General features: G+C 67.8%; 53 protein-coding genes and 1 pseudogene (2 of these 54 running past the window's edge). 21 read left to right on the plus strand and 33 right to left on the minus strand.

All coding sequences use genetic code 11. The annotated features are described in order from the left end of the window. Positions 1-139, minus strand: partial view of a methylisocitrate lyase gene (gene prpB / locus U5771_RS04225; protein ID WP_322022809.1) — the 5' portion only. Its footprint begins 755 nt before the window's first position; only the first 139 of its 894 coding nucleotides appear in the window; it begins with the start codon at positions 137-139; its stop codon lies beyond the left edge, outside the window. A gap of 170 nt (positions 140-309) precedes the next feature. On the opposite strand from prpB, the gene prpR reads away from it, so the two are divergent. Next, complete coding sequence (gene prpR, locus U5771_RS04230; RefSeq protein ID WP_322022810.1) at positions 310-2,298, plus strand: propionate catabolism operon regulatory protein PrpR; 1,989 nt, start codon at positions 310-312, stop codon at positions 2,296-2,298. A 51-nt stretch (positions 2,299-2,349) separates the two neighbouring features. On the opposite strand, the gene U5771_RS04235 is transcribed toward prpR, so the two are convergent. Beyond that, a complete protein-coding gene (locus tag U5771_RS04235; RefSeq protein WP_322022811.1) occupies positions 2,350-2,997 on the minus strand; it encodes a CGNR zinc finger domain-containing protein in 648 nt (215 codons plus the stop codon). A gap of 254 nt (positions 2,998-3,251) precedes the next feature. Here U5771_RS04235 and U5771_RS04240 point away from each other — a divergent pair, with 254 nt between their 5' ends. After that, a complete protein-coding gene (locus U5771_RS04240) occupies positions 3,252-3,635 on the plus strand; it encodes a VOC family protein (RefSeq protein WP_322022812.1) in 384 nt (127 codons plus the stop codon). 188 nt (positions 3,636-3,823) lie between these two features. On the opposite strand, the gene U5771_RS04245 is transcribed toward U5771_RS04240, so the two are convergent. Next, positions 3,824-4,672 (minus strand): ureidoglycolate lyase, encoded by an 849-nt coding sequence (locus U5771_RS04245; protein ID WP_322022813.1) that lies wholly within the window; start codon positions 4,670-4,672, stop codon positions 3,824-3,826. Positions 4,673-5,329: 657 nt separating this feature from the next. On the opposite strand from U5771_RS04245, the gene U5771_RS04250 reads away from it, so the two are divergent. Together U5771_RS04250 and U5771_RS04255 are read left to right on the plus strand one after the other, a co-directional pair. After that, entirely contained in the window at positions 5,330-6,154 is an 825-nt protein-coding gene (locus tag U5771_RS04250; RefSeq protein ID WP_415859385.1) for an IclR family transcriptional regulator, read from the plus strand. 267 nt (positions 6,155-6,421) lie between these two features. Further along, complete coding sequence (locus tag U5771_RS04255; RefSeq protein WP_322022814.1) at positions 6,422-6,973, plus strand: hypothetical protein; 552 nt, start codon at positions 6,422-6,424, stop codon at positions 6,971-6,973. 698 nt (positions 6,974-7,671) lie between these two features. Here U5771_RS04255 and U5771_RS04260 read toward each other — a convergent pair. The 5 genes from U5771_RS04260 to U5771_RS04280 form a co-directional block, all read right to left on the minus strand. Continuing rightward, complete coding sequence (locus U5771_RS04260; RefSeq protein ID WP_322022815.1) at positions 7,672-10,038, minus strand: GNAT family N-acetyltransferase; 2,367 nt, start codon at positions 10,036-10,038, stop codon at positions 7,672-7,674. 571 nt (positions 10,039-10,609) lie between these two features. Beyond that, positions 10,610-10,906, minus strand: coding sequence for an H-NS histone family protein (locus U5771_RS04265; protein WP_322022816.1), 297 nt, complete (start codon positions 10,904-10,906; stop codon positions 10,610-10,612). 103 nt (positions 10,907-11,009) lie between these two features. Beyond that, entirely contained in the window at positions 11,010-11,294 is a 285-nt protein-coding gene (locus tag U5771_RS04270) for a hypothetical protein (protein WP_322022817.1), read from the minus strand. Positions 11,295-11,355: 61 nt separating this feature from the next. Continuing rightward, the gene (locus U5771_RS04275) at positions 11,356-11,889 is read right to left on the minus strand and encodes a BON domain-containing protein (RefSeq protein ID WP_322022935.1); all 534 of its coding nucleotides are present in this window, start codon (positions 11,887-11,889) and stop codon (positions 11,356-11,358) included. Positions 11,890-11,955: 66 nt separating this feature from the next. Continuing rightward, positions 11,956-13,443, minus strand: a complete 1,488-nt coding sequence (locus U5771_RS04280) for a sigma-54 interaction domain-containing protein (protein ID WP_322022818.1) — start codon at positions 13,441-13,443, stop codon at positions 11,956-11,958. A gap of 316 nt (positions 13,444-13,759) precedes the next feature. On the opposite strand from U5771_RS04280, the gene U5771_RS04285 reads away from it, so the two are divergent. Further along, positions 13,760-15,163, plus strand: coding sequence for a GntP family permease (locus tag U5771_RS04285; protein WP_322022819.1), 1,404 nt, complete (start codon positions 13,760-13,762; stop codon positions 15,161-15,163). Between the two features lie 455 nt (positions 15,164-15,618). Then, positions 15,619-15,870 (plus strand): DUF4148 domain-containing protein, encoded by a 252-nt coding sequence (locus tag U5771_RS04290; protein ID WP_322022820.1) that lies wholly within the window; start codon positions 15,619-15,621, stop codon positions 15,868-15,870. Between the two features lie 48 nt (positions 15,871-15,918). Here U5771_RS04290 and U5771_RS04295 read toward each other — a convergent pair whose 3' ends face one another. Next, entirely contained in the window at positions 15,919-17,511 is a 1,593-nt protein-coding gene (locus U5771_RS04295) for a thioredoxin family protein (protein WP_322022821.1), read from the minus strand. Positions 17,512-18,039: 528 nt separating this feature from the next. Then, entirely contained in the window at positions 18,040-18,540 is a 501-nt protein-coding gene (locus U5771_RS04300; protein WP_322022822.1) for a GNAT family N-acetyltransferase, read from the minus strand. A 333-nt stretch (positions 18,541-18,873) separates the two neighbouring features. Here U5771_RS04300 and U5771_RS04305 point away from each other — a divergent pair. From U5771_RS04305 to U5771_RS04315, 3 genes and pseudogenes are all read left to right on the plus strand, one after another. Continuing rightward, positions 18,874-19,656 (plus strand): annotated as a pseudogene (locus U5771_RS04305) (phospholipase domain-containing protein); the annotation flags it as partial. A 236-nt stretch (positions 19,657-19,892) separates the two neighbouring features. Further along, positions 19,893-20,162 (plus strand): hypothetical protein, encoded by a 270-nt coding sequence (locus tag U5771_RS04310; RefSeq protein ID WP_124660478.1) that lies wholly within the window; start codon positions 19,893-19,895, stop codon positions 20,160-20,162. Positions 20,163-20,325: 163 nt separating this feature from the next. Beyond that, positions 20,326-21,318: a DedA family protein/thiosulfate sulfurtransferase GlpE gene (locus U5771_RS04315; protein WP_322022823.1), complete on the plus strand. Its 993-nt coding sequence runs from the start codon at positions 20,326-20,328 to the stop codon at positions 21,316-21,318. Between the two features lie 67 nt (positions 21,319-21,385). On the opposite strand, the gene U5771_RS04320 is transcribed toward U5771_RS04315, so the two are convergent. From U5771_RS04320 to U5771_RS04350, 7 genes are all read right to left on the minus strand, one after another. Continuing rightward, positions 21,386-22,858 carry an OprD family porin gene (locus U5771_RS04320; protein WP_322022824.1) on the minus strand — a complete coding sequence of 491 codons (1,473 nt, stop codon included), beginning with the start codon at positions 22,856-22,858 and terminating at the stop codon, positions 21,386-21,388. A gap of 160 nt (positions 22,859-23,018) precedes the next feature. After that, complete coding sequence (locus U5771_RS04325; protein ID WP_322022825.1) at positions 23,019-24,059, minus strand: oligopeptide/dipeptide ABC transporter ATP-binding protein; 1,041 nt, start codon at positions 24,057-24,059, stop codon at positions 23,019-23,021. Continuing rightward, positions 24,056-25,048 carry an ABC transporter ATP-binding protein gene (locus tag U5771_RS04330; RefSeq protein ID WP_322022826.1) on the minus strand — a complete coding sequence of 331 codons (993 nt, stop codon included), beginning with the start codon at positions 25,046-25,048 and terminating at the stop codon, positions 24,056-24,058. The genes U5771_RS04325 and U5771_RS04330 overlap by 4 nt, the downstream gene beginning before the upstream one ends. Positions 25,049-25,153: 105 nt before the next feature. Further along, positions 25,154-26,056, minus strand: coding sequence for an ABC transporter permease (locus U5771_RS04335; protein WP_322022827.1), 903 nt, complete (start codon positions 26,054-26,056; stop codon positions 25,154-25,156). Positions 26,057-26,069: 13 nt separating this feature from the next. Continuing rightward, complete coding sequence (locus U5771_RS04340; RefSeq protein WP_322022828.1) at positions 26,070-27,008, minus strand: ABC transporter permease subunit; 939 nt, start codon at positions 27,006-27,008, stop codon at positions 26,070-26,072. Between the two features lie 11 nt (positions 27,009-27,019). Next, the gene (locus U5771_RS04345; protein WP_322022829.1) at positions 27,020-28,633 is read right to left on the minus strand and encodes a peptide ABC transporter substrate-binding protein; all 1,614 of its coding nucleotides are present in this window, start codon (positions 28,631-28,633) and stop codon (positions 27,020-27,022) included. Positions 28,634-28,810: 177 nt separating this feature from the next. Beyond that, entirely contained in the window at positions 28,811-29,392 is a 582-nt protein-coding gene (locus U5771_RS04350) for a cupin domain-containing protein (RefSeq protein ID WP_322022830.1), read from the minus strand. 499 nt (positions 29,393-29,891) lie between these two features. On the opposite strand from U5771_RS04350, the gene U5771_RS04355 reads away from it, so the two are divergent. Continuing rightward, positions 29,892-31,415: an oligopeptide:H+ symporter gene (locus U5771_RS04355; RefSeq protein WP_322022831.1), complete on the plus strand. Its 1,524-nt coding sequence runs from the start codon at positions 29,892-29,894 to the stop codon at positions 31,413-31,415. A 120-nt stretch (positions 31,416-31,535) separates the two neighbouring features. Then, positions 31,536-31,742, plus strand: coding sequence for a hypothetical protein (locus U5771_RS04360; protein WP_322022832.1), 207 nt, complete (start codon positions 31,536-31,538; stop codon positions 31,740-31,742). Positions 31,743-31,797: 55 nt separating this feature from the next. Here the strand turns inward: U5771_RS04360 and U5771_RS04365 are convergent, their stop codons facing one another. From U5771_RS04365 to U5771_RS04375, 3 genes are all read right to left on the minus strand, one after another. Next, positions 31,798-32,922, minus strand: a complete 1,125-nt coding sequence (locus tag U5771_RS04365; RefSeq protein ID WP_322022833.1) for an OpgC domain-containing protein — start codon at positions 32,920-32,922, stop codon at positions 31,798-31,800. 398 nt (positions 32,923-33,320) lie between these two features. Next, a complete protein-coding gene (rarD, locus tag U5771_RS04370) occupies positions 33,321-34,220 on the minus strand; it encodes an EamA family transporter RarD (RefSeq protein ID WP_322022834.1) in 900 nt (299 codons plus the stop codon). A gap of 12 nt (positions 34,221-34,232) precedes the next feature. Then, positions 34,233-34,529 (minus strand): acylphosphatase, encoded by a 297-nt coding sequence (locus U5771_RS04375; RefSeq protein WP_014900810.1) that lies wholly within the window; start codon positions 34,527-34,529, stop codon positions 34,233-34,235. Positions 34,530-34,717: 188 nt separating this feature from the next. On the opposite strand from U5771_RS04375, the gene hpnA reads away from it, so the two are divergent. Together hpnA and U5771_RS04385 are read left to right on the plus strand one after the other, a co-directional pair. Next, positions 34,718-35,725 (plus strand): hopanoid-associated sugar epimerase, encoded by a 1,008-nt coding sequence (gene hpnA, locus U5771_RS04380; RefSeq protein ID WP_057925559.1) that lies wholly within the window; start codon positions 34,718-34,720, stop codon positions 35,723-35,725. A gap of 108 nt (positions 35,726-35,833) precedes the next feature. Next, the gene (locus U5771_RS04385) at positions 35,834-37,282 is read left to right on the plus strand and encodes a phage tail protein (protein ID WP_322022835.1); all 1,449 of its coding nucleotides are present in this window, start codon (positions 35,834-35,836) and stop codon (positions 37,280-37,282) included. A gap of 116 nt (positions 37,283-37,398) precedes the next feature. Here U5771_RS04385 and U5771_RS04390 read toward each other — a convergent pair whose 3' ends face one another. Further along, positions 37,399-38,586, minus strand: a complete 1,188-nt coding sequence (locus tag U5771_RS04390) for a glycosyltransferase (RefSeq protein ID WP_059815209.1) — start codon at positions 38,584-38,586, stop codon at positions 37,399-37,401. A gap of 418 nt (positions 38,587-39,004) precedes the next feature. Here U5771_RS04390 and ispH point away from each other — a divergent pair, with 418 nt between their 5' ends. After that, positions 39,005-39,946, plus strand: coding sequence for a 4-hydroxy-3-methylbut-2-enyl diphosphate reductase (ispH, locus tag U5771_RS04395; protein WP_322022836.1), 942 nt, complete (start codon positions 39,005-39,007; stop codon positions 39,944-39,946). A 12-nt stretch (positions 39,947-39,958) separates the two neighbouring features. Next, positions 39,959-41,119, plus strand: a complete 1,161-nt coding sequence (gene hpnH, locus U5771_RS04400) for an adenosyl-hopene transferase HpnH (protein WP_322022837.1) — start codon at positions 39,959-39,961, stop codon at positions 41,117-41,119. A gap of 151 nt (positions 41,120-41,270) precedes the next feature. Here hpnH and U5771_RS04405 read toward each other — a convergent pair whose 3' ends face one another. The 3 genes from U5771_RS04405 to U5771_RS04415 form a co-directional block, all read right to left on the minus strand. Next, the gene (locus tag U5771_RS04405) at positions 41,271-41,531 is read right to left on the minus strand and encodes a hypothetical protein (protein ID WP_322022838.1); all 261 of its coding nucleotides are present in this window, start codon (positions 41,529-41,531) and stop codon (positions 41,271-41,273) included. A gap of 181 nt (positions 41,532-41,712) precedes the next feature. After that, positions 41,713-42,192: a hypothetical protein gene (locus U5771_RS04410; protein WP_322022839.1), complete on the minus strand. Its 480-nt coding sequence runs from the start codon at positions 42,190-42,192 to the stop codon at positions 41,713-41,715. A 223-nt stretch (positions 42,193-42,415) separates the two neighbouring features. Next, the gene (locus U5771_RS04415) at positions 42,416-42,793 is read right to left on the minus strand and encodes a hypothetical protein (RefSeq protein WP_322022936.1); all 378 of its coding nucleotides are present in this window, start codon (positions 42,791-42,793) and stop codon (positions 42,416-42,418) included. A gap of 494 nt (positions 42,794-43,287) precedes the next feature. Between U5771_RS04415 and U5771_RS04420 the strand changes: the two genes are divergently transcribed. Further along, the gene (locus U5771_RS04420) at positions 43,288-43,641 is read left to right on the plus strand and encodes a DOPA 4,5-dioxygenase family protein (protein WP_322022937.1); all 354 of its coding nucleotides are present in this window, start codon (positions 43,288-43,290) and stop codon (positions 43,639-43,641) included. 118 nt (positions 43,642-43,759) lie between these two features. Next, complete coding sequence (locus U5771_RS04425) at positions 43,760-44,191, plus strand: nuclear transport factor 2 family protein (protein WP_322022840.1); 432 nt, start codon at positions 43,760-43,762, stop codon at positions 44,189-44,191. A 90-nt stretch (positions 44,192-44,281) separates the two neighbouring features. On the opposite strand, the gene trhA is transcribed toward U5771_RS04425, so the two are convergent. The 3 genes from trhA to U5771_RS04440 all read right to left on the minus strand — a co-directional run bounded on the left by trhA (position 44,282) and on the right by U5771_RS04440 (position 47,423). Further along, positions 44,282-44,902: a PAQR family membrane homeostasis protein TrhA gene (gene trhA, locus U5771_RS04430; protein WP_322022841.1), complete on the minus strand. Its 621-nt coding sequence runs from the start codon at positions 44,900-44,902 to the stop codon at positions 44,282-44,284. Between the two features lie 223 nt (positions 44,903-45,125). Then, a complete protein-coding gene (locus U5771_RS04435) occupies positions 45,126-45,332 on the minus strand; it encodes a YbdD/YjiX family protein (protein ID WP_322022842.1) in 207 nt (68 codons plus the stop codon). Positions 45,333-45,344: 12 nt separating this feature from the next. Further along, positions 45,345-47,423, minus strand: a complete 2,079-nt coding sequence (locus U5771_RS04440) for a carbon starvation CstA family protein (RefSeq protein WP_322022843.1) — start codon at positions 47,421-47,423, stop codon at positions 45,345-45,347. Positions 47,424-47,701: 278 nt separating this feature from the next. Between U5771_RS04440 and dapF the strand changes: the two genes are divergently transcribed. Then, the gene (gene dapF, locus U5771_RS04445) at positions 47,702-48,511 is read left to right on the plus strand and encodes a diaminopimelate epimerase (protein ID WP_322022844.1); all 810 of its coding nucleotides are present in this window, start codon (positions 47,702-47,704) and stop codon (positions 48,509-48,511) included. A 195-nt stretch (positions 48,512-48,706) separates the two neighbouring features. Here dapF and U5771_RS04450 read toward each other — a convergent pair whose 3' ends face one another. Next, complete coding sequence (locus U5771_RS04450) at positions 48,707-49,135, minus strand: PRC-barrel domain-containing protein (RefSeq protein WP_322022845.1); 429 nt, start codon at positions 49,133-49,135, stop codon at positions 48,707-48,709. A 388-nt stretch (positions 49,136-49,523) separates the two neighbouring features. Continuing rightward, positions 49,524-50,654, minus strand: coding sequence for a 3-deoxy-7-phosphoheptulonate synthase (locus tag U5771_RS04455; protein ID WP_322022846.1), 1,131 nt, complete (start codon positions 50,652-50,654; stop codon positions 49,524-49,526). A gap of 428 nt (positions 50,655-51,082) precedes the next feature. Here U5771_RS04455 and U5771_RS04460 point away from each other — a divergent pair, with 428 nt between their 5' ends. Next, positions 51,083-51,637, plus strand: coding sequence for a hypothetical protein (locus U5771_RS04460; protein ID WP_322022847.1), 555 nt, complete (start codon positions 51,083-51,085; stop codon positions 51,635-51,637). Between the two features lie 28 nt (positions 51,638-51,665). Continuing rightward, a complete protein-coding gene (locus U5771_RS04465; protein WP_322022848.1) occupies positions 51,666-52,088 on the plus strand; it encodes a hypothetical protein in 423 nt (140 codons plus the stop codon). An 85-nt stretch (positions 52,089-52,173) separates the two neighbouring features. Here the strand turns inward: U5771_RS04465 and U5771_RS04470 are convergent, their stop codons facing one another. Further along, the gene (locus U5771_RS04470) at positions 52,174-52,884 is read right to left on the minus strand and encodes a YceH family protein (RefSeq protein WP_322022849.1); all 711 of its coding nucleotides are present in this window, start codon (positions 52,882-52,884) and stop codon (positions 52,174-52,176) included. 415 nt (positions 52,885-53,299) lie between these two features. On the opposite strand from U5771_RS04470, the gene U5771_RS04475 reads away from it, so the two are divergent. Further along, positions 53,300-54,064, plus strand: coding sequence for an SDR family oxidoreductase (locus tag U5771_RS04475; RefSeq protein WP_322022850.1), 765 nt, complete (start codon positions 53,300-53,302; stop codon positions 54,062-54,064). Positions 54,065-54,101: 37 nt separating this feature from the next. Here U5771_RS04475 and U5771_RS04480 read toward each other — a convergent pair whose 3' ends face one another. The 3 genes in view from U5771_RS04480 to U5771_RS04490 are tightly spaced (at most 50 nt apart) and all read right to left on the minus strand, a layout consistent with a single transcriptional unit that may run on beyond the window. Next, entirely contained in the window at positions 54,102-54,806 is a 705-nt protein-coding gene (locus U5771_RS04480; RefSeq protein WP_322022851.1) for an MOSC domain-containing protein, read from the minus strand. Then, positions 54,803-55,699 carry a dihydrodipicolinate synthase family protein gene (locus U5771_RS04485; RefSeq protein ID WP_322022852.1) on the minus strand — a complete coding sequence of 299 codons (897 nt, stop codon included), beginning with the start codon at positions 55,697-55,699 and terminating at the stop codon, positions 54,803-54,805. Before U5771_RS04485 ends, U5771_RS04480 begins: the two co-directional genes overlap by 4 nt. A gap of 50 nt (positions 55,700-55,749) precedes the next feature. Next, on the minus strand, positions 55,750-56,009 hold the 3' portion of the coding sequence (locus U5771_RS04490; protein ID WP_322022853.1) for an aldolase. It continues 523 nt past the right edge of the window; 260 of the gene's 783 nt are visible here — the last part of the coding sequence; the start codon falls outside the window, past its right edge — the gene reads right to left on this strand; it ends in the stop codon at positions 55,750-55,752.

Consider the following 56,009-nt stretch of genomic DNA (forward strand, 5'->3'; position numbering starts at 1 on the left):
GGTAGACGGCCTTGAAGCCGACGGCCTGCGCCATCTTGGCCGCGTACGCGGTGATCGCGCCGACCACCTGCAGCGGCTGCTCGGCCGCGACTGCCGCGCGGAATTTCGCGCCGGCGCTCTGAAGATGCGTGTTGCTCATGAACGGCCTCCTGAAGGAATGCCCATTAACAGCAAGGACCGGGCCAGCTCGCGAAACAGCGCTAACCCACTGATTCTTAAGCAACCGGCACGCACGCTGGATCGCCCGGCGATTTCAATTCAGCAACTTCGTGTTTCAAAAATGAAATCCCGCGCGCATAATCGGTCGCCATGGACCTCTCCTCGACCAAGCCCGTCGGCCCGGCCGACCGCACGGTGCGCCCGCGCGTCTGGGCGATGGGCATCAGCCGCCTGCGCGACCTGTTTCGCGAGATCGCCGGCGAATTCGACGAACGCGCCGACGTGCGCATCGTCACGCGCGCGTACGAAGACGCGCTGAGTGCGATCGCGGAGGCCGGCACCGCGCGGCCCGACGTGATCGTCGCGGCCGGCTCGAACGGCGGCTTCCTGAAAACGCGTGCGCAGGTGCCGGTCGTGGTCGTGTCGCCGACCGGTTTCGACGTGATGCAGGCGCTCGCGCGCGCGCGGCGCGACGCATCGCGGATCGCACTCGTCAGCGCCGGCGAGACGCCCCCCGAAGTGCGCCGCTTCGTCGCCGCCTACGGCCTCGACGTGCAGTTTGCGTCATATCAGTCCGCGCAGGAAGCGGAAGCCTGCGTGCACGACCTGCACGACCGCGGCATCGAGACGATCGTCGGCCCCGGCCTCGTCACCGATCTCGCGGCGAGCGCCGGCATGGGCGCGGTGTTCCTGTATTCGCACGCGTCGGTGCGCAAGGCGGTCGAGACGGCGCTCGAAGTCGCATACGCGACGCACGCCGAGGCATTTCGCCGCCAGCGGCTCGACAACCTGTTGCAGCACCTGCGCGACGGCGTGGTCGCGCTCGATGCGCGCGGCCGCGTCGAAGCCATCAACGAGCGGCTCGCGTCGGCGCTCGGGGTTGAACCGGCGGCGGCCGTCGGCCGCGCGCTCGTCGACCTGCGCCCGGAGCTGCGCACGCTGCGCGGCGAGGACGGCGACGCGCTCGCGACCGTGCGCGGCGTGCGCTACGTCGTGCATCGAGGGCCGCTCGTCGATCGCGGCGTCACGTCGGGCAGCGTGCTGACGTTCCAGGAATCGCGCGCGGTCGAACGGCTCGACCGCGCGCTGCGCTCGCAGCCGAACACGCAGCAGTTCGCGGCGCGCTATGCGCTCGACGACGTGATCGGCGCGTCCGCGCCGATGACCCGCGTGCGCGACCTCGTGCGCCGCTATGCGAAATCCGACGCGACCGTGCTCGTGCTCGGCGAAAGCGGCACCGGCAAGGAGATGATCGCGCAGAGCCTGCACGCGCTGTCCGCGCGGCGCAGCTACCCGTTCGTCGCGATCAACTGCGGCGCGTTTCCGGAGGCGCTGCTCGAGAGCGAGCTGTTCGGTTACGAGGAAGGCGCGTTCACCGGCGCGCGGCGCGGCGGCAAGACCGGGCTGTTCGAGGCCGCGCACCGCGGCACGCTGTTTCTCGACGAAATCGGCGAGATGCCGCCGTCGCTGCAAAGCCGGCTGCTGCGCGTGCTGCAGGAGCGCGAGGTGATCCGCCTCGGCTCGACCGAGCCGATCCGCATCGACGTGCGCGTGATCGCCGCGACGCACCGGCCGCTGCTCGCGGCCGTCGAGGCCGGCACGTTCCGCGCGGACCTGTATTACCGGCTCAACATCCTGAACATCGGCCTGCCGCCGCTGCGCGAGCGCGCCGCCGACCTTCCGGCGCTGGCGGCCACGCTGCTCGTGCAGGCCGCGCGGCGCGAGCCGCGGCTGGCCGAACGCGTGCGCGAGGCCGGCGATGCGATGCGCGTGCTCGACGCAACGCAGGCGACGCTCGCGCGCTATCGCTGGCCCGGCAACGTGCGGGAACTGCAGAACGTGGTCGAGCGGATCGCGGTGGAACTGGCCGAGGACGTCGACGAGCACGATCCGGGCGCCGCGTGCGCGGCACTCGCACCCGATGCGCTGCAGGCGATCGCGCCCGAGCTGTTCGCGGCGCCGCCCGAGGCGGCCGATGCCGACGCCGACGACGCGCAGACGCTCCACGCGCGCCGCCGCCGCGCGGAAGCCGACGAGATCCGCGCGGTGCTCGATGCGTGCGGCGGCGATCGCGATCGCGCGTGTGCGATGCTCGGCATCAGCAAGACGACGCTGTGGCGGAAGCTGTCGGCGAAATAGGTTCGGGCGGGATCGGCGCGGCGGGGATCACGTGCCGGGCGCGCGCCGCCGTCAGTCGGCCTTGTGATAGTGGCGGTACGCCTTCGCGCGATTGCCGCACGACGACATCGAGCACCAGCGGCGGCTGCCGTTCTTGCTGTCGTCGATGAACAGCCACTGGCAGGCGTCGTTCGCGCAGCGCTTGACCTTCGCGAGCCGCGCACCGCCCAGCAGGTCGGTCGCCGACCACAGCACCGGGCTCAGCAGCCCCGCGAGCGTCGCGCCCGCTTCCCCGATCCGCCACGCGTAGCCGCCGTCGATCCGCGCGAGCGCGACGCGCGGCGCCGCTTCCGCCAGAAAGCCGCCCAGCAGCGCGAGATCGTCGGCTTGCGGCTCGCGCCGCTCGGCCTGCGCGTGAAAGAGCCGATACAACGCCTCGCGCAACGCGAGCGCGCGCGTCAGCATCGCCGGCGCGCCCCCCTTCTCCTGCCCTTGTGCGCGGCACGCGTCGGCCAGGCCGGCCGGCACGCGTGCCTGCTCACGGCACCACACGAGCAGGTCGTCCAGCGTGCCGAAGGTTTCGGTCGGTGCGTCGGCGCCACGCCAGTACAGCGTGTTCGCGAAATCGATGCTCAGCGTTTCGGGCGGCGCCGGAACCAGGCAGTCGGTCGTGACGGAAGGTTGCGTTTTGCTCATGATGCGATCGTATCTAACCACCATGCCAGTTGACAAGCATCCTGACGCTTTCTAACATAACCGGCATGGTGGTTAAAAACGGTTTGCTGCACTGACGTCCCCTCTTCAGTCCAAGGAGCCACAGATGATCGATCGTTTTTCGTACGACGTTGTCCACACCGGCCGCAGCCGCGCGTTCCACGACAGCACGCTCGGCGCGCTTCGCTTCAAGCGGCTGGCCTGGTGGTTGTAAACAGGTTTGCTGCACTGACGTCCCCCTTCAGTTCAAGGAGCCACAGATGATCGATCACCTTTCGTTCGGCGTTGCCCACATCGACCGCAGCCGTGCGTTCTACGACAGCACGCTCGGCGCGCTTGGCTACAAGCGGCTGTACAGCGACGACGGTTCCCTTGGCTACGGCACCAGCGAGCCGGTGCTGTGGTTGCAGCACGCGGCGCGTCCGGTCGTCGCCGATCCCGATTCGGGGTTGCACCTGTCGTTTCGCGCGGCGTCGCCGGTCGAAGTCGATGCGTTCTATCGCGCCGCGCTGCAGCACGGCGGGCAGGACAACGGCGGGCCGGGCAAACGCGAGCACTACGGCCCCGGCTATTACGCGGCGTTCGTGGTCGACCCCGACGGGTATCGCCTCGAAGCGCATTGCGAGCTGGACAACATCGTCTGATCCGGTTCGGACGGACACGGGTGAACGACAAGGGCCCGATTCCGCATCGCGCGGAATCGGGCCCTTGTCCTTGCTGCATCGGGGTTCGGTTCGCGACCGCCGCCGCGGGCGATCACGCCGGTGATCGGGCGGCGCAGCCGGGTTGCGATCGATCGCGATCGCGGGTCCGGCCCGCGCCATGCAACCGCTTACCGCGCGTTACGCGTGCTCTGCAGTTGCTCGCCGAGCCCCTCGATTCCGAGGCGCACCCGCTGACCGGCCTTCAGGAACACCGGCGACGGCTTGATGCCCATCCCGACGCCCGGCGGCGTCCCGGTCGTGATCACGTCGCCCGGTTGCAGCGTCATGCAGGTCGACAGGTAGGCGATCAGTTGCGCGACGGTGAACACCATCGTGCGCGTGTTGCCGTTCTGATAGCGGTGGCCGTCGATCTCGAGCCACAGGTCGAGACGCTGCGGATCGGGCACCTCGTCGCGCGTGACGAGCCACGGGCCGATCGGGCCGAACGTGTCGAAGCCCTTGCCCTTGTCCCACTGGCCGCCGCGCTCGATCTGCCACTCGCGCTCCGACACGTCGTTGACGACGCAGTAGCCGGCGACGTAATCCAGCGCGCGCGCTTCGTCGACGTCCTTGCACGTCGCGCCGATCACGACGCCCAGCTCGACTTCCCAGTCGGTCTTCACCGAGCCCTTCGGGATGTCGATGCCGTCGTTCGGGCCGCAGATCGAACTCGTCCACTTGCCGAACACCACGGGTTCCTTCGGCACCGGCATGCCGGCTTCGGCAGCGTGATCGGCATAGTTCAGACCAATGCCGATGAACTTGCCGACGCGCCCGACGCATGCGCCGATGCGCGGCTCGCCGGAGACGAGCGGCAGCGTGGCCGGATCGATCGCGCGCAGGCGCGCGAGACCGGCGTCGGACAACGCGTCGCCGGCAAGATCCGGCACGTGCGCGGACAGGTCGCGAATCCGGCCGTCCGCGTCGAGAATACCGGGCTTTTCCTGGCCGGACGGGCCATAGCGAAGCAGTTTCATCGTGCTCAACCTCTGATGTCGAATGTGACAGGATACCGGCCGACGCGGCCGCTGACGGCCACGCGCCGGACTGAATGCCGATCGTCGAGGACGCGCGTCGGCGCCGCATCCGGCAGGCCATTCGACACGCGAGGCTCGCGCAGGCGCAGCGATCGCGGCGCCGCACCGAGGTGCGACGCGCATCGAACGGACGGCCGCCGGTCTGCGCATCGGCGACGACGGCCCGGCATCCGCGACATGTGCCGGCCAGTGCCGGCCGACTTCACGCGCGGCCGCGCCGTCGCTGGCCCGCCGCTCTTTGTACCATCGGCGGCCCGCCGTGAAATGGCGCGCGACGGATACCGACTATTGGTGCGCCTGCGGAGGTCGCAGCGCAGCATCGGGACCGCCGAACCATTCGGCTTTGCGCCCGATGCCGCCGTTCTTCGAAACCGAAAGATGAATTTCGAATATTTCTTACGAGCCTGTCATCGGGAACGGCCCGTGATCCGTTCTTGTCGGGTAATGATCGGTAAAAACACACTGCATTGCACACTGAATGTTTGTTGTTAAGCTCGCCCGGATGGCAGTCACATCCGCATGCGGCTTCAAGAATCCGCGTGCAAAACCGGCCAGCGTGCGTCGCCCACCGATTGGTAATACCCGGACTTCCTACCCATGATGCAAATAACCAATAACCCGCTCCCCGGCAGCGACGCACGGGAGTCGACGGGCGCAGCCGACCGCTATCGCGCACCCGCCCTCGACAAGGGGCTCGACATTCTCGAACTCCTCTCGGAACAGAAGGAAGGACTCACTCGCACCGAAATCACGAAGGAACTCGGACGCAACGCGAGCGAGATCTACCGGATGCTCGAACGTCTCGTCGCCCGCCGCTACGTGATGCGCTCGAGCGGCGGCGACCGTTACACCCTCAGCCTGAAGCTGTTCGCGCTCGCGCACCGGCATCCGCCGATGAACCGGCTGATCGCCGAGGCGTTGCCGCTGATGCAGCGCTTCGCCGATGCGGCCGAACAGTCGTGCCATCTGACCGTCTACGACCGCGGCAGCCTGCTCGTGATCGCGCAGGTGGACGGCCCCGGCCCGTGGGGTGTGTCGGTGCGGCTCGGCTCGCGCGTCGGGCTCGCCGATACGGCTTCGGGGCGCGTGATGCTGTCGTTCCAGGGTTCCGAGCAGCGCGCGCACATGCTGGCCGAGCACCGCAAGGTCAAGGGCGAAGCGCCGATGAACGAGCAGGAACTCGCGCATGCGTGCCAGTCCATCCGCCAGTCCGGCTACGTGCGCCAGGACAGCCGCCAGGCATACGGCGTCACCGACCTGAGCGCGCCGATCCTCGGCCCGGCCGGCCATGCGATCGCGGTGCTGACCTGCCCGTACATGCGCCGGATCGACGCGCACATGGCGCCGTCCCTCGAGGTGGTCGTCGCGGGGCTGCGCGATACGGCAGGCCAGTTGTCGATGTGCCGCGCGGAGACTTCCTGAACGTTGCCGAACGGGCGACCGCGCCAACCGGGCGACCGGGCTGAAGGCGGTCGATCGTTCGGGCGCGGCAGTCGTTCGGCCGCTCGGCCTGAGAGGCGGGCAGGCGGGCGCGACGCTGCCCATGCGGCATGCGACGCGCGCCGCTCGCGCGGGCGTTCGTACCGGCATTCCACAGACCGTTTCCGGATGCGCGGACGCCGCGCTACGCTAGAATAGCGGCCCTCTCAAAAACTACGGCGGCCGGCTCTGTCGCGGCCGTCGTATCCGATGGATGTCATGGCCAAACTTCTGAACGATCAAGAATTCCAGCGTTTCTCCGAACTTCAGCAGAAGCAGGCGAGCTTCACGATCACGCCCGAGGAAGCGGACGAGCTGCGCGACATCGTCGCGCGCGCGCAGAAGAAGCGCGACGACCGCACCGCGGCGATGCAGGCGATCGAGAACTACATCGAGCAGTTCGACATCACGCCCGACGAACTCTTCTCGCCCGAGCAGATCGGCGACGCCGCGCGTACCTACGGCCTCATCACGGCCACCAAGAAGGAACGCACGCTGCCGCCGTCGATCACCTTCAACGGCAAGCCGTACCAATGGACCAAGACGCTTCCGGACGACGTGCGCGGCGCGCTGTTCGACGCATTCACGTCCGGCGAATCGGTCAAGCGCTTCATCGCGATGCCGAAGGACACCGCGCGTTGCGCGCTGACGATCGCCCGCCTCGAGCGCGAAACCGGCGGCATCTATGCCGACGCGCACCTCGAAGAACTCGCGATTTCGCGTGATCAGGTGAACGACGCAGCGTCGAAACTCGCTGCGTAAACGCTGTCGCGGGCACGGTTCATGCGTGCCCGCACCGGCGCGGACGCCGGCAAAGGGCCGCGCCGCGCCAGCCGGAGCACGGCGTCCGCAGGCTCCCGAAAAGTCTCACCGAAGCATCCTGTAAGCGCTCACCCAGGCATCCCGGAAAAGCTCACCTGACGCTCCCGGAGACGCTCACCCGCCCCTCCCGAACGTCCTCACCGACGCCTCCCGAAGATGCTCACCAAGCCTTCCCGGAAAGGCTCACCGGCCTCTCCCGGAAAGGCTCACCAGGGCTTCCCGCAAGGGCTCACCGGCAGCTCCCGGGAAGGCTCACCGAGTACTCCCGTATCGGCTCACCCGAGCGCTCCCGGAAAAGCTCACTCGCGGCTCCCGAAAAGTCTCACCTTTGCTCTGTTTCCGATGCTGCAGGTGCGAAATGCCGAGGTTCATGCGCTCGACCATGGCGCCGGAATCGACGATACGCGGAGGTCATCGGCACAGGCAACGCGCCCGCCACGGATGCTGTGACTCGACGCGTTCGCCTCTCCGCGTCGGTCACGGAGCGAACGTTGTACCGATCCGCGCATTCGATCGAATACGTCTGGTGATCTGCATTCCGAACCATGACGAATTCGCTCGACAGCGACCGTGCGTCACCCACATCGTGCGCTCCCTATCGACTGCGCACGATACCGCCGCACGTTCGAGCACGCTCGTCAACGCAGTGATGGTTGCAGCTTCATCCTGAACCCCACCACGCCGGGTTCCTCCGTCGTCGACACCGCGAAACCGCACGACTTCGCCAGCGAAATCATCGCGGTGTTCTCGCGCAGCGCCTCGCCGATCATCCATGCGGTGCCGCGCGATCGCGCGTAGTCGATGATGCGGGCCATCATCAACCGCCCGAGCCCCTTGCCCTTCTGATCGGGCCGCACGGCGATCGCGAACTCCGCCGTCTCGTTGTCGGGATCGGCAACCGCACGCGCCACCGCGAGTGTGTGCGACCGGCCCGACACATCGGTGAACGACACGATGAAGGCCATCTCGCGGTCGTAGTCGATCTGCGTCATGCGCGCGACTTGCGAATGATCGAAGCTGCGCACCGCACCGAAGAAACGCATCCGCAGATCGTCCGGCGTCATCGCGCCAAGCAGCTCGTTGTGCGCTTCCTCGTCTTCCGGACGGATCGGACGGATCGTCACGGTCTCGCCGCGCCATTCGAGCGTCTGCTCGAGATGGCGCGGATACGGCATGATCGCGAGCCGGCTGCGCCCGGCCGCCAGCGTGATGCGCGGTGCGACCACGTAGGCCCGGTCGGACAGCACGCGCAGCGTGACCGACATCGCGACGACTTCGCGCACGTCGCAAACGACTTGCGACAGTGCCGTCAACGCGTCGAGCGTGGGTTCGACAGGCGTGCGGCGCGCATACGGCGAACGCTCCATCACCGCGCGGGCGAGCACCGTATTCAGCGGTGGCAGCCCGTACACGACGAACGGCGCCGATACGCCGTCCGCCGGCGGCACGGCATAACGGAACACCGGGCCGAAGTTCGAATCGTCGTACATGTCGACCGTGACGTCGACAACTCTGGCGCCGGCCGACGCATCGGCCGGCTCGCCGTACAGGCCGAAGTGCGAGAGCCAGTGCAATGCGGCTTCGCCGGCCAGTTCAGGCTCGCCGGCCTCGACCATCCGTCGGGCCTCGGCCTGCGCGGACGCAACGCACTCGGCCGGCTGCGGCGGCGTGCCCTCCGGCGTCTGCATCAGCAACTGCCGCCCGAGGTTGTAGTCGACGAGCCGTGCGTATGCGCGCGCAAGCCGCTGCGGGGTGGTGTGCACCGGAATGCCGTTCGCGTGCAATGCGTCGCGCGTCGCCGCATCGACCGCACCGAAGAAACACGCGAGGATGCCGCGGTACGCATATTGCCGCGATTCGATCAGCGTGCGCGCGACCGCATCGGCGGGCGCGCTGTGGGAGGTCGAGTGCACGACGAACAACGTGCCCGTTTGCGGAAACGGCGCGAGCGCCTTGATGGCTGCGCCGAAATGCTCGGGACGCGCATCGTCGCCGAGCGACAACGGATTGCCGGGCGCGACGAGATGCGGCAGCGCGGCCGCGACCGCCGACGTTGCCGCCGCCGGCCAGTCGGCCAGCACGTCGCGCACCTCCGCGACCGCATCGACCGCAAGTTTCGCGACGCCTGCGTCGCTCGTCACGAGCGTCGCCGCGCCACGCGCGGTGACGCGCCCGACACCGAGCGTCTCAATCTCGTCGAGCAGATCGTCGAGCGCATCGACTCGCACCATCCCCGCGCGCTGGAACGCCGCCGTGTAAAGCGCATCGCCGGGATCGGCGCGCCCGGTGCGCAGCGCGAGCACCGGCTTGTTGCGCGCCGCCGCACGCGCCGCCGACATGAACTTGCGCGCGGCGCACACGGTGTCGAGTTCGAGCAGGATCGCGCGCGTGCCGGGATCGCTGGCGAGGTAGTCGAGCACGTCGCCCGCATCGACGTCGGCCTCGCTGCCAAGCGCGACGACATGTGAAAAGCCGAGGCCTCGCGCATCGGCCCAGCCGAGTACCGCGTTCGTCAGTGCGTTCGATTGCGACACCCACGCGACACCGCCCGATCGCGCCGTATAGGCCGGCGCGCCGAAATGCGCATGCCGCGCGGGCGACAGCACGCCGAGACTGCCGGGCCCGACGATACGGAGCACGAACGGCTTCGCGGCCTTGAGCGTGCGATCGAGCGCGGCGCGATCGGCGTCGGTGCGCGCCTCGCCGACGATCACCGCGACGCGCGTGCCGATCTCGCCGAGCTTGCGCACGATGCCGGCCCACGTGGCAGGCGGCGTGCAGATCACGGCGACCGACGGCGGCGCGGGCAGCCGGTCGACGTCGGCCACCACCGCGTGCCCGTTCAGCTCGCGATACTTCGGATTGACGGGCCACACGGGCCCCTCGAACGCGCCGTCGAGCACGCGCGCCCACACCATCGCACCGATACTGCCCGCGCGCGCCGATGCACCGACGACCGCAACGGACCTGGGCTGGAACAACGCATCGAGATGGCGGACGGTCACATCGGCTCCATACGGTAACGAAAGACGATCCGACCGGCACACGGGCCGGATGGCCGTGCGCCGGTCGACGCGAACTCCAAGCATAGGCGAACCCGATGCGGCTGCCTATATACCGAACGGCCGACTGTGCGACGCGCATCAATCCCCGCAACATGGGCCGGTAACCGACGCCTTCGCACGACGCAACGGGCGAAGGCGACACGATGCGGTCATCCGGTCGCCACTTCAAAGGTGAGGATTTACAGGAACCATGGTGAGCAAGTTCGGGAATTGCACGGCGCAGTGCGCCAATGCGCGAGCGGTGATGGCAATCGGCGCTACGTCTGCACCGCGACGGTCGAAAATGCCAATGCGCGCATGCCGCGTAATTACGGGGTTGTTTACCGGAATTCGCGGCGATATCCGGTCGAATCGCGGCGAATTCGCAAAACGGTATCCGTTAATCGCGCGGCATTGGTGTTCAGTCCACGGCTTCGAGTCGCGCCGCGGCGGCTCAAAAACAAAACGGTGCGACGGCCGCATGGCCGTTCGCACCGTCAGTCAGCGCACGAAAGGTGAGGATTTTCGGGAGTCAGTCCTTGATCAGGAAACGCGCGCGGTTCTTGCCGAGCCACGCCGGCGCACGTCCGCGGCCGCTCCACGTTTCGCCCGTCTTCGGATTCAGGTACTTCGGCGGCAACGGGCGCTTCGGTTTCACGGCGGCAGCGGTGCCCATCGGCCGGAAGCCGAGCTCTTCCGCCGTAATGTCGAACTCCTCGATTTTCGCCCGAATCGCGGCAATCGCATCGGTAATCGCCTTTTCGCGTTCCTTGTCGATCTTTTGCTGAAGTCTTTCGAGCTGCGCTGTCAGTTGCCTGTAGGTCGCCATATGGATGGGACTCCGTGAGTGTTATTCATGAAAAATAGCCGACTCCAAGCGAATAGAAAAGCGCTTCACCCGATTATGGTCTCCTTATCCACGCATATCGGGATCAATAACCGCTTTTCTTCTTGCATGCGAAGAGAAGATTTCGCACGGCGTCATCGGTCGATTGCTGGAGGACGTCGTATTCACCATTGCAGATGGCGCGGGCATTGTCCGTGCAATTGCTCCAGTCGCTGCCGGTGCACTGCACCTGCGTAGTCGGGCGCCCGTCCGAAGTGAACAACGGCGCCCCGCCGCCGCACCCGCCGAGCCCCGCAACCAGGGCCAACAATCCGGCCCGACGCCAATGCGTTCGAGGCCACCGACAGACCGACGCAAGCATGTGATTCATTGTTCTTTCCGTCAACCGATTTTTGAATGTCGCGAGTATGCCATGCACCGTTGTCACACGTTCACTCCCGCGCTCGGTCCGGTGTCCGGTCCGGCCGGCCGCGCGTCTTGTACGGCACGGCCCGGTGCGGATCGTCGGTGATGCGAACGAACACCTGCTCGACGTCGGGAAGCGCGCCGAGTTCGCGCGCCAGCGCCTGCCGATCGAATCCCGGATCGGCACACCCTTCGACATAGATGAAGCGCCGCTGCACGGTGATCCACAGGCTGGTGCCCTGCAGAAGATCGGTGCCCGCGAAATGCGCTTTCGCCGCCTCGGCGATCGGCGCGTCATACATATAGGAATTCGGTTTCGTGCAGCGGTGGGCGAGCCAGCAGGTGGTCCCGCGCTCGGCGCGGTAATGCGCGTCGTCCGTCATCTCGGCGCGCGTCATCCACGGGCCGAGCGGCAGCGGACATTCGGCGAAGCCCTGCGACAGCGCGACGAACGGATCGTTGTACCAGTTGCGCCGCGCAGCGGGCGCGTCGTCGCCCTGCGCGAACGCCGACGTCGCCACCAGCACGGCCAGCCATCCGGCGATGCCGCTTCGTTTCATCGTTGTCTCCTGTTGGGTACGCCCCGGGGGCCGTTCCTCACGTCCGACCGCATCCGCCACCGCTTGCTATCGGTCGATCCCCAGCGCCGCCAGTTTCTTGTAGAGCGTCGCCCGACCGATACCGATGCGCGCGGCCGCTTCCACGACCTTCCCGTCGCACGCCGCAAGCGCGTCGATCAGGAACTGGCGCTCCCACGCGGCCAATGCATCGGTATACGAAACGACCTGTGCACCGGATGCACCCGGCGCGTCGTCCGCGTCCCGGCCGACCTGCGACGGCGCAGCGCGCATGCCCGCCGGCATGCTGTCCGGCGCCACACGCACCGGCCCGAGGAACGTCGCGAGCGCACCCGCATCGATCACCGAGCGATCCGACAGCATCAGCGCACGCTCGAGCGTGTTGCGCAGCTCGCGTACGTTGCCCGGCCACGGGTACGCGCACAGCATCCGCAGCGCATCGTCGGTCAGTTCGCAATGTGCGGCGCGACCGTGCTGCGCGGCCAGCTCCTCGAGCGTCGCGTAGACGAGCGCCGCGATGTCGGACGCGCGCTCGCGCAAGGGCGGCGCGTGAATCGTCAGCACATTGAGCCGGTAATAGAGATCCGCGCGAAAACGCCCGGCCTCGACCAGCGCGGGCAAGTCGGCCGACGTCGCGGCGATGATCCGCACGTCGGCGCGCACGATCCGGTTCGAGCCGACCGGTTCGAACTCCTTGTCCTGCAACACGCGCAGCAGCTTGCCCTGCAGCGGCAGCGGCATGTCGCCGATTTCGTCGAGAAACAGCGTGCCGCGATCGGCCAGCTCGAACTTGCCGACGCGTCCCTTGCGGTCGGCACCGGTATACGCACCCGGCGCCGCGCCGAAGAATTCGGTTTCGAGCAGCGTGTCGGGAATCGCGGCGACGTTGACGGTCACGAGCGGTTGGAGCGCGCGCGCCGACGCCGCATGGATCGCATGCGCGAGCAGTTCCTTGCCGGTGCCCGTCTCGCCGAGCAGCAGCACCGGCGAATCGACCTGTGCGGCGCGCCGCGCCTGCCGCTTGGTTTCGAGGCTCGCGGCACTCGTGCCGACGAAGCTCGCGAACGTGTACTTCGCACGACGCGCCTGCGCGAGCGAACGCTGCGTCGCGATCAGCTGCTGCTGAAGCTGCACGTAACGGGAAAAGATCGGCGTGAGCGTCTTCAGCTGGTCGAACAGCGCGAAGCCGATCGCGCCGACCGTCTCGCCCGCCTCGTTCTTCAACGGCAGGCGCGTGACGACGAGCGGCTCGCGGCCCGTCTCCATGATGTCGAGCAGAATCGGCTGTCCGGTCGACACGACCTCGCGCATCAGGCTGTTCGGAATCACCGCCTCGCAGTCGAGGCCGACCGCCTGCTGCGGATCGGCGAACCCGAAGCGCGCCGCATAACGCTCGTTCATCCACACGACGCGCGCGTCGCGATCGACGACCACCGTGCCCGCACTCGAATCCTCGAAGGTCCGAAACAGCGACTCGGCGGCGCGCCGCAGCACGTCACCGTAATTGACGGGCAGGCGCGCCCAGTCGTTCATCATCGTGTCGTCGTCTCCGCGTATGCTGGGCCGGATGTCTCCGGAACGAGACGCAGTATCTCACTTCGGAGACATGCCGGAATGCCTTGTCCGGGAAAGCCCTGCCCGATTCAATGGGCTGTCCTGACGGCCAGATCGTCTCCGGATGGAGACGATTTATGTAGAATCGTCAGACATTGGCCGGCGCGGGCCCGCCGGCCTCCGCCGAATCCATGTCCGGCGGCGCAATCCGGCCGATGGCACGAAACCTGCACGAACCTGAGCCGGTCCGCGGCGCGTTCCGCGATCGAACAACAACCAAAGCCATTAGGAGACTCCCTTGTCTTTCGTGATCGTCCTCGCCGCGCTGGCGTTCCTGATGTTCGCCGCGTATCGCGGCTACAGCGTGATCCTGTTCGCGCCGATCGCCGCGCTCGGCGCGGTCCTGCTGATCGAACCCGCCGCCGTCGCACCGGTCTTCTCCGGCATCTTCATGGAGAAGATGGTCGGCTTCGTCAAACTGTATTTCCCGGTGTTCATGCTCGGCGCCGTGTTCGGCAAGGTGATCGAACTGTCCGGGTTCTCCGAGTCGATCGTCCATGCCGCGATCCGCTACATCGGCCGCTCGCGTGCGAATGCGGTGATCGTCGCGGTGTGCGCGCTGCTCACCTATGGCGGCGTGTCGCTGTTCGTCGTGGTGTTCGCGGTGTACCCGTTCGCGGCCGAACTCTATCGCCAGAGCAACATTCCGAAGCGGCTGATGCCCGGCGCGATCGCGCTCGGCGCGTTCTCGTTCACGATGGACTCGCTGCCCGGCACGCCGCAGATCCAGAACATCATCCCGACCACGTTCTTCAAGACGACCGCCTGGGCCGCACCCGCGCTCGGCACGATCGGTTCGCTGTTCATCATCGTCGTCGGCCTCGCATACCTGGAATGGCGTCGCCGTTCGGCGATGGCAAAGGGCGAAGGCTACGGCACGTCGCTCGTCAACGAACCGGAGCGCGTCGAAGCGACGGCACTGCCGCACCCGGCGCTGGCGATCCTGCCGCTGCTCCTCGTCGGCGCGTCGAACTTCACGTTCACGAAGCTGATCCCGCAGTGGTACGGCGCCGCGTCGTACACGGTCGCGCCGGACGTGCTGCCCGGCGTGCATACGCCGGTCACGACGTCGATCAAGACCGTCGTCGCGATCTGGTCGGTCGAGGCCGCGCTGCTGCTCGGCATCGTGCTGGTCGTCCTGACCGCGTTCAAGCGCGTCAGCGACCGCTTCGCGGCCGGTTCGAAGGCGGCCGTCGGCGGTGCGTTGCTCGCCGCGATGAACACCGCGTCGGAATACGGTTTCGGCGGCGTGATCGCCGCGCTGCCGGGCTTCCTCGTCGTCAGCGACGCGCTGAAGAGCATTCCGAACCCGCTCGTGAACGCGGCCGTGTCGGTCAGCTCGCTCGCCGGCATCACCGGTTCGGCGTCGGGCGGCATGAGCATCGCGCTCGCCGCGATGTCGGACCTGTTCATCAAGGGCGCGCAGGCCGCCAACATTCCGATGGACGTGCTGCACCGGGTCGTCGCGATGGCCAGCGGCGGCATGGACACGCTGCCGCACAACGGCGCGGTCATCACGCTGCTCGCGGTCACGGGCCTCACGCACCGCGAGTCGTATCGCGACATCTTCGCGGTCACCGTGATCAAGACGCTCGCGGTGTTCTTCGTGATCGCCGTGTACTACACGACGGGCCTGGTGTAAGCCTCCGCATCGGGCGGCGTTCCGACCGCCGCCCAACGCTGCCGGCCGCATCGACGCGGCCGGCGCGCCTTCCTCCCTCTGCGTGTCACGGCTGTTCAACCGGCCCTGCAGCGCGGCAGCCGCGGCGTGATGCCTGTCGCGAGGCACGGCGCCTTCCCGCTACCTCCGCATGCAAACCGGGGCGGATCGACCGGGATTCACATCTGCCGGTTCGTCCCCCTGCCGACCGGAACCGCCCGGCGCCACATTGCCGTGCAGCCCGGACGGCCCAACGTCCGTCACACGCCGCCATCCGGCACCGTCCGCGCCCGCCATTCATTGTTGCCGGCAGCAGAACACTGCGTTGGGAGCGATCGCATTTTTCCCGCGCTGGCCCGGGCCTACACTGTTTTCAACCGCCGCCGCTTCGTCGAACGAAGGCCGGCCGCCCAGTCGGAAACATGGAGGTCACGATCATGAAGCGCCTGATCCATGCAGTTGCCATCGCCCTGGCCGTATCTGCCCCGCTCGCCGCGCAAGCGCAGTCGAACCCGCCGCTCACGCGCGCGCAGGTCCACGCCGAAGTGAAGGCGCTCAAGCAGGCCGGTTTCCAGTCGAGCGACTGGTTCTATCCGGCCAGCATCGTTTCCGCCGAAGCGAAGATCGCGCGCCAGCAGAGTGCCGGGGCTGGCGGTACTCGCGGCGCGGCGCCGCAATCAGGCCAGTAATCGCAGTCAGGAAGCGGCCGTCCGGCCCGACCGCACCCTCGCTGATCGTTACGCCTTCACCGGCTCAATCAGTTTCGCGCATGCCGCTGCCTGCGGATCGCCCGCAGGCAGCTTCGCGCACACCCCGTCGAACTGCTTCACGACCGACCTGACCGACGCATCGTGCGCGCCGCCGCCACGCCAGCGATTCAATTGCGTGACGACCTTGGTCAGCGCGCGCAGGTTCGCCCCATAAAACGCATCCTTGGTCTTGCCGGCCTGCGCGAGCACGCTCGCGGCGATCGCTTCGATCCGCGCCGAATCGTCCGGCACCAGCGCGACGGCATTCGCGAAATAGGTCGCGCCCCAGCGCAGCTTCGTCGCCGGTCCGCTCGCCGAGTCGTAGGCCTTCCGGTACCAGTCGAGCGCCGCGGCCTTGTCGCCGCGCGCCTTCGCATTCGCCGCCAGCCCCGACATGAAGTAGTACGGCGTCGCCGAACGCGGCAACTCGGCCTTCAGCAGGACATCGGATTCGTCGTACAGTCCGGCGTCGGTCAGCGTGTCCGCCGCTTCGCTGACGAGCGCCTGCCGCTCGTACGCGTTCGCGGCACCCTGCACCGATGCCGCGATCTGCTTGCGTGCGGTATCGACCAGCGCCGGCGCGGCGAGCGGCGCGGCGTCGTGCACGTCGCCGCGCGCGAGCAGCACACGGCCGTGCAGCGCCATCAGGCGGTCGATCGACGACAGCGTCGTATCGGTCGACAGGCGCGCGAGCGCCGTGTCGTACGCGCCGCGCAGCTTCGTGCGCTGCGCGGCGTCGCCGCCCAGGTAAGCAACCACGCGCGCGGGCGCCGCGACGAGCACGTCCGAATCGACCCGCGCCAGTGCCGGCTCGCGCAGCACCGCGCGCAGCGCGTCGGCAAGCGCCGCCTTGTCGAGCGCGCCGGCCTGTGCGGGATCGTCCGATGCCGCCACCACCGCCGACTTCAGCGCGAACCGCGCGGCGTCCGCCTTCGCGCCGGCTGCACGCGCGCGTTGCGACAGCGTCTGCAGCGTCACCGCGACACGATCGGCGGGCACCGGCAGCGCGCCGTCGGTGTCCCAGGAATAGTCGGCCAGCAGATGCCATTCGGCCAGCGTCAGCGCCGCGCCGTTGTTCAGCGCGGTCGCGAGCGTCTGCCGCACCGGATGCGCAGCCGTCATCCCGAGCGACAGCGCCTGCATGTAGCGGTCGAGATCGGCCTCGCCCGGCAGCCGCGTGACTTCGGTGCCGTCCGGGCGGAACAGGATCATCGTCGGATAGCCGTGCACCTTGAAGCGCTCGCCGAGCTTCTGCGCGCTTTCGGTATCGCCGTCGAGATACACGGGCACGAAGAACGACGAGCGGGTCTTGAATGCCTGCTGGCTGAAGATCGTCGACTTCACCTGGTTGCACGACGGGCACCACACGGCGCCCCAGTACAGCAGCAGCGGCTTGCCGGTGCGCTTCGCCAGCGCGAACGCGGCATCGACGTCGCCCTGCTGCCACGCGATGCCGGGCGGCAGATGCGCGCCGCCCGACGGGCTCGATACGGCGGCGTCCTGCGGCGCGGTGGTGGCCAACGCCGCACCCGCGGCGGCGAACAGGCAGGCGGCAGTCACGTTACGGAGAACGGTTTTCATCAAGGCGGGTTCCGTTGAAAGAGACGATTGCGGGTAACGGCGTCGCGCGACGATTGGCGGGCAACACGCCAGTGGCGTGCGGCCCGAAGCGGCGAAGCGGCGAAGCGAAAGCACGATGAAGCGACGCAACAACGAAAGGCGTCGACGGATGGCACCATGCATGCCGGAATCGGCCATGCGGGTCACGCAGGCATCGACGCAGAAAGCCACGACCGGCCGCTGCATGCGCACACCGCGCAACCGTGCCGACCACAACAACCACGACGACCGGCAAATCGCTCGACGATACGATTCACGCGGCCGGTTGAAAACGAACGAATTCTCGAATGGATATGACGTGCGCGCCTGCGCGGTCGGCGCAACCACGCACTGCGCGGCATGCATGCTTCACCGACTGCCGTCCGCTGCCGCACGCAACCCGGTGCACGAAGGCATGCACGACGCGACGCACCGCATTGCCAATGCACGCGCATGCCGCGGCCGACGCAGCGACGCACACCGGCCCGCCCGCGCTTCAGCCCGCTTCCATTACTGCCGCCCCTTGATCCGCGCCATCTGGAATACCGACGCATACGCGCCGTCGCGCAGCGCATAGTCCGGCGCCTCGCCTTCGATCCGGAAGCCGTGCTTTTCATACAGCGCGATCGCGGCCGGGTTGTCGACGAACACGGTCAGTTCGAGACGCGTGACGTTCAGCCAGTTTTCGGCGAGTTCGATGGCTGCGACCAGGAGCCGGCTGCCGATGCCGCGCCCGTGATGCGCCGCATCGACCATCATCCCGAGCGACGCGGCATGACGCCGGCGCGGGTTCTGCTCCGGATGCAGCGCGAGGTGACCGACCACCGCGCCGTCGAGTTCGGCGACGAGGCTCACGCCTTGCTCGCGCAGGCGTTCGAGCCGCTGCTGCCATTTCTCGTGCGACGGAAACGGATGCTGGAGCGTGTTCATGTACACCGCGGGGTGCGCGATGATTTGCCGGATCGCGTCGACGTCGTGCGTCTCGCTGTGCCGGATCGTGATATCGGTCATGACTGGATAGCGTCGAAGGTATCGGGCCAAGGCATGTTGCCGCGCGAACGCAACAACACGTCGAGCTTATCCGATTTCACGCGAATGAAACATGGTCTGCGCACCACGCGATGCCGTTGCACGCACAACCACATCGCATCACGCCGGCTTCACGAAATCGGCAATTCCCGACCATTCCCACCAGGCGCGATCGGTAATTTTCGACCATTCCGACGTCGTCTCCGCGCGTCGTCTCTTAGTTGCACACGCAACGTCATGGACGCGACACACCCTGTCATTTCCGCATCCCGTCGACGTCATCTGCGCTTCCTGGACCGGGCGCGCCCTGCCCGGCACTCACCGGGCCCGCGCGTGCCGATGTGGGTCGTGTCGCCGTGGAGCCGCGGCGGCTGGGTCAACTCGCAGGTGTTCGACCATACGTCGACGCTGCTTTTCCTCGAGAAGCGCTTCGGCGTCGTCGAGCCGCAGATCAGCGCCTATCGCCGCGCGGTATGCGGCGACCTGACGAGCGCGTTCAACTTCCGCGCGCCGAACAACGAACCGCTGCCGACGCTCGCGGGCCGCGCCGCTACGCCGTCGAGCCGGGCAAGGCGCGGCGCGGCGACTGGGCGGCGCTGGCCGACGACGGCGGTAAATATGACCTGTGGGTCCTCGGCCCGAACGGCTATCACCGCCGCTTCACCGGCGACCTGGCCCGGCTGGCCGGCGCGCGCGCCGCATCCGGAGATCCGGGTCGGCTATGCGGGCGCGAGCTGTGACCTGCATCTGCGGCTGCGCAACGACGGCGGCGGCACCGTGCGCTTCACGGTGCAGTCGAACAAGGTGTACGGCCCGCTGTCCGGCCACGGCGCGCACGACGATCGCGACCACGGCAACGAGGACGGCAACAGCCAGGGGCACCGCCACGGCAACGACACAGGCACGACCTGGACCGTCACGGTGCGCGCCGGCGGCCAGTCGGAGCTGCACGGGAAGCTCGACTCGACCGGCCACGGGTACGACTTCGTCGTCACCGCCGACAGCGACGCGCGCTTCTCGCGCCGCGTGGCCGGCCGCGTCGAGACGGGTCGCCACTCGGTCAGCGACCCGGCGGTGGGGCTCGCCGACCGCTTCTGACGGCACCTGCACCCACCCGGCCGGAACACCGGCCGGGCGCCGGACGCGGTGCGGCCCGATCCGGCTGAAACGCCCGCCCGGCACGGTTCAAACGTCAGAAGGATAGGTGGTTCAGCCCTCATTTGGCGTCAACGAAAATGCTCCGTGTTGCGGCCCGTTCGCGTTAAACTTCGTCAAGCTGCATTCAACAACGACATCTTCGCCAACCCGGCACACACGATACGAGGATAGGTTCGATGCGCACTACCGGCTCATCCGGGGCAATGACCCTGCTCACCGAACACGACCCGGCCGACGGCCGCGAACTGCGCTCGCTCCGGCTCGAATCGACCGGCGACGGCAAGAGCGTGCTGCTGATCGAGATCGACGAACGCAAGCCCGGCATTCATCGCGAGGTCCGTTACGAGATCACGCCGGCCGAACTGATCGCGGCGATCCGCTCGCACGGCGCCGAGTTGCCCGGCGAAAACCACGGCGCCGCCTCGCTCGCCCGCACCTCTTCCTGATGTCGATCGGTGAGCCGCGCGCAACGCACCGGCTCACCGATCTGCCCGCATCTCCCTGCCGCCGTCAGGCGCTTTCCGTCATTCCCCGCCGCCCGCTTGAAAATGGCCGATAATCGGCCCATCTGCGTATCCTCCTCACGCGTTTCCTTTTCGGCCAGCCGTCATGCTCCGTGACCTCGTCGCCCAATACGGGCCGCTTCTCGTCTTCGCCAATGTGCTCGCGGCGGCCGTCGGCCTGCCCGTGCCGGCGATGCCGACGCTCGTGCTGTTCGGCGCGATGGCCGCGATGCATCCGGCGATGATCGGCTCGCAACTCGTGACGGTGCTGGCGCTGTCGGTGCTCGGCGCGCTGATCGGCGACACCGTGTGGTACATAGCCGGCCGGCGCTACGGCGGCACGACGCTGAAGACGATCTGCCGGCTGTCGCTGTCGCGCGATACCTGCGTGAAGAAGACCGAACGATTCTTCGGCCGCTACGGCGTGCGCGTGCTCGCGGTCGCCCGCTTCATTCCCGGGCTGTCGCTCGTGTCGGTGCCGATGGCCGGCGCGCTCGGCACGCGCTATCGCACGTTCGCCGGCTACGACGCGCTCGGCGCCGCGCTGTGGACGATCGTCGGCCTCGTCGCGGGGCTCGTGTTCTACCGGCAGATCGACTGGCTGTTCGCCGGCGCGAGCCGGCTCGGCCGCGCGGTGCTGCTGGTGATCGTCGCATTGCTGGCGATCTATGCGGCCGTGCGCTGGATGCGCCGCCGCGCGCTGATCCGCCAGCTCGCGAGCGCGCGGATCGGCGTCGACGAGCTCGACCTGCTGCTGCGCGATCCGTCCGCGCCGGTGGTGCTCGACGTGCGTTCGCCGGAACACCGCAAGCTCGACCCGTTCACGATTCCCGGTGCGCAGTTCGCGGACGAGCGGCACGTCGAGGACATCGTCGCGCGCTATCCGTTCTCGCAGAAGTTCGTCGTGTATTGCTCGTGCCCGAACGAAGTGACGGCCGCGCTGATGGCCAAGCGCCTGCTCGACGCAGGCTTCACCGATGCGCTGCCGCTGCGCGGCGGCCTCGACGCCTGGCGCGACACGGGCCGCCAGCTCACGTCGCTGATGGAGGACATGCCCGCCGCGAACGATCCGGTGGCGGGTTTGCACAAGCCGGCCTGATCGAACTGACTGCAGGCCGGCCGCGCGAGACGAAAAAACCTGAAGGGGACGTTGCGTCCCCCTTCGATCAGAACGCGTGCAGCGGCACGTTCACGACCAGGCGGTACTCCTTGTTGGTCGCGTCCGAGGTGTGCGTGGAACCGGTGTGCCACATCGCGATGAACGTGACCTTCGTATCCTTCAGCTTGCCGCTCTGGAACGTGTACGACGGGATGAAGCCGAACTCGTGGTGACGGCCCTGCACCGGCGCGCCGTTGCTCCAGTAGATGCTCGACTTGCTCGGATCGTTCGCGGCGCCTGCGCTGCCGTCCGCACCCCAGCCCGTCACGCCCCAGACCATCGCCTTGAAGCCCGGCAGACCCGCTTCCTTGCCGTAGAACGTGTAACGCAGCTGCAGCGACTTTTCGTGCGGCGCGTTGTAGTCGACGTCCATCGAGTTGGTCAGGAAGATGCCGTTCGTTTCGTTCAGGTAATCGAAGAACTGGTCGCCGAGCACCTGCTGATAACCGAGCAGCAGTTCGTGCGGGCCGTGCTGCGCGGCCAGCGACAGGCTGTACGCGTTGTTGTTGATCTTGCCCTGCAGCGCGTCGCCCGTGTCGTGTGTCGAGTAAACGTTACCAAAGCCGGTCCACTTGATCGACTTCGTATCGCCGATGCTGTGCTTCACCGACGCGTAGTACTGGTGCCACACGTCGTCGGCCTGGTTCGCATACAGCGCGACTTCGCCGTTCGGCGAATAGTCCCACGTGCCGCCGACGTAGGTCAGGCGATTGATGCGCGTGCCGCCGTATTGCGTCGTGAGGTTGGTGAGCGTCGTGTGGCCGCGCGCATCGGTCTTCGTGAAGCTGCCGGCCTCGAGCATCACGTTCTTGAATTCGTTGCTGACGATCGTCGCGCCGAGGAAGGTCGGCGGCAGCGCGCGGTTGTCGTGCTGCTCCATGAACGGGTTGTCGACGGCCTGCAGACCGTACTTGACCACCGTGTTCGAGATGCGCGCCTTCACGTCGTAGATGCCCGGATAGGCCCACGCGAGCTGGTTCGAACCGCCGCCGCCCTTCGCGATGTGCACCATGCTGCCGGCGCCCGCGCCGCCGTCGAGCTTCAGCGCCGCATACAGCGACGCGTCGAAGCCGATGCCGATCAGGCCGGTCGTGTAGCCCGACTCGAAGTTCGCCATCGCGCCCTGGACCCACGCGTGACGATGCGGCCCGCCCTTGTTGTCGAGCGTGTCCGCATAGTTGCGGAACAGGAAATTCAGATGACTGTCGGCAATGAAGCCGTTCGACTTCGACTGCGCCGAAGGCTCGTCGGGCGGCGTGACGGCCTGGTTCGCTTCGGCGTTGATAATGGCGTTCGGGGTCGTTGCCTGCGCAACCGACATGCTCGCGCCCGCGGACGGCGCGGCCTGCGCGACCGTCAGCGGTGCGGGGGCCGCGTCGTCGGCGTGCGCGACGCCGGTCATCGATACGCCGGCAAGCGCCGGCAAGCCCCATGCGAGCAGCATCTTCGATGCCGTCCCGATCGTCTTTTGCTTTTTCATCGTCATTCTCGTCTTGTGTTGATGTCGTCCACGCCGGTTGCGATCCGCTCCCGGTCCCCCGGCGAGCCCGGTTAAGGACGCGCCCTGACCCGCGACGCGAAGATCGTTCGCGCCGCACCCTACCCCTGTTGACCTGCCTGGTTGTGTTTGCTGCGTTACTTCACGCCGCCACGCCCGCCCGGATGCACGCGACACGCGCCGCCGAGCCGTGCCGCACTTCCGGCAGCGGCACGTCCTGCGCGCACGCGTCGATCGCGACCGGACAGCGCGTGCGGAACGCGCAGCCGGACGGCGGGTTGAGCGGCGACGGCATCTCGCCCGCCAGCAGCATCGGACGGCGAGCACGCTCGCGCGCCGGCTCCGGCGTCGGCGCCGCATCGAGCAGCGCCTTCGTGTACGGGTGCTGCGGCACGCCATACACGTCATGCCGCGTGCCGAACTCCATCACGCGGCCGAGATACATCACGAGCACGCGCTGGCTGATGGCCTTCACCACCGCCAGGTCGTGCGCGACGAACAGATAGGACAACGACAGTTCGCGTTGCAGATCGCGCAGCAGGTTCACGATCTGCGCCTGGATCGACACGTCGAGTGCCGATACGGGTTCGTCGCAGATCACGAGCTTCGGCTCGCCGATCAGCGCACGCGCGATGCCGACGCGCTGGCACTGTCCGCCGGAAAATTCATGGGGATAGCGCAGCAGGTGATGCGCGTTCAGGCCGACCCGCTCGAGCATCGTCACCACGCGGCGCCGCACTTCGGCGCGGCCGAGGCCCGCGTGGTGCGTGACGAGCGGCTCCGCGACGATCTGTTCGATCGTCATGCGCGGATCAAGCGACGCGAGCGGATCCTGGAAGATCATCTGCACTTCGCGACGCATCGCGGTGCCGCGCAGATGATCGGGCGCGACGGCTTCGCCGCGCCAGCGCACCGTGCCGGCCGTCATCGGCACGAGGCCGATCAGCGCGCGCGCGAGCGTCGACTTCCCGCAGCCCGACTCGCCGACGAGCCCGACCGTCTCGCCGCGCTTCACGTCGAACGACACGCCGTCGACCGCGCGCAGCGTGCCCTTGGGCGACCACGGATAGCCGCCGAGCGGCACGCGGAAATGCACCTTCAGATCCTCGACGGACAGCAGCGTTTCGCTCGCCGCGCCCGTCGTGCCCGTCGCGCCGGCATTGCGGCGTTCATCGATGCTCATCGCAGACCTCCCGTCAGATCGGCCAGCGGCCGGTGGCATGCGCGCACCGCGCCCGCCGTGCCGTAGGTTTCGAGCGCGGGGCGCGCGGCGCCGCAGCGCTCCTCCGCATACGTGCAGCGTTTCGCGAACGCGCAGCCGGCCGGCGCGGTGCCGGGCATCGGCGGATTGCCGGGAATCGCGACGAGCGGCGCGTCGTCGGCGTCGGTCAGGCGCGGCAGCGCGTTGAGCAGGCCGATCGTGTACGGATGCGACGGCGCCGCGAAGATCGATTCGGCCGGCGCGTATTCGACGGTGCGGCCCGCATACATGACCATCACGTCGTCCGCGAGGCCCGCGACCACGCCCATGTCGTGCGTGATCAGCACGATGGCGGTGCCGCGCTCGCGGTTCAGCTCGCGCAGCAGGTCGATGATCTGTGCCTGCACGGTCACGTCGAGCGCGGTGGTCGGCTCGTCGGCGATCAGGATTTCCGGCTCGGACAGGAGCGCCATCGCGATCATCACGCGCTGGCGCATGCCGCCGGAGAACTCGTGCGGATACATGCGGATGCGGCGCGCCGCATCGGGAATGCGCACCGACTCGAGCGCGTCGATCGCGCGCCTGGTCGCTTCCTTGCGCGACAGCTTGCGATGCAGCTGCAGCGTCTCGGTCATCTGCCGCTCGATCGTCAGGAACGGATTGAGCGACGTCATCGGATCCTGGAAGATCATCGCGATCCGGTCGCCGCGCACCGCGTTCAGCGCGCGCGTATCCATCTCGAGCAGGTTCTCGCCGCGATAGCGCGCGGTGCCCGTCGTCGCGCCGTTGCCGGCCAGGAGGCCGAGCAGCGCCATCACGGTCTGGCTCTTGCCCGAGCCCGATTCGCCGACGATGCCGAGCGTCTTGCCGGCCTCGAGCGAGAACGACACGCCGCTCACGGCGTCGATCGGCGGCGCGTCCTTGCGCGAGAAGCGCACGCCGAGGTTTTCCACTTCCAGCAGGGCGGTCATGTCAGCCTCCGCCGGGCCGCCCGGCGCTTCGATGGAAGCGCCTGGGGGAGACGGGGGGGCCGCGCCCCTCCGAGCGAACAAAGTGAGCGTGGGGGTTGTTTCATCTCAGCGATCCTTCGGGTCGAGCGCGTCACGCAGGCCGTCGCCAACGAAGTTCACGCAGTAGAGCGTCACGCACAGCATGACGGCCGGCGCCAGCAGCAGCCACGGCATCGATTCCAGTTTCTGCGCGCCGTCCTGGATCAGCACGCCCCAGCTCGTCATCGGTTCCTGCACGCCGAGGCCGAGGAACGACAGCACCGATTCGGTCAGCACGATGTTCGGCACCGACACGGTCGCGTACACGACGACCACGCCGAGCAGGTTCGGCACGACGTGGCGCAGCACGATCGACGCCGGCGACACGCCGATCGCGCGCGCCGCATCGACGAACTCGCGGTTGCGCAGCGACAGCGTCTGGCCGCGCACGACGCGCGCCATGTCGATCCACGAGAACGCGCTGATGGTCAGCACGACCAGCATGAACGAGCGGCCGAACAGGGTCATCATCAGGATCGCGATCAGCAGGTACGGGATCGCGTACATCATGTCGACGACGCGCATCATCGCGGAGTCGACCCGGCCGCCGGCGAAGCCGGCGGTCGCGCCCCACGCGACGCCGAACAGGCCGGACACCAGCGTGCCGACCAGGCCGACCTCGATCGACACGCGGCCGCCGATCAGCGTGCGCACGAGCAGGTCGCGGCCGAGCTCGTCGGTGCCGAACCAGTGCTGGTTCGCGAGCGTCGGCGCCAGGCTGATCGAGCCCCAGTCGCTCGCGGCGGGATCGGCCGCGAGCAGCCAGGGGCCGACGAAGCACGCGAGCGTGATCAACGCGAGCAGCACGAGGCTGAACACGGCCGCGCGGTTGTGAAGGAAGCGCGCGAACGCGAGCGCGAGCGGCGAGCGCGAACGCGGCGGCGAGTCGGTCTGCACGGGCAGACTGACGACGGGAGTAGTCGGCGTCATTGCAGTGCCTCGCTCAATAACGGATGCGCGGATCGAGCCACGCGTATGCGAGGTCGACCAGCAGGTTGAACAGCACGGCACAGACGGTCGTCAGCACGACGAGGCCGAGCACCAGCGTGTAGTCGCGGTTGATCGCGCCGTTCACGACGAGCTGCCCGAGCCCCGGCAGCGCGAACACCGATTCGGTGACGACGGCCGCCGTGATCGACGAGATGCAGACCGTGCCGAACAGCGACACGACCGGCATCAGCGCGGGCTTGAGCGCGTGACGCAGCACGATCGTCGAGCCTGGCAGGCCCTTCGCGCGCGCGGTGCGGATGAAGTTGCTCGACAGCGTCTCGATCATCGAGCCGCGCATCACGCGTGCGAGCAGCGACACGTTGATGAGGGTCAGCAGCACGATCGGCAGCAGCCGGTACTGCCAGCTGCCGTCGCCCCAGCCGCCGGCGGGCAGCAAGCCGTTGCCGGCCGACGTCTTCAGCAGGATCGCGAAGATCCACACCAGCACCGGGCCGAGCACGAACGGCGGCACGACGTTGCCGAAGTTGCCGATCAGCATCACGAAGCGGTCGATCACGCTGTCGCGGCGCACGGCCGCGACGGTGCCGAGCAGCACGCCGAACCCGATCGAGATCGGGATCGACACGCCGCCCACGCCGAGACTCACGGGCAGCGCCTTCTTCACGAGATCGTTCACCGACCAGTCGACGTAGCGGAACGACGGGCCGAGATCGCCGTGCAGCAGCGAACCGAGATACAGCAGGTACTGCTTCCACAGCGGCTCGTCGAGGTGGTACTTCGCGTTCAGGTTCGCGAGCGTCGCCGCGGACAGCTGCTTCTCCGTATCGAACGGGCCGCCGGGCGTGAAGTGCAGCAGCAGGTAGCAGACGGTGATGACGGCGAGAATCGTCGGCACCGCCCACAACGTGCGTCTCAATGCGTAGGCCAGCATGATCGCTCCGCTCAGTGCTTGATCAGGTACATGTCCTGCGAAGCACGCATGTCGATCACGTTCTTCAGCGAGTAGCCGCCCACGTAGGGCTTCACGAGACGGTCGGCCGAGTACTGGAACAGCGGCACCATCGGCGTGTCGTTCATCGCCGCGTCGTGCGCCTGCGTGAGCAGCGTGGCGCGCGCCTTGTCGTCGAGCTTCTGGTTGCCGTCTTCGACGAACGTGTCGACCTGCTTGTTGCAGTAGCCGACGGTGTTCTGCGAGCTGCCGCAGCGGATCAGGTCGAAGAAGGTCATCGCGTCGTTGTAGTCGGCGAACCAGCCGTCGCGCGCGATCTGCACCTTGCCGTCATGCCGCTCCTTCATCAGCACCTTGAACTCGACGTTCTCGAGCTTCGTGTTGATGCCGAGCTTCGTGCGCCATTCCGAGGCGGTGAACAGCGCGACCTTCTTGTGCAGGTCGTTGGTGTTGTACGTGAGCGTGAACGACAGCGGCTTCGCGTCCGAGTAGCCGGCCTGCTTCAGCAGGTCCTTCGCGGTCGCGACGCGCTTGGCCATCGGCCACGACGCCCATTCCGGCGTGAACGGCTGCACGCCCTTCGTGCCGTTCGGCATCAGGCCGTACATCGGCTTCTCGCCGGCCTGCGTGAGCTTCGACGTCAGCACGTCGCGATCGATCACCATCGACAGCGCCTGGCGCACGCGCTTGTCCTTCAGCGCCGCATCGCTGTTGTTCAGGTAGTAGTAGTACGTCGCGAGCTGCAGGCCCGGGCGCAGTTCGCCGCCGAACTGCTTGCTGACCTGCTGGAAGATGCCCGACGGGATCGAGTAGCTGTAGTCGATCTGGCCGGCCTGGTACATGCGCATCGCCGTTTCGTCGCTTTCGATCGGCAGGTACGTGACCTTGTTGATCACGACCTTCGGCGCGTTCCAGTACTTCGCGTCCTTCGCGATCACGATGCGGTTGTTCGGCTGCCAGTCGACGAGCTGGTACGCGCCGTTGCTGACGATGTTGCCCGGGCGCGTCCATGCATCGCCGAACTTCGCGACGGTGTCCTTGTTCACCGGCGCGAGCGGCACCATCGCGGTCAGTTCGGGGAAGAACGCGACGGGCACGTCGGTCGTCACTTCCAGCGTGTACGGGTCGACCGCGCGCACGCCGAGCGTCGTCGGTGCGGCCTTGCCGGCGATGATGTCCTTCGAGTTCTTCACGAACTCGACGAGGATCGTGTACTTCGAGCCCGTCTTCGGATCGACGAGGCGCTGCCACGCGTAGACGAAATCGGCGGCCGTCACCGGCTGCCCGTTGCTCCACTTCGCATCGTGGCGCAGCTTGAAGATCCACGTCTGCGGCGTCTTGCGCTCCCACGACTGCGCGACGCCCGGCACGACCTGGCCGGCCGCATCGATACGGGCGAGCCCTTCGAACAGGTCGAGGCCGATCGTGTTGCCGGTCCACGATTCGATGTGTGCCGGGTCGAGCGACTCGACTTCGGCGGGCACCTGGCGCGTCAGGTCCTGTTGAGGAGCGAGCGCGACGCTCGACGGAACGGTAACGGCGTGAGCGGCGGGCGTCGTCAGGGCGAGCGCGGCCAGCACGGCCGACATGGCATGCAAGGATTTCATCGTGGCGGTCTTGAGAAGGTTGTGCGGTGAGCGATGCGCGGCGGATGCCGCGGTTACGCGTGAGACGCTGACGGGTACAGCGATTGAGGAGGCCCGTGATTCTCGTATTGCATCTTAGTATTCCTTACGTTTCTTTCGACAGGCATTCCGTCTCGGAAACGAAGGAATACCTGTGCGTTAGAACAGCCGCGGCGTACCGACCCAGACCACCACCGACTCGACCTTCGCGGTGTTGACCCAGCTGTGCGGGACCGTCGACTGATAGTGCGAACTGTCGCCGGCCTGCAGGACGAACGTCTTGCCTTCCAGCGTCAGCGACACTTCCCCTTCAATCACATACAGGAACTCCTCTCCTGCATGTGTCGTCACTTCCGACCGCTTCTGCCCCGGCGGCATCCGCACGAGGATCGCCTCGAGCTGACGCCCTTCGGTCACGTTGGTCAGCCTCGCGAACAGGTTCGCCGAATCGGCGAATCCGAAGAAGCGCAACTGATCGCCTCTGCAGACCGAGCGTTCCTCGCTCGGCGTATCCACGAAGTACTGCACCGTCACGCCGAGCGCCTGTGCGATACCGGCCAGCGACGTCAGTGACGGCGACGCGAGCCCGCGTTCGACTTGAGACAGAAACGGCTTCGAAATCCCCGCGGCGGTAGCGGTGTCGTCGAGCGTGCGCTTGAGTCGTTGGCGCAACGCGCGAATCTTGCTGCCCAGTGCGGCGGCAGCGTCTGCCGACTGCGAGTTTTCAGTGGGGGGAACCATAGCAGGCCGAAAAGTGGTCGTCAAAAAATGTTTGATGGAAAGTAACTAAGTTAGATCGATTTGGCTTAGTCTTCGGGTTCGCACACGTCTTCGGTGTTGAGCCCGGTGCACTAAACAGGGCACGAAGCGAGCGAAACGACGCGCTATCTTGCCAGACTCGCCCGCTTCACAGGCAAGCTGCAAGCGGCTCTCCGGGAATCTGCGGAGAACGGGCGCCAAGCTTACAAGTAGATGATGAGACAAATTTTCCTGAAAGCTGCTGCCATATCGGGAGTTTCCCTGAGTGGCGCGGACCTGACGCACCGGACCGGCAAACGTTACCATTCGCGCGCCGGTCGGGGCCTCGCACCGCCTTATCTGGCGGAATCCGACCCCGGCCCGGGCTAACCCGCCCGACTGCTCCATCGCCGACGCAAAGCCTACCCGGCCACCGTGCTCCGGCGCCAGTTCGACCCCCAAGGCGACGCGCGATCCGCGCCGTCCGTTTCAAACGAGATTGATGATGCACGCACCTGTTTCACAGACCCGTTCGTTTACGACGGTCTTCCTTATCGAAATGTGGGAGCGCTTCGGCTACTACGGCATGGCCGCGCTCCTGGTCCTCTTCATGGTCGACCGGCTCGGTTTCACCGACAGCCATGCGAACCTGACCTGGGGCGCGTTCACCGCGCTCGTGTACGCGTCGCCGTCGATCGGCGGCTGGATCGGCGACAAGGTGCTCGGCGCCCGTCGCACGATGATCATCGGCGCGGCCGTGCTGTGCGCCGGCTATCTGATGCTGGCGGTTCCGAACGACGCGCTCGCGTACATGTACGCATCGCTCGGCGTGATCGTCGTCGGCAACGGCCTGTTCAAGGCCAACGCGGCGAACCTCGTGCGCCGCATCTACGAAGGCGACGATGCGCGCATCGACAGCGCGTTCACGATCTACTACATGGCGGTCAACATCGGCTCGACCGTGTCGATGCTCGCGACGCCGTGGATCAAGGATCACTGGGGCTGGCACACCGCGTTCGCGGTCTGCTGCGCCGGCATGCTGCTCGCGATCCTGAACTTCATGCTGATGCACCGCACGCTCGCGCACATCGGCTCGCAGCCCGACGACGAACCGATCCGCTGGAAGCGCCTCGGCGGCGTGGCGGCAGGCGGCGTCGCACTCGCGCTGATCACGCTGTACGTGCTGCAGCACAAGCAACTCGCGGTCGCGAGCGTGTGGACGGCGGCGTTCGCGATCCTCGCGATCTTCGCGTACATGATCGCGAAGTCGGAGCGTTCGGAACGCGCCGGCCTGATCGCGGCGCTCGTGCTGATCGGTCAGGTGATCCTGTTCTTCATCTTCTACGTGCAGATGTCGACGTCGCTCACGCTGTTCGCGCTCCGCAACGTCGATCCGCGCTTCATCCTGTTCGGCACGACGATGTTCACGTGGAGCGCCGCGCAGTTCCAGGCGCTGAACCCGATCTGGATCATGATGCTGAGCCCGGTGCTCGTGTGGGTCTACAACGCGTTCTCGAAGAGCGGCCGTGACCTGCCGGTCGCCGCGAAGTATGCGTTCGGCTTCGGCGCGGTCGCCGCCGGCTACCTGGTGTTCACGATCAGCGGCCGCTACGCGGTGGACGGTCGCGTGTCGTCGTGGTTCATGGTGTGGGGCTACGGTCTCTACTCGCTCGGCGAACTGCTGGTGAGCGGCCTCGGCCTCGCGATGATCGCCCGCTACGTGCCGGCGCGCATGAGCGGCTTCATGATGGGCGCGTATTTCGTCGCGACGGGTGTGTCGCAGTATCTCGGCAGCGTCGTCGCGAACTTCGCGCAGATGCCGTCGCACGACCTGCCGGCCACCGAATCGCTGCCGCTCTACCTGTCGCTGTTCGAGAAGCTCGGCTGGCTCGCCGCGATCGGCATGCTGCTCGCCCTCCTGCTGCTGCCGATGATGAACCGCCTGTCGCGCCAGCATCAGCGCTGCGCGGAAGAGCGCCGCGAGGAAGAAGCGGTGCAGGCGCAGGCGCTGGCCTCCGCCCAGTAAGTACTATCCCTCGGCGTGCGGCCTGCACGCCACATTCTCCCGCCGGCGCGGCCAGCACGTCCTACACTGGTTGCAACGGCGCATCCGCTCCGTCGCGATGCGCACTGGCGGGAGAAGATCATGAAAAGCAAAACGACTCGGCTCTTGAGAATGCTGTCGGACATCCGGCACGCGCAGCGCTGCACCGCGTTGCGCGCCGCCCGGGCCGCGGCCGAAGCCGACGCGGTGCTCGCGCAGGAGGACGATCCGACGTCCGACGAACGCGACGACGTCGAATCCGACGACGCCACCGCCGTCCCCCGCTCCCGCATCGGCTCACCTCACTGACCGCACCAACGCCGCGCGGCACCCTGCGTGCCGCCTGCGCGTTTTCCCGCACTGCTCACGCGGCCGCACCGCGCCGGCGCGCGAACCACGTTCCCGAACCGGCCACGGCTATCATCAGCCCGACCGCGCATGCGTCGGCCGCGAGGCCCACGCCGAGATGCCGCAACTCCGCGCCGTTCGCGACCGGATGCAGCAGCGAATCGATGACGAGCGAGATCGCCGCGCCCGCGACGAAGCAGATCAAGCCGCGCCGGCCGACCGCGACGACCGGCTGCACGGCCTGCGCGATGCGCGCGATCCAGCCGTGGCGCACGCAGTCGGCCATCAGCCACGCGATCGCCGCGAAGCTCACGATGCGCGGCAGCGCGAGATCGCGCTTGAGCACGCCTTCCGGCACCGGCAGCCCCGAGAACAGCTTGTAGCTCGCGCAACCCAACACGATCGCGCATGCGACGCCGGTCGCCGCGGCACTCCAGCGCCCGAGCGCGACGTGCCGGTACGCGGGCTGGCAGCGCGCGAGCACGCCGGCGACGAACATCAGTTGCCACGCGAACGGGTTGAAGCTCCAGCGGAACGAATCGGTGTCGAGCAGCTCGGGGCCGAGCCAGCCGGCCGCGAGCCACGACGCCGCGCTGAACGCGACGAGCAGCCACGGATGGCGGCGCGCGAACGGCACGATCACCGGCGACGCGAGCGCGAACAGCACGTACATCGGCAGCACCGACGCGAGATACGGCTGGCGCTGGAACGTGAGCAGCTCGGCTGCGCCCGTGAGCGGCGACGCGAGCATCACGCTGACGTCGTCGAGCGCGAGGTTCGGCGCGTCGATCCCGTAATGGTCGAGCACGGCCGACACGACGAGCATCAGCGTCGACGTCGCGAGGAACGCACGATAGATCTGCATCGCGCGGCGCACGAACCGCCGCTGCGCGGCGCGCGCGCCGTGCCGGTCGGCGATCGCGCCGTACGCGCTCGCGGTGGCGAAGCCGCCGAGGAACACGAACACCTCGGCCGCGTCGCACAGCGCGAATGCGTGGAGCGTCACGCGCGACAGCACGCTCGCGCCGATGTGATCGACGACGATCATCAGCAGCACGATGCCGCGGAAAAAATCGACTTCGATCAGGCGGCCGCCGCGCGCCGGCGGCAGCGAGACGGCGGGCGGCGTGCTCACCGACATGGCCGCACCTGCGCGACGACGGCGCGGCACGCACCGGTCGAGCATTCGGAAGGGAGCAGGCGAACGGGATCAGCGGCGCTACGCGTATGCTCGTATCGCGCCAACCCGGCCGGCCCGGCACGGAGATGACCGTTCATGGAAAAGCCGCATACGAAGAGGAGACGGTCAGGTCAGTCTAGTGGCCGGCCGGGGGATACCCTAAGTAACAAAGTGCAACGGAATCTTCTGTTCGATTACAGGCGTGACATCGGCGATGCAACGCTGGCGAGGCCGCCAGCCCGATGTCGGCGCGATGTCAGCGCGATGCCAGTTCGATGCCGGCATCGCGGGATTCGACGCGAGGAACGCGCGATGCGCGGCACGTGCATTGCCGCTGTCGCGCCGTCGAGCGACGACGCTCAGCCCCGCACGGGCAGGCGCCGCAACAGCATCGCGCTGTGCCACGCGGTCAATGCAACGGCGGCCCAGATCGGCCCGTACGTCGCGAGCTGCGCAACGCTCAGCGTCTCGCCGAGCAGCAGCAGCGACACCGCGACAAGCAGCACCGGCTCGACGTAGCCGAGGATCCCGAACAGCGCCATCGGCAGCATCCGGCTCGCCTTCAGGTAGCTCGCGAGCGCGAGCGTGCTGAGCACGCCGAGCCCCGGCAGCAGCACGGCCCACAGCAGCGGATGGCTGGCGACCGGCGTGGCGCTCGCCGATACCATCGCGAGGGCGATCGGGCACAGCAGCACGATCTCGAGCGCGAACGCGGCCAGCGAATCGGCGTTGATCCGGCGGCGCAGCACGAAATACGGCGGATAGCCGAGCGCGACGACGAGCGTCGGCCACGCGAACGCGCGCGTCGCCCACACCTCGTGCGCGACGCCGAGCGCCGCGCATGCGACCGCCGCCCATTGCAGCGGATCGAGCCGTTCGTGATAGTAGAAGCGGCCGACGAGCACCATCGTCAGCGGCAGCAGGAAATAGCCGAGCGACACTTCGAGCATGCGCCCGTGCAGCGGCGCCCACAGGAACAGCCACAGCTGCAGGCCGAGCAGCGCCGCGCTCGCCGGCAGCGCGATCAGCAACCGCCAGTCGCGCACGCCGCGCCGCACGAGTTCGACGAGCGCCGGCCAGCGGCCGCGCAGCGCGATCAGCGCGAGCGCGCCCGGCACGGTCCACAGAATGCGCCACGCGAAAATGTCGAGTCCCGTGAGCGGCGCGAGCAGCTTCGCGTAAGCGGACATCAGCGCGAACAGCGTCGATGCCGTCACCGACAGCACGAGGCCGCGCCCGGCCTCCGGATACCCCGTCATGTTGTGTTCGCCTTACTGCTGCTGGAAGCGCTCGAAGCGCTTTTCGACCTGACGCTCCTCGAACGTCACCTCGGTCACGCGCGCGGACGGCGGCCCGTGGCGCAGCCACGCGAGCATCCGGTCGATCTGCGCGCCGGGGCCCTGGATCATCGCCTCGACGCTGCCGTCCTCGAGATTCGCGACCCAGCCGCGCAGCTTCAGCGCGTGCGCCTCGCGCACCGTCGCGTGACGGAAACCGACGCCCTGCACGACGCCGCGCACCCGCACGTAGTAGGTCTCGATCCGTTCGTCCAGTTCATTGCGGCTCATCGCGTCGCCCTCCCGTAGCATTCAAGCCCGGCATTGTAGTCGCGTCGGCCGCTTCGCACACGTGACCGGCGGGCCGGCCGCAGGCGGCCGCGGTCGCGCGGCGCGCGCGTCGCCATGTGCGCCGACCACGTACAATCTCGCCGACGCACAACCGCCGCGCCGCCCGCGCGCGGCCCTGAAGGAAACGCATGACTGATACCTCCCGCGATCTCGTTCTCGTCACCGGCGCGTCCGGTTTCGTCGGCTCGGCCGTCGCACGCATCGCGCAGCAGAAAGGCTATGCGGTGCGCGTGCTGGTGCGCCCGACCAGCCCGCGCACGAACGTCGCGGATCTCGACGCCGAGATCGTGACCGGCGACATGCGCGACGAGACGTCGATGCGCGCCGCGCTGCGCGGCGTGCGCTACCTGCTGCACGTGGCGGCCGACTACCGGCTGTGGGCGCCGGATCCGGACGAGATCGAGCGCGCGAACCTCGAGGGCGCGGTCGCGACGATGCGCGCGGCGCGTGCCGAAGGCGTCGAGCGGATCGTCTACACGAGCAGCGTCGCGACGCTGAAGGTCACGAGCGCCGGCGATCCGTCCGACGAGAACCGGCCGCTGACCGCCGAGCAGGCGATCGGCGTGTACAAGCGCAGCAAGGTGCTGGCCGAGCGCGCGGTCGAGCGGATGATCGCCGACGAAGGGCTGCCGGCCGTGATCGTCAACCCGTCGACGCCGATCGGCCCGCGCGACGTGAAGCCGACGCCGACCGGCCGCATCATCGTCGAGGCCGCGCTCGGCAAGATTCCCGCGTTCGTCGATACCGGCCTGAACCTGGTGCACGTCGACGACGTCGCGCACGGCCACTTCCTCGCGCTCGAGCGCGGCCGGATCGGCGAGCGCTACATCCTCGGCGGCGAGAACCTGCCGCTGCAGCAGATGCTGGCCGACATCGCGCAGATGACGGGCCGCAAGGCGCCGACGATCGCGCTGCCGCGCTGGCCGCTCTACCCGCTCGCGGTCGGCGCGGAGGCCGTCGCGAAGTTCACGAAGAAGGAGCCGTTCGTGACCGTCGACGGGTTGCGGATGTCGAAGAACAAGATGTATTTCACGTCCGCGAAGGCCGAGCGCGAGCTCGGCTACCGCGCGCGTCCGTACCGCGAAGGGCTGCGCGACGCGCTCGACTGGTTCGGCTCGGCGGGCTACCTGAAGTAACACAAAGCGGCGTGTTTCACGCCGCTTTGCGCACTTTGTTACACGTCGCTGACGGTCCGGCAGCGGCGCAGCGGTTAAAATCGCGGGTCTTACGCAGAGAAGACACGCATGAACCTGAACGAACAGATCGATTCGCTCAACGCGGGCGTCGATCGGCTCCTCCACGATCACCACGCCGCGCAGCAGGCGGCACGCAGCGCGGAAGCGTTCGCGCGCGCCGCCGCGACGGAAGCCCAGGCCGCCGCCGAACGTCACGCCGCCGCGGAGACCGAAGCACAGGCCGCCGCGCAGCGCCACACGGCCGCAGCCGCCGACGCGGATGCCGCGCAGCAGCGCCACGCCGACGCCACCGCCGCGGCTGAAGCCGCCGCCCAACGCCACACCGAAGCCGCCGCGCAGGCCGAAGCCGCCGTCCAGCGGCACGCCGAAGCGACCGCGCTGACCGAAGCGCTCGCGCAGCGCCACGCGGATGCCGAAGCCGCATCGCAGCGTCATGCGGCCGCGATCGCCGAAGCCGAGGCCGCCGCGCAGCGTCATCACGCCGCCGCGACCGAAGCGGATACGGCCGCGCAGCGTCATGCAGCGGCCACCACGGAAGCCGAAGCCGCCGCGAAGCGCCACGCGGAAGCGACCGCCGAAGCCGAGGCCGCGACGCAGCGCCACGCGGCCGCGATCGCCGAGGCCGACGCACTCGCGCAGCGTCACACGCAGGCGATCGCGGAAGCGGAAGCCGCCGCGCGGCGCCACGCCGACGCGACCGCCGAAGCGCAAGCCGTCACGCAGCGCCACGCCGAGGCGATCGCGCAAGCCGACTCGGCCGCGCAACGCCACGCGGAAGCGACCGCGGAGGCCGAGGCCGTCGCGCAACGCCACACCGAAGCGATCGCACAGGCCGAAGCGGCCGCCGAGCGTCACGCGAAGGCGATCGCCGATGCGGAAGCGCTGGTCGAAGCCGTCGTGAAGGAAGCCGCGACGCATGCGGCGGCCGTGGCGACTGCGGCAACCGGGCCGGCCGTCGCGGCTGAAGTCGTCGAACCGGTCGTCGAACCGGCTGTCGAGCCCGCTGGCGAGCCGGTGGCGGACGCAGCCGCGCCGGTCGTCGCCGATGAAGTCGTCGCCGCTGAAGTCGTTGCAGCGCCGGCCGACGCGACCACCGCCGTCGTCGCGACGACGGCAGCCGACACCGCGATTGAAATCGCCCCCGCTGCCGAAGCCGCGGACACCCCTGCTGACAAGGCGACGCTGCACGTCGCGCGCCCGTCGCAGAACGAACTGACGCTGACCGTCAACGGCCAGTCGATCACGCTGCACCCGGAGCAGCTGGGCCAGTTGATCGAGGAACTCGCACATGCGCGCGCGTCGATGCAGCCGGAACCGCCGCCGGGCATTCCGGCCGGCTGGCGCTTCGTGACGACGAAGAACCCGATAATGGCCGTGCAAAAGCAGTCGAACGGCGATCGTCTGCTGGTCGCGCGCCACACCGGCTACGGCTGGGTGCCGTTCACGTTCTCGCCGGACGTCGTGATCCAGATGTACATGATGCTGACGCAGCGGTAAGCGCGCGCGGCCCCGCCGCAAACGAAACAGCCCGATCGGTTCGCACCGATCGGGCTGTTTGCTTTCCGGAGTCCGGAGTCCGGAAAAACAACCGGCATGTGCCGGCGTCGTCCGGTTCAGCGCTCCACCGGCGCCTGCACGCGCGCCTTCCACTGGCCGCCCTTGCCGCGCCAGTAACGCCATGCCGACGCGAACGTCGCGCCGACGTAGAACAGCGCGACGAGTGGCAGCGCGGGAGCCCACAGCGGCGAGCGCCGGTAGTAACGCAGCATCGGCGCATACGCGGTGCACATCGACGCCCATGCGAGCCACGCCGGCCAGGCCCGCGCGCCGTACGCGAGCGCGGCCACCGGTGGCACGAGGTAGATGATCGTCATCCCGAGCAGCGTGCCGGCGAGCAGCAGCGGCGAATAGTGGAGCTGCGTGAACGCGGTGCGCGCGATCATGTTCCAGATGTCGCGCCAGCTGTCGTACGGACGCAGCGACACGCTGCGGTCGGCCAGATCGAGCCGGATCGGGTGCCGGCCGCTGCCGCGATGCTTGATCTGCGCGGCGAGGCTGCAGTCGTCGATCAGCGCGCCGCGGATCGACTCGATACCGCCCGCCTCCTCGAGCGCGCTGCGCTTGACCAGCATGCAGCCACCCGCGGCGCCGGCCGTCCGGTTGCGCGGATTGTTGATCCACGAGAACGGATAGAGCTTCGCGAAGAAGAACACGAACGCCGGGATCAGCGCCTTTTCCCAGAACGAATCGCAGCGCAGCCGCACCATCAGCGACACGAGATCGCGCTGTTCGGCCTGCGCGCGCGTGACGAGCTGGGCGACGGCGTCGGGCGGATGGCCGATGTCGGCATCCGTCAGCAGCAGGTAGTCGGCCGGCAGCCCGAGCGTGCGCACCGCGGCGATGCCCTGCGACTGCGCCCACACCTTGCCCGACCAGCCGGCCGGCAGCGGCTTCGCGGCCAGCACCGTCAGCCGGTCCGCACGATTGATCGCGAGCGCGGCCGCGCGGGCCGCATCGGCCGTGCCGTCGTCGCTGTGGTCGTCGACAATGATCAGATGAAAGTCGCCCGGATAATCCTGCTCGAGCAGCGACGTCGCCGCACGGGCGATCACGTCGACCTCGTTGCGCGCCGGCACGACCGCGACGACGGCCGGCCAGCCGGCCTCGGCCGCGGCGCCGCGCGCTTCCGGCGGCAGGGCCCGCGCGGGCCGCGCGCGCCAGAAGCCGCCGCGCGCGACGAGCAGCACGATCCAGATCAGCAGCGACAGGCCGGACACCAGAAAGGTTATCGCCAGCATCATCGGCACGCCTCCTGCCGGATGCCGGCTCGAGCGACCCCGGATCGTTCGATCGCAATCAGGGTCGGATTTAAAACACACTTAACCGCACCGGCGGCAGGGCAATACGCATAAGAATCGACGGTCATCGAATGGCCTTGAAATAAGCGCGACGCCGGGCAGCCGGACGGGCTGCCCGCGAAACCGCGCAGTTTACCGGGTTCCGCGCGCGCGAGCGCCGACGCGGCTCTGCGGCGGATGCAACACGGCCGATACAGCACCAGAGCAAGGACGGCCCGATAGGGTTAAAATGCGCGATTAATTCGGGGTTCCGGGGCCTGGCCTGGCCGGTTCGTTTCCTGCCTTCATAACATCAAGCCGGGGCGAGCGAGCAGTGCCAGCTCTTCGAACCCCGGCGTCTGTCGTCGGAGTTCGCTCACTTATGCGAGTCATCCTTGCCCAGCCCCGCGGCTTCTGTGCGGGGGTTGTCCGTGCGATCGAGATCGTCGATCGCGCGCTGCAACAGCACGGCGCGCCGGTTTATGTGCGTCATGAGATCGTGCATAACCGGCATGTCGTCGAAAATCTGCGTAATAAAGGGGCGCGATTCGTTGAGGAGCTCGACGAGGTGCCGCACGGCGCCGTGGCGATCTTCAGCGCGCACGGGGTCGCCCAGACGGTCGAACGCGACGCGGAAACGCGCGGGCTCGACGTGCTGGACGCCACCTGCCCGCTCGTCACGAAAGTGCACGTGCAGGGCCGCCAGTACGTCGCGGCGGGCCGCCGGCTGATCCTGATCGGCCATGCGGGCCATCCGGAAGTCGAGGGCACGATCGGCCAGATTCCGGCCGAGGTGGTCCTCGTGCAGAGCGAGGCCGAAGTCGATACGCTGACGCTGCCGGTCGACACGCCGGTCGCGTACGTCACGCAGACCACACTGTCGGTCGACGACACGCGCGGCATCATCGAAGCGCTGCAGCGCCGGTTCACCGACATTGTCGGCCCGGACACGCGCGACATCTGCTACGCGACGCAAAACCGCCAGGCCGCCGTGCGCGAGCTGAGCGGCCAGGTCGACGTGCTGCTGGTCGTCGGTGCGACGAACAGCTCGAACTCGAACCGCCTGCGCGAGATCGGCACCGAAAGCGGTGTACCGAGCTATCTCGTCGCCGACGGCTCGGAAGTGAAGGCCGAATGGTTCGCGGGCGTGCAGACGGTCGGCCTGACCGCCGGCGCGTCGGCACCCGAGGAAATGGTCGAGGATGTAATCGGCGCGCTGCGCGCGCTGGGGCCCGTCGATGTCACGACGATGGCGGGCCGTGAGGAAAAAGTCGAATTCAAGTTGCCGGCGAAGCTTACGCAAGCTGTCGCCCGCGAAGTTTAAGGAGGACATCTCTTGTCTATTCCGCTGCTCCAGCAAGTCCGCGTCGGCGCATACATCATGCGCCAACACCTGTCCGGCAACAAACGCTATCCGCTCGCGCTGATGCTCGAACCGCTGTTCCGCTGCAACCTCGCCTGTAACGGCTGCGGCAAGATCGACTATCCGGACCCGATCCTGAACCAGCGCCTGTCCATCGAGGAATGCCTGGAAGCCGTCGACGAGTGCGGCGCGCCCATCGTGTCGATCGCCGGCGGCGAACCGCTGCTCCACAAGGAGATGCCGGAGATCGTCAAGGGCATCATGAAGCGCAAGAAATTCGTGTACCTGTGCACGAACGCGCTCCTGATGGAAAAGAAGATGGACGACTACGAGCCGAATCCGTACTTCGTCTGGTCGGTCCACCTCGACGGCGACAAGGACATGCACGACCATTCCGTGTCCCAGGAAGGCGTGTACGACAAGGCGGTCGCGGCCATCAAGGAAGCGAAGCGCCGCGGCTTCCGCGTGAACATCAACTGCACGCTGTTCAACGATGCGATCCCCGAGCGCGTCGCGAAGTTCTTCGATACGCTGGGGCCGATCGGCGTCGACGGCATCACCGTGTCGCCGGGCTATGCGTACGAGCGCGCGCCGGATCAGCAGCACTTCCTGAACCGCGACAAGACGAAGAACCTGTTCCGCGAGATCCTGAAGCGCGGCGAAGGCGGCAAGCGCTGGTCGTTCAGCCAGTCGTCGCTGTTCCTCGACTTCCTGGCCGGCAACCAGACGTACAAGTGCACGCCGTGGGGCAACCCGGCGCGTACCGTGTTCGGCTGGCAGAAGCCGTGCTATCTGGTCGGCGAAGGTTACGTGAAGACCTTCAAGGAACTGATGGAAGACACGAACTGGGACAACTACGGCGTCGGCAACTACGAGAAGTGCGCGGACTGCATGGTCCACTGCGGCTTCGAAGCCACCGCCGTGATGGACACGATCGCGCATCCGCTGAAGGCGTTCGCCGTGAGCCGGAAGGGTATCAAGACTGAAGGCGCGTTCGCGCCGGACATCTCGATCGCGAAGCAGCGTCCGGCCGAGTACGTGTTCTCGCGCCACGTCGAGATCAAGCTCGAGGAAATCCAGCGCGCCGGCAAGGGCAAGCTGCAGAAGCCGGCCAAGCCGGCAACGGCGGCTTAAGCGCGTGTCGCGATGCGGAGGTTCGCGCCTCCGTATCGGCCGGCATCGAAGAAGCGCCACGGGATTCGCTCCGTGGCGCTTTTGTTTTGTCGGGCGTCGTCGTGGGGGCCGGCGCGTACCGCGCACGCCCGCGCATGCGAACGCCGACCGCCTAGTGTCTCGACTGCGCCGCCGCGATCAGTTGCCATGCAGTCGGGCCGGGATCGAGCAGCGGGTCGCACGGCGGATCGAGATCGTGCCGATGCTCGTCGTCGGACGGCAGCGCCTGCAACTTCGCGATGCCGATCTCGTCGCCGCATACGGTGCATCGATAGATGCCCGCAACCGTCACTTCACTGCCCGGCGGCAGGTTCTCGTTGAATGCGCGACCGCTTCCGCACGTGAAGTAGCCGCCGATCCTGTATAGCGCCATCGCTCCTCCTGACCGAAACGAATGCGTTCGCGCCGACACGCACGATCGTCGCCAACGCGAGGATGGCGCGTCGTCGACCGAACCCGTTCGGCTCCTGTCATGCCATTAGACGGCGAGAGTCGGCCCCAGGGAATGGGACACGTATGAAACGCGGCCCGGAGGCCGGTCGCGTTGCCGCCGCTCAATGCAGCACGGCCGGTTCCCGCATCTTCGCCGCCGCCTGTGCGACCAGTGCCCGCTGCTCGGTGGACGCGAACGCGCACACATGACGCCACAGCTCGGCGAGCCGATGTCGCGTGAGCGTCGCGACGCATGTGTCGTTCACGGCGAGCACGCGTTCGAGCACCGTGCATTCGTCGTCGTGCAGCGTCCATGCGCCGCTTTGCGCGGCGCGCTCGACGCTCGCGTCGAGCACGCGCTCCGCGTCGACACACAGGTCGATGCTCGCATCCGGGGATACCGCATCGTCGAGCGCGAGGAACACCAGGTAGACGCTCGTGCGCAGCCGCATCAGCAATGCTTCGCTGCCGTGCTCGCCGCGCAGCGCGACGAGCGCCATGTGGCATTTCAGCGAGATGTCGCGCACATGCGCGGGCGGCAGCGGCAGCAGCCACTCGCGCGTCAACGGCGGGTGGCGACGGCCTTTTCGGACGGCCTTCATGATCCGTCCTCGCTTGCGGCCACGCCGTGCGCGTCGAATCCCGGCCTCGCGATGCGGCACGCGACGGTGCCGCGGCTCGCGTCGCGACTGCCGTTCGCGCGGCGCCGCGCACCGTGCACGTCGTCCCGCCGCCGGGTCGCGCACGCAGCCGGCAGCCCGCGGATCGCCGACGCGTGCAACGCGCCGGGGAGTCGGATTGCGCATGCCATGCTCGTCTCCCGCATCAGAACGTGTTCTCGCCCTTCAGGTAGTACGCGGTCTTCACGAAGAACGCCTTTACCGGATGGCCGCTCTGCGCGGCGCCGGCCGCGCGCGCTTCCATCGCGGCCTTCTCCTCGCGCGAACGATCGGGCACCGGGTTCCGCACGCGTTCGAGCGCACGCTGCATCGCGAGCGGATAGTTCTGGTTGCCGGCCGTCGTCGCGCGATAGCCGGCGCGCGTCATCTGCATCAGTTGCACGTCGGTTTCGGCACGCGCCGCCGACCAGGTCAACGGTGCGACGTTCGACTGCCACTCGGTGTTGACGGACTGCGCGAAGCTCGCGGCGGGCAGCGCGGCAAGCGCGCCGGACAGGACAGCAAGGGAAACAACGGATCGCATCATGGCCTCCAGATGGTTGTTTCCGCATCGATCTCCGTCGTCGATGCGGTGCAATCATCGTATGTCGCGTGGCCGTGGGCTTGAATAGCCGATTCCGCAATTGATATTTTCGGCGTCGACAGGCGGGCCGCGATCCGCGTGTTTCGCCAATACCGCATGTACGGAATTTCTTTATTTCATTCAACTACCTGATCGCGTTTTCGCAGACGATTCGAAGCGGCGCGCGAATCGCTTTTGCAGTTTTTGAAATGACGTATTGCCGCTGCGATTTCGGCCGAAGCGCGGGCTATCAAGGCTTTCGGCGCGATCGCGTGCATGCCGACATGAACTGGAAATGCCTCGACGAACGCGCTGGTTTCCATGACGCACGACAAATCATCCGCACCGATTTACCGCTCGGTGACGAGACGTGTCCGACGAGTCAGCGCGATAATTGCGCATCGGCCGTCAATCACGGCTCCCATCCCTTCCCTGTTCTTCTCTCGAGTTCCACCATGGCTGCCATCGACACCACCGCCATCGACAGTTGGCATGCACACGTCTACTTCGACGCCGCGAGCCGCGACGCGGCCTGGGCGTTTCGCCTCGTCGTCGAGGAACGATTCGGCGCGATCATCGAGCTCGGCCGCTTTCACGAGCGCCTCGTCGGCCCGCATCCGGCCTGGTCGTACCAGATCGCATTCGGCGCCGCGCGATTCGACACCATCGTGCCGTGGCTCGTGCTGAATCACGGCGCGCTCGACCTCTTCCTGCATCCGAATACCCACGACGAACTGCGCGATCATCGCGACAGCGCGGTTTGGATCGGCAAGTCGTATGAACTGAATCTCGGCGCGCTGGGGGGCTGACGGGCGGTACACGGTCGCGCTCGGCACGCGCGACCTCCACGTTTCGGCCTGCATTGAAACGTCCGGCGCCGTGGCGTCGATACAGTGGTTCCGTTACCCACGCTTGCCGGAACCCGTCATGACCCACGCCGACATCGATGCGCAACGCATCCACCAAGACTGGCACGCCGCCGTCGTCGCACGCGACCTCGACGCGCTGATGTCGCTGTACGCGGACGACGCGATCCTCGAAACGCCGTTGATCGTCGCCACGCTGCCCGACCACGGCTCGGGCATGCTGCACGGCAAGGCCGCGATCGGCGCGTTCTTCGCGGCGGGCCTGCGCAATCCGGGGAACCCGCTCGGACGCTGGTATCGGACAGGGCTGTTCTTCTCGAACGGCCGGCAACTCACGTGGGAATATCCGCGCGAAACGCCGGACGGCGATCAGGTCGATCTCGTCGAGGTGATGGATCTGCGCGACGGGTTGATCGCGCATCATCGCGTCTACTGGGGGTGGGTCGGGTTCAGCGCGCTGCGGAACGTCGCGCCAGCGACCGGCCGCACCTGACGCCGACGACCACCACGAACGCCCGGCACGCTTGCTCCGGCTGACACGGCCGCCGCATGCGGCCGCGCATTCGCCGCCGCCCCGCGTCGCTCACGCGACATACATCGCGACACTGACGAACTGGCACAGGCTGCCGGCCAGCACGAAAAGATGCCAGATGCCGTGCCCGTGGCGGATGCGCTCGTCGTTGATGAAGAAGTAGATCCCCGCGCTGTAGATGACGCCGCCGGCCACGAGCCATGCGGTACCGACCGGCGGCAGCGCATGGATCAGCGGACGGATCGCGACGAGCGCGAGCCAGCCCATCAGCACGTACAGCACCATCGACACGATGCGCGTGCGCCGCCCGAGCGTGAGCTCCTGCGCGATCCCGAATGCGGCGAGCCCCCAGCTCACGCCGAACAGCGACCAACCCCACGGGCCGCGCAGCGTGACGAGCGTGAACGGCGTGTAGCTGCCCGCGATCAGCAGATAGATGGCCGAATGGTCGCACTTCTGCAGGATCGCCTTCAGGCGCGGGTTGCGCACGCTGTGATACGCCGTCGAGATCCCGTAAAGCAGGATCAGCATCGCGCCGTACACGCTGAAGCTCACGATCTTGTAGGGATCGCGGTCGAGCGCGCCCATCGTCACCAGTGCGACCAGCCCTGCCACCGACAGCACCGCGCCGACGAGATGGGAAATGCTGTTGAAACGCTCACCGACATGCACGACGGGTTCTCCTGCGCGGATTCTTCGGAAAAAAGCAGAGCCCTATGATACCGGCCGGTGAATCAAGCCGCGCTGAAGCCGGTCAAGCGCCGCGGCGGCGGCGGCGCCGCGCGCGCCGCCCTGCCCCCAAAACAAAAAGCGCCGCGAATGCCTTCGCGGCGCTTCCTGGTCCGTCACCGGACCGCCATCGGTCCGTCTTACCGGCCGGCTGCGCCGGCACGGTTCAGCAACACTTCCCTGCCCCCGATCCGTACCGCGCGTTCTGACGCTCGCGGAAGAATTCCTCGTAGGTCATCGGCTCGCGGTCCGGATGGGTTGCGCGCATGTGCGCGACGTAGGTGTCGTAGTCGGGCAGGCCGACCATCAGCCGCAACGCCTGCCCGAGGTAACGCCCCGCGCTGCGCAGGTCGCCGCCGAGATCGGTGAACATCGCGGCCTCCCCTTAACGTCCGCTGCCGAGCGCCTGCGCGGCCGGCATCGCTTCGTACGGCGTCTCGCGCACGGTCGGCTTCGACTCGCGGCGCGCGCGCAGCACGGCGATCGCGCCATACACCGCGATGCTGATGACGACGAAGATGAACAGCCCGGCCAGCGCCGCATCGATGTAGTCGTTGAAGATGATCCGCTGCATCTGCGCGATCGACTTCGCCGGCGCGAGCACCTTGCCTTCGTCCACTGCGGCCTGCAGCTTCGCGGCGTGCGCGAGGAAGCTGACCTTCGGGTTCGCGTCGAAAATCTTCTGCCAGCCGGCGGTCAGCGTGCAGATCAGCAGCCACGCCGTCGGCACCATCGTCACCCATGCATAACGCTCGCGCTTCATCTTGAACAGCACGACGGTGCCGAGCACCAGCGCGATCGCGGCCAGCATCTGGTTCGAGATGCCGAACAGCGGCCACAGCGTGTTGATGCCACCGAGCGGATCGATCACGCCCTGGTACAGGAAGTAGCCCCACGCGGCCACGCACAGCGCGGTGGCGACCAGGTTCGCGGGCAGCGACTCGGTGCGCTTGAGCGCCGGGTGGAACGTGCCGAGCAGGTCCTGCAGCATGAAGCGGCCCGCACGCGTGCCCGCATCGACAGCCGTCAGGATGAACAGCGCCTCGAACAGGATCGCGAAGTGATACCAGAACGCCATCATCGCTTCGCCGCCGATCACCTGGTGCAGGATGTGCGCCATGCCGACGGCCAGCGTCGGCGCGCCGCCCGCGCGCGCGATGATCGTCGTTTCGCCGACGGCCTTCGCGGTCTGCGTCAGCATGTCGGGCGTCAGCACGAAGCCCCACTGCGTGACCGTGTTCGCAACCGCTTCCGGCGTCGAGCCGAGCACGGCGGCCGGCGCGTTCATCGCGAAGTAGATGCCCGGCTCGATCACGCACGCGGCGACCAGCGCCATGATCGCGACGAACGATTCCATCAGCATCGCGCCGTAGCCGATGAAGCGCGCGTTGGTTTCGTTGTCGATCAGCTTCGGCGTCGTGCCCGACGAGATCAGCGCGTGGAAGCCCGACACCGCGCCGCACGCGATCGTGATGAACAGGAACGGGAACAGGTTGCCCGACCACACCGGGCCGGTGCCGTCGACGAACTTCGTCAGCGCGGGCATCTTCAGTTCCGGTGCGACGACCAGAATGCCGATCGCGAGGCCGAGGATCGTGCCGATCTTCAGGAACGTCGACAGGTAGTCGCGCGGCGCGAGCAGCAGCCACACCGGCAGCACCGATGCGACGAAGCCGTAGCCGATCAGGATCCACGTGAGCTGCGTGCCGCTGAACGTGAACCATGCGGCGAGCGTCGGCGAGGCGCTGACGTTCTGGCCGAACGCGATCGCCGCCATCAGCCCGACGAAGCCGATGATCGACACTTCGCCGATGCGGCCCGGACGGATGTAGCGCGTGTAGACGCCCATGAACAGCGCGATCGGAATCGTCGCGGCGACGGTGAACGTGCCCCACGGCGAATTCGTCAGCGCCTTCACGACGATCAGCGCGAGCACCGCGAGGATGATCACCATGATCAGGAACGCGCCGAACAGGGCGATCACCCCGGGCACCGTGCCGAGTTCCATCTTGACGAGGTCGCCAAGCGAGCGGCCGTCGCGGCGCGTCGAGATGAACAGCACGATGAAGTCCTGCACCGCGCCGGCGAACACGACGCCGGCCAGGATCCACAGCATGCCGGGCGTGTAGCCCATCTGCGCGGCGAGCACGGGGCCGACGAGCGGCCCGGCGCCGGCGATCGCGGCGAAGTGATGGCCGAACAGCACGTACTTGTTGGTCGGCACGTAGTCGAGGCCGTCGTTGTACTTGACCGCCGGCGTCATCCGCAGCCCGTCGAGCTGCATCACCTTGCTGGCGATGAAACGGCTGTAGAAGCGATATGCGATCAGATATACGCAGACTGCGGCGATCACGATCCAGAGCGCGCTGACGCGTTCGCCGTGCGCAAGTGCGATCGTCCCGAACGCGAACGCGCCGAGCAGCGCGACCGCGATCCAGAGCAGGGTACTGGAAGCCCGATTCATGGCGTCTCCTGGTCTCCTATGTGGTTTTGAGTGGATCCGGCGAGGCGCCGAATCCGCGTGACGTCGATGCGTCGTGCCGCGTCTCGTGGAAAGCGCGGCAGTGGGCCGTAGTATTCCGCGCGACGGGGGCGGCTTACAAGCGCACAACTACGTATGCGGGGCTACGTAGAATTACGTAGACGTGGGGCGTCGCGTGTCGCGGGCGCGTCGCCGGGCCGCGATTGCTCGCCGCCGGCAGGCCACGTACAGTATTCGCGTGCCTCGATTCCGGACCCGCCATGCCGATCGGATTTCAGAAGATGAACGCGAACGGCGACGATTTCGTCGTCGTCGACCTGCGTGGCCGGGACGCCGGCGCGCATCGCATCGACCGCGGCCTCGTGCGGCGCATGGGCGACCGCCGTAACGGGATCGGTTTCAACCAGCTCGCGGTGATCTCGGACTGCGACGACGCGGCCGCCCGCGTCGCATTCTGGAACCCCGACGGCTCCGCGCTCGATACCTGCGGCAGCGCGACGCGCGGCGTCGCGTGGAAGCTGATGCGGGAAACCGGTGCGTCGTCGGTCGTGCTGCGCACCAACCGCGGCCGCCTGTCATGCTCGCAGGATGCGCACGGGCGGGTCACCGTCGAGATGGGCGCGCCGCGCACCGGCTGGCAGGACGTGCCCGTCGCCGAGCCAGCCGACACGCTCGCGCTCCCGCTGCCCGGCGCCCCGGCCGCGTGCAACATGGGGAACCCGCACTGCACGTTCTTCGTCGACGATCTCGGCGCGGTCGACGTCGAAACGCTCGGCCCGGCGATCGAGACGCATCCGCTGTTTCCGCTGAAAACGAACGTGCACTTCGTGCAGGTCGTCAGCCGCACGCACATCCGGCTGCGCATCTGGGAGCGCGGCGGCGGCGTGCCGCTCGGTTCGGGATCGTGTTCGTGCGGCGCGGTGGTCAACGGCATCCGGCGCGGGCTGCTCGACGAGACGGTGCGCGTCACCTGCGACGGCGGGGATGTCGTCGTGCAGTGGGACGGAGCGGGCAGCGTGTTGCTGAGCGGGCCGGTCGCGTTCGGTTTCGATGCGGTGTGGATGGGGTGACGATGCCGGCGGTCATGGCATGCGCGACATCGGTTCGGGCCGCATGCGGCGCGGCAATACAGCCGCATCGCCATTGATCCGACAGGAGCGATGCGCCGGGCGCTACGCTGTCGTGCCCGACTGTCGCGCCGACGCGCGGCCGGAGCTGGCGCGCGGTCGGCCGGGCCCGGCACATCGCGCGCCGGGCCGCGTGCATCAGTGCTGCTCGTCGATCTTCTTCGGCTTCGGCGGCGACGGCACCTTCGCGTACTGGAACGCCGGCGTGGCCTTCAGCGCATCCTTCGTCGCACCCGGCAGGTAGATGTTGCCGTTGCGCACGTCGAGCGACGCGATCGGCACCGCGACGTCATGCGCGGCCACGCCGAGGAAGCCGCCGGCCGACACGATCGCCGCCGACACCGAGCCGTCCGGCGCGACGATCAGGTCGCGCACCGTGCCGACCTTCTGGTTCGCGTCGTTGTACACGGTCTTGCCGAGCACGCTCTTCTTCACGCTCCAGCCTTCGAGCAGCGCCTGCGATTGCTCGACGGTCACGCTGAGCGGCTGCGCGCCGGCGATCTGCGCGTGCGCGCTGACGCTCGATGCGAGGACGGTTGCGGCGATGAGGGTCTTGTAGAACTTCATGTGTATTGCACTCCGGTTCGGTTGTTGTTGATTCCGGGAGCGAAGCGGCGCGGGCGCAACGGCTGATCGGTGAGCGCCCCGCGCTTCGTCGGTCGCGTGGCGGCCGGCCGCGCCGCCACTGCGTGTGTGCAGGACGGACCGGCGTGGCCGGGCCGCAGTGTGCAACACGGCTTCATGGTAGCGGCATTCGCCGGATCGTGCGTTCGGGGTGCGGCTTGGCAGGCGGGGTGGGCCGGATGGAGATCAATGAACGTGCGGATATGGGGTGCGCGCGGCGGGGAAAGCACGCGCCACGGCATGTCGATCAGGAGAACGCTGACAGGCAACCGGTCGTCACCGGTGCACGAACTACGCGGCGGACACCAGCCCGCCACGCAGCCACGCCGCATCACGCATTCCGCGAATACACCCTGCGATGCCGCACCGCCTCCGCCAGCACATCGAGCACCGGTTCCGTCTGCCCCCAGCTCAAGCACGCATCGGTAATCGACACCCCGTACTGCAACGGCACGCCCGGCTTCAGGTCCTGCCGCCCGGCCTCGAGATGGCTCTCCACCATCACGCCGACGATCCGGTGCTCGCCCTGCGACAGTTGCCGCGCGAGATCCTGCGCGACGTCGATCTGCCGCTCATGCGACTTGTTCGAGTTCGCATGCGAGCAATCGACCATCACCTGTTCGCGCAACCCGCTCTTGCGCAGCACCGCGCAGCTCGCCTCGACGTGCTCGGCATCGTAGTTCGGCCCGTTCTTGCCGCCGCGCAGGATCACGTGCGCGTCGTCGTTGCCGCGCGTCTCGAAGATCGCGGCCATCCCCATCTTCGTCATCCCCATGAACGCATGGCTCGCGCGCGCGGCGACGATCGCGTCCGACGCGACCTGCACGCCGCCGTCGGTGCCGTTCTTGAAGCCGATCGGGCAGCTCAGCCCCGATGCCAACTGACGATGGCTCTGGCTCTCGGTCGTGCGCGCGCCGATCGCGCCCCACGCGATCAGGTCGGCGATGTACTGCGGGCTCAGCAGGTCGAGGAATTCGGTCGACGCCGGCAGGCCGAGCGCGTTGATGTCGAGCAGCAGTTGCCGCGCCGCGCGCAGCCCTTCGTTGATGCGGAAGCTGCCGTCCAGACGCGGATCGTTGATGTACCCCTTCCAGCCGACGGTCGTGCGCGGCTTCTCGAAGTACACGCGCATCGTGATCAGCAGGTCGTCCTTCAGCGCGTCGGCGGCGGCCTTGAGGCGGCGGGCGTACTCGAGCGCCTGGTCGTGGTCGTGGATCGAGCACGGGCCGACGACGAGCAACAGCCGGTCGTCGCGACCGTGCAGGATGTCGCCGATCGCGCGGCGCGTGTCCTCGACGAGCGTCTGCGTGGCGGCCGGCACCGGCAGTTCGTCCTGCAGCAGCGCGGGCGAGATCAGCGGACGCACGGCGCCGATGCGGACGTCGTCGATACGCGTGGTGTCCTGCGTCGCGTCGGCGCTGCCTACCTCGCGATCGTGGGAAGGATTGTCGAGGTTCTGCATGGGGATTCTCCGGGGGACGTCTGGAATGAGTGGCAGGCTCGATTATGGCACTCGCGCAAGGCGGCAGCGAGGCACGGCGGGGGAAAGGCGACCGACGTCAAGACGCCGGACGAAGACGGACGGGCGATCCGCAAGGAATCACCGGCATTCGGCGCGCGGCGCCGATGCCGCACGTTTCGTGCGTGCGCTTGCCGACGTTTCCGGGCCGTTCGACAGGGTTTCATGGAACCGGAGTCACGCAAGTTCCGATGGCCGCCAGCCGCGACGCGACCCGGGTCCGCCGGCCGTTCGGCCGAGTGGTCGCGTGTCACCGAGGTACCGTACGATCATGCCTGTCCGCTGCCGATGCGGCCCGTCGTTCGACGCAGGCGGCACGACGCGCCATCCGTCAGAGATTGATCGTTCGCTACTTGACCCGACACGCCACGATGACCGTATCCGAACTGCTCAGCGCCATCCGCCAGCCCTACGCCGACCTGCTCGCGCAAGCGGCAGCGCAACCGGCCGCCGTCGTCGAGCCGGCCTACCGGAAAGCCGACGGCACGCTGGCCACCGAAGGCCCGCTCGCGCTGCCGTGCCGCGCCGACATCGTTCATGCCGAAGGCGAATCGGCCGGCCAGCCGGCGATGGTCGACTCGACCACGCAACTGGATTTCGAGGCGTTCGCGTTCGAACTCGAAACGGCGGCCGTGTCGATCCGGCCGTTCGTGTGGGACTGGGCGACGATCGAAGCCGACGGTCTCGGCGAGGCCGCGGCCACCGACGCGTTCAAGACATGGTTCTTCGCGTGGTTCGACGCCGACGACGCAGGCGTGCCGGCCGAGGACGGCCTGCACGGCATCGTTCACTATCTGTCGGAACCGGCGCGCACGGAGCAGGGATGGCGCGTGAATGCGGATCTCGGTTCGGCGCCGGGCGCGGCGGTCGAGGATCTGCTGTTCCGGCTCGTCGACGCAGGCGCCACGCGAATCAGCATCGGCTGAATCGCTTCTCCATCACTGACACACCACCATGAAAAAGGCATTCGCCGCGTTGCTGCTGTGCATCGCCTTGCCCGCATCGGCCGAAGTCAGCACGGAAGTGCTGTGCTTCAGGGCGACCGGCGACAAACCCGTTCGCTTCGAGCTGCGCACGTATTACGACGACGTGGCCAAGTGGCAAGGTGGCGTCGTCCGGTATGCGAAATCGAAGACGGCGATTCCGCTGCTGTTCAAGCACGAGGAACACGAAGAACTCGCGGAAGGCCGCCCGTACCAGTTCACGACCACGTGGTGGGAAATGGTCGACGGCAAGATCAACGGCGAATACGAGATGATGAGCCAGGGCGCGATCGTCTATTCGATGACGTACACCCATGCACGCACCGGCAAGAAAACCGACTTTGCGTGGGCGCAGGACGTCGATGCGTCCGTGAAGACGGGGTGCCGCTGGTAACGCGGCTGCGGGCCACGGCGGGAGGCAGGGCCGTCACCCGGCGCGCCCGCATGCGCGCCGGTGTCGCGTCGGCTCGGCCGGTCTGTCAACCTGCGTCGCCCGGCCCGTCGACGTCGATCCCCAGTTCGGTCGCCATCCGCTGAACGAGTGCATGCAGCCGCGCCACTTCATCGGTCAGCCGCTTCTGCTCGGCCTTCAGCGCCTCGAACTCGGACGGCGGAACGGAATCCGCGCCGCCGCCCGTATCCGAGCCGGCGTAGTCGGCCACGTTCACCTCGCCGCACATCAGGTGCATCCAGCGGTTCTCGCGCGCACCGGGCGCGCGCGGCAGCCGGACGACGAGCGGCTGCGCACGCGCCGCGAGTTCGTCGAGAAACGCCTCGACCGACGAGATGTCCGCGAAGCCGTGCAGGCGTGCGCTGTTCAGGCGCAGTTCGGCGGCCGTCTGCGGGCCGCGCAGCAGCAGGATCGTCAGCAGCGCGATCGCCTGGCTCGGGATCCCGAGCACGCGGTTCACGTTGTGTTCGAAACGCGGCACGCGGCTGCTGCTCCCCTCCATCACGAGGCTCAGGTGCTTGAGCCCGTCGAGCGCGGTCGTGACTTCGTCGTCGCTGACGTTCATCACCGGTGCGCGCGCGGTTTTCTGGTTGCAGCCCGCGGTCAGCGCGTTCAGCGACAGCGGATAGGTGTCCGGCACCGTGTGCTGCTTCTCGACGAGCACCCCGAGAATGCGGGCTTCGAGGGGCGTGAGTTCGCGCAGGGCGCGGGGCGTGGGCAGGTCCGGCGTGGTGTTCATGAGTGGCGTCGCGGCGTGCAGCAGGTGAAGGGAAACGGTCGCCGCCCGTCCGGCGTCGCGAACGGGCGAGCCATATGATAGCTCGCGATGCGCGGCCCGGCGTCGCGCGGCGTCACGACGCGCGCACTTGCCGCAGCCGGCTTTCGTCCAGCGGATCGGCCGGGCGGCGGCGCGCGGGCGAAGCATGCGCTCGGCGGCGCGAACGCACGCACCACCCTCACGCGCGGCCTTGTCCCGGGTTTGCGCGTCGCGCAGGCCGGCGCTACGATACGCGTTCACCCGGACACGCGGCGCGGCGCGGCGCGGGCCATCTTCACACGCCACGCCGACACCGCGCATCGCCCGTCCCGCACACCGTGCCGCCGCGCATGCGCGCCACTTTCGACACGGTTCATTCGTTCACTCGTTCACCGCCATGACTGCATCCTCTTCAGCGCCGCACGTGCGCGCCATCGTCACCGGACACACGCGCGGCCTCGGCGCATCGCTCGCCGAACAGCTGCTGCAGGAAGGGATCGCCGTGCTCGGCGTGTCGCGCAGCCGTCATCCGTCGCTCGCCGCGCAGGCCGGCGACCGCTTCGCGGAAATCGAACTCGACCTGTCGGACACGTCGGCCGTCGCGACCTGGCTCGCCGGCGACACGCTGCGCCGCTTCGTCGACGGCGCGTCGATCGTGCTGCTCTTCAACAACGCGGGCGTCGTCGACCCGATCGGGCCGCTCGACGCGCAGGATCCGGCGCTCGTCGCGCGCGCGGTCGGCCTGAACGTCGCGGCGCCACTGATGCTGTCGGCCGCGCTCGCGCAGGCGGCAGCCGCCCCGACCGAATGCCGGATCCTGCACGTGTCGAGCGGCGCCGCGCGCAACGCGTATGCGGGCTGGAGCGTCTACTGCGCGACCAAGGCCGCGCTCGATCATCACGCGCGCGCGGTCGCGCTCGACGCGAACCGCGCGCTGCGGATCTGCAGCGTCGCACCGGGTGTCGTCGATACGGGCATGCAGGCGACGATCCGCTCGACCAGCGAAGCCAACTTCCCGATGCGCGAGAAGTTCGACCAGTTGAAGTCGAGCGGCGCGCTTTCGACGCCCGAGGCAGCCGCACGCCAGTTGATCGGCTATGCGCTGAGCGACGCGTTCGGCTCCACGTCGACGGCCGACGTGCGGGAATTGCCGACCAGGTAAACCACGGGCCGCGAGGTAAGCCCCGAGACGCGGCCTGTCATCCGTCGAGCCGTTTCGTCCAGTCTTCGACCTGTCGCTCGGCCCGGCGCTTTTCAAGCATCTTGCGCCAGCCGGGCGGCAGCACCGGAACGTCACACAGCGCATCGAGCGCGGCCATATCGAGCGTGCGCCGGTACAGCACATCGAGCACCGTCGACAGCGGCCATTGCGGGTAGCGGCGCTCATGCAGCGCCACTGCGTCGCCCGGCGCCACCCAGCCTTCGTGCAGCACGCGGTAGTACCACCCGGTCCGCCCGCTTTGCTGCACGAGCGCGGCCATCCGCGGATGATCGAAGCGCGCGTTGAGCTTCCAGCACGGCTGCCGCGACTGCGTCACCTGAAGCACGGCGCCGCCCAGCGTGAATACGTCACCGAGGCACACGTCGCGCTCGGTCACGCCATGCGTCGACAGGTTCTCGCCGAACGCGCCCGGTTGCGCAAGCACGTCGCGTGCGCCGATCTGCGCGGCCCACCACGCATAGTGGTCGTGCGCATAGTGATGGACCGCCTTGTCCGGCCCGCCGTGATGCCGCGCATCGGCCTGCTCGTCGCCGGCAAAACCGAGCGCGCCCAGCCACAGACGCGCGTCGACCGGCCGCTTGTCGATCGCGCTCGCGTGCGACGTGCCGGCCAGCGGCCGGCTCGTGCCGACCCGCACCACGCCGACGATGGCCGCGATCGCCGGCCGTGCTTCGTCGCTCACGCCGGTACACCGTCCGGCAGCGCCGCGAGCAGGCGTTCGAGTTCGCGCGTGCGCGCATCGCCAAGCGGCAGCAGCGGCTTCCTCGGTTCGCCCGCGTCGAAGCCGCGCAGGCGCAATCCGGCCTTTACGGTCACCGGCAGCCCGCCGTTGACGATGAACTGCAGCAGCGGCAACTGCGCATGCAAGACCGACCTGGCGCGCGTCAGGTCGCCCGCGCGCATCGCGTCGACCAGCGCGAGCGGCAACGCGGCGTTCAAGTTCGGCGCTGCCGTGCACCATCCCGCCGCGCCCGCGGCCAGCGCGGCGAGCGCCATCGGATTGCTGCCGTTGTAGAACGGGATCGCCCCGTCGCTCAACTGCGCGAGCCGGTGCAGCCGGCCGATGTCGCCGGTGCTCTCCTTGACCATCGTGACGTTGTCGACGGTCCGGCAGATCGTCGCGATCAGGTCGGGCGACATGTCGACGCCGCTCGTCGCCGGGTTGTTGTACAGCATGATCGGAATGCCGATCGCGTCGCCGATCGCGCGGTAGTGCGCGACGATCTCGTCGTTGCCGAGCGGCCAGTACGACACCGGCAGCACCATCACCGCATCGGCGCCGGCCTGTTCGGCGAAGCGCGCGCGGCGCACCGCGCCCGCCGTGGTGAGATCGGAGATGCCGACGACGGTCGGCACGCGCCGGCCCACCGCGCGGATCGACGCGGTGGCCACCGCCTCCCATTCGGCGTCGGACAGGTATGCGCTCTCGCCGGTACTGCCCAGCGGGGCAATCGCATGAACGCCGTCGGCGATCAGGCGCTCGATCAGCGCATCGAGCGTTTTCAGGTCGACGCCGCCGTCGGCGGAGAACGGTGTGACCGGGTAGGCAATGATGCCTTGCAGCAAGATAGACACGATGTGTATTCCTCAATGATGCGTGAATGCGGTGAAAGCGATGCGCTCGTTCACGCGACGCAGTCGCGATGCGTGCGCAATGCGCGGCGCGCGTAATAGTCGAACGTCACGGCATCGCGCTTCGGTTTCGAAATCCAGTCATGCGCCTCCCGTGCCAGCGCCGGCGGTACCGGCTTGATCTCGCCGGCCGACATTGCGAGCAGTTGCAGCTTCGCGGCCCGCTCGATCAGCAGCGCGAGCATGCACGCTTCCTCGATCGTCTTGCCGACCACGAGCTGGCCGTGATGCGACAGCAGGATCGCGCGCTTGC

It is taken from the genome of Burkholderia sp. BCC1977, from assembly GCF_905339595.1.
In the GTDB taxonomy this organism is placed as follows: domain Bacteria; phylum Pseudomonadota; class Gammaproteobacteria; order Burkholderiales; family Burkholderiaceae; genus Burkholderia.

What these genes read in the sequence shown, in the direction of transcription:
- U5771_RS04350 (WP_322022830.1), bottom strand. Translation starts at nt 29,392, where the DNA reads ATGGTTCCCCCCACTGAAAACTCGCAGTCGGCAGACGCTGCCGCCGCA.
- U5771_RS04275 (WP_322022935.1), bottom strand. Translation starts at nt 11,889, where the DNA reads ATGAAACGAAGCGGCATCGCCGGATGGCTGGCCGTGCTGGTGGCGACG.
- U5771_RS04420 (WP_322022937.1), top strand. Translation starts at nt 43,288, where the DNA reads ATGGCTGCCATCGACACCACCGCCATCGACAGTTGGCATGCACACGTC.
- dapF (WP_322022844.1), top strand. Translation starts at nt 47,702, where the DNA reads ATGCCGATCGGATTTCAGAAGATGAACGCGAACGGCGACGATTTCGTC.
- U5771_RS04315 (WP_322022823.1), top strand. Translation starts at nt 20,326, where the DNA reads ATGCTCCGTGACCTCGTCGCCCAATACGGGCCGCTTCTCGTCTTCGCC.
- U5771_RS04255 (WP_322022814.1), top strand. Translation starts at nt 6,422, where the DNA reads ATGGATGTCATGGCCAAACTTCTGAACGATCAAGAATTCCAGCGTTTC.
- U5771_RS04345 (WP_322022829.1), bottom strand. Translation starts at nt 28,633, where the DNA reads ATGAAATCCTTGCATGCCATGTCGGCCGTGCTGGCCGCGCTCGCCCTG.
- U5771_RS04270 (WP_322022817.1), bottom strand. Translation starts at nt 11,294, where the DNA reads ATGAATCACATGCTTGCGTCGGTCTGTCGGTGGCCTCGAACGCATTGG.
- U5771_RS04355 (WP_322022831.1), top strand. Translation starts at nt 29,892, where the DNA reads ATGATGCACGCACCTGTTTCACAGACCCGTTCGTTTACGACGGTCTTC.
- U5771_RS04455 (WP_322022846.1), bottom strand. Translation starts at nt 50,654, where the DNA reads ATGCAGAACCTCGACAATCCTTCCCACGATCGCGAGGTAGGCAGCGCC.
- U5771_RS04340 (WP_322022828.1), bottom strand. Translation starts at nt 27,008, where the DNA reads ATGCTGGCCTACGCATTGAGACGCACGTTGTGGGCGGTGCCGACGATT.
- prpR (WP_322022810.1), top strand. Translation starts at nt 310, where the DNA reads ATGGACCTCTCCTCGACCAAGCCCGTCGGCCCGGCCGACCGCACGGTG.
- U5771_RS04280 (WP_322022818.1), bottom strand. Translation starts at nt 13,443, where the DNA reads ATGATGAACGACTGGGCGCGCCTGCCCGTCAATTACGGTGACGTGCTG.
- U5771_RS04245 (WP_322022813.1), bottom strand. Translation starts at nt 4,672, where the DNA reads ATGAAACTGCTTCGCTATGGCCCGTCCGGCCAGGAAAAGCCCGGTATT.
- U5771_RS04465 (WP_322022848.1), top strand. Translation starts at nt 51,666, where the DNA reads ATGAAAAAGGCATTCGCCGCGTTGCTGCTGTGCATCGCCTTGCCCGCA.
- U5771_RS04440 (WP_322022843.1), bottom strand. Translation starts at nt 47,423, where the DNA reads ATGAATCGGGCTTCCAGTACCCTGCTCTGGATCGCGGTCGCGCTGCTC.
- U5771_RS04295 (WP_322022821.1), bottom strand. Translation starts at nt 17,511, where the DNA reads ATGAAAACCGTTCTCCGTAACGTGACTGCCGCCTGCCTGTTCGCCGCC.
- U5771_RS04360 (WP_322022832.1), top strand. Translation starts at nt 31,536, where the DNA reads ATGAAAAGCAAAACGACTCGGCTCTTGAGAATGCTGTCGGACATCCGG.
- U5771_RS04310 (WP_124660478.1), top strand. Translation starts at nt 19,893, where the DNA reads ATGCGCACTACCGGCTCATCCGGGGCAATGACCCTGCTCACCGAACAC.
- U5771_RS04385 (WP_322022835.1), top strand. Translation starts at nt 35,834, where the DNA reads ATGAACCTGAACGAACAGATCGATTCGCTCAACGCGGGCGTCGATCGG.
- U5771_RS04410 (WP_322022839.1), bottom strand. Translation starts at nt 42,192, where the DNA reads ATGAAGGCCGTCCGAAAAGGCCGTCGCCACCCGCCGTTGACGCGCGAG.
- U5771_RS04390 (WP_059815209.1), bottom strand. Translation starts at nt 38,586, where the DNA reads ATGATGCTGGCGATAACCTTTCTGGTGTCCGGCCTGTCGCTGCTGATC.
- U5771_RS04450 (WP_322022845.1), bottom strand. Translation starts at nt 49,135, where the DNA reads ATGAAGTTCTACAAGACCCTCATCGCCGCAACCGTCCTCGCATCGAGC.
- U5771_RS04375 (WP_014900810.1), bottom strand. Translation starts at nt 34,529, where the DNA reads ATGAGCCGCAATGAACTGGACGAACGGATCGAGACCTACTACGTGCGG.
- hpnA (WP_057925559.1), top strand. Translation starts at nt 34,718, where the DNA reads ATGACTGATACCTCCCGCGATCTCGTTCTCGTCACCGGCGCGTCCGGT.
- U5771_RS04290 (WP_322022820.1), top strand. Translation starts at nt 15,619, where the DNA reads ATGAAGCGCCTGATCCATGCAGTTGCCATCGCCCTGGCCGTATCTGCC.
- U5771_RS04470 (WP_322022849.1), bottom strand. Translation starts at nt 52,884, where the DNA reads ATGAACACCACGCCGGACCTGCCCACGCCCCGCGCCCTGCGCGAACTC.
- U5771_RS04330 (WP_322022826.1), bottom strand. Translation starts at nt 25,048, where the DNA reads ATGACCGCCCTGCTGGAAGTGGAAAACCTCGGCGTGCGCTTCTCGCGC.
- U5771_RS04335 (WP_322022827.1), bottom strand. Translation starts at nt 26,056, where the DNA reads ATGACGCCGACTACTCCCGTCGTCAGTCTGCCCGTGCAGACCGACTCG.
- U5771_RS04460 (WP_322022847.1), top strand. Translation starts at nt 51,083, where the DNA reads ATGACCGTATCCGAACTGCTCAGCGCCATCCGCCAGCCCTACGCCGAC.
- U5771_RS04365 (WP_322022833.1), bottom strand. Translation starts at nt 32,922, where the DNA reads ATGTCGGTGAGCACGCCGCCCGCCGTCTCGCTGCCGCCGGCGCGCGGC.
- U5771_RS04240 (WP_322022812.1), top strand. Translation starts at nt 3,252, where the DNA reads ATGATCGATCACCTTTCGTTCGGCGTTGCCCACATCGACCGCAGCCGT.
- U5771_RS04415 (WP_322022936.1), bottom strand. Translation starts at nt 42,793, where the DNA reads ATGCGATCCGTTGTTTCCCTTGCTGTCCTGTCCGGCGCGCTTGCCGCG.
- U5771_RS04475 (WP_322022850.1), top strand. Translation starts at nt 53,300, where the DNA reads ATGACTGCATCCTCTTCAGCGCCGCACGTGCGCGCCATCGTCACCGGA.
- rarD (WP_322022834.1), bottom strand. Translation starts at nt 34,220, where the DNA reads ATGACGGGGTATCCGGAGGCCGGGCGCGGCCTCGTGCTGTCGGTGACG.
- U5771_RS04265 (WP_322022816.1), bottom strand. Translation starts at nt 10,906, where the DNA reads ATGGCGACCTACAGGCAACTGACAGCGCAGCTCGAAAGACTTCAGCAA.
- U5771_RS04425 (WP_322022840.1), top strand. Translation starts at nt 43,760, where the DNA reads ATGACCCACGCCGACATCGATGCGCAACGCATCCACCAAGACTGGCAC.
- ispH (WP_322022836.1), top strand. Translation starts at nt 39,005, where the DNA reads ATGCGAGTCATCCTTGCCCAGCCCCGCGGCTTCTGTGCGGGGGTTGTC.
- U5771_RS04435 (WP_322022842.1), bottom strand. Translation starts at nt 45,332, where the DNA reads ATGTTCACCGATCTCGGCGGCGACCTGCGCAGCGCGGGGCGTTACCTC.
- U5771_RS04405 (WP_322022838.1), bottom strand. Translation starts at nt 41,531, where the DNA reads ATGGCGCTATACAGGATCGGCGGCTACTTCACGTGCGGAAGCGGTCGC.
- U5771_RS04235 (WP_322022811.1), bottom strand. Translation starts at nt 2,997, where the DNA reads ATGGTGGTTAGATACGATCGCATCATGAGCAAAACGCAACCTTCCGTC.
- U5771_RS04325 (WP_322022825.1), bottom strand. Translation starts at nt 24,059, where the DNA reads ATGAGCATCGATGAACGCCGCAATGCCGGCGCGACGGGCACGACGGGC.
- U5771_RS04250 (WP_415859385.1), top strand. Translation starts at nt 5,330, where the DNA reads ATGATGCAAATAACCAATAACCCGCTCCCCGGCAGCGACGCACGGGAG.
- U5771_RS04300 (WP_322022822.1), bottom strand. Translation starts at nt 18,540, where the DNA reads ATGACCGATATCACGATCCGGCACAGCGAGACGCACGACGTCGACGCG.
- U5771_RS04320 (WP_322022824.1), bottom strand. Translation starts at nt 22,858, where the DNA reads ATGAAAAAGCAAAAGACGATCGGGACGGCATCGAAGATGCTGCTCGCA.